Annotated in this window: 54 protein-coding genes, 3 tRNA genes and 2 pseudogenes (2 of these 59 only partly in view); 18 read left to right on the top strand and 41 right to left on the bottom strand. The window is 58.5% G+C overall.

The features are described from left to right. The 7 genes in view from R0140_RS08790 to R0140_RS08760 are tightly spaced (at most 32 nt apart) and all read right to left on the bottom strand, a layout consistent with a single transcriptional unit that may run on beyond the window. Window positions 1-804, bottom strand: the 5' portion of a protein-coding gene (locus tag R0140_RS08790; RefSeq protein WP_032740041.1) for a CobW family GTP-binding protein. The gene continues 219 nt to the left of window position 1, outside the view; the window shows 804 of its 1,023 coding nt (coding positions 1-804); its start codon is at window positions 802-804; its stop codon lies off the left edge, out of view. Then, the gene (locus R0140_RS08785) at window positions 794-1,105 is read right to left on the bottom strand and encodes a hypothetical protein (RefSeq protein WP_016161414.1); all 312 of its coding nucleotides are present in this window, start codon (window positions 1,103-1,105) and stop codon (window positions 794-796) included. The genes R0140_RS08790 and R0140_RS08785 overlap by 11 nt, the downstream gene beginning before the upstream one ends. A gap of 10 nt (window positions 1,106-1,115) precedes the next feature. Then, window positions 1,116-1,862 (bottom strand): SDR family NAD(P)-dependent oxidoreductase, encoded by a 747-nt coding sequence (locus R0140_RS08780; protein WP_022065159.1) that lies wholly within the window; start codon window positions 1,860-1,862, stop codon window positions 1,116-1,118. Between the two features lie 9 nt (window positions 1,863-1,871). Continuing rightward, window positions 1,872-2,648: an SDR family NAD(P)-dependent oxidoreductase gene (locus tag R0140_RS08775; protein ID WP_016161416.1), complete on the bottom strand. Its 777-nt coding sequence runs from the start codon at window positions 2,646-2,648 to the stop codon at window positions 1,872-1,874. A 9-nt stretch (window positions 2,649-2,657) separates the two neighbouring features. Next, window positions 2,658-4,031 carry an MFS transporter gene (locus R0140_RS08770; RefSeq protein ID WP_022065160.1) on the bottom strand — a complete coding sequence of 458 codons (1,374 nt, stop codon included), beginning with the start codon at window positions 4,029-4,031 and terminating at the stop codon, window positions 2,658-2,660. Between the two features lie 32 nt (window positions 4,032-4,063). Continuing rightward, complete coding sequence (locus R0140_RS08765; protein ID WP_016161418.1) at window positions 4,064-4,945, bottom strand: polysaccharide deacetylase family protein; 882 nt, start codon at window positions 4,943-4,945, stop codon at window positions 4,064-4,066. Window positions 4,946-4,947: 2 nt separating this feature from the next. After that, window positions 4,948-6,354, bottom strand: coding sequence for an amidase family protein (locus R0140_RS08760; RefSeq protein ID WP_032735975.1), 1,407 nt, complete (start codon window positions 6,352-6,354; stop codon window positions 4,948-4,950). Window positions 6,355-6,673: 319 nt separating this feature from the next. Between R0140_RS08760 and R0140_RS08755 the strand changes: the two genes are divergently transcribed. Continuing rightward, on the top strand, window positions 6,674-7,684 hold the full coding sequence (locus tag R0140_RS08755) for a GntR family transcriptional regulator (protein WP_016161421.1): 1,011 nt from the start codon (window positions 6,674-6,676) through the stop codon (window positions 7,682-7,684). 44 nt (window positions 7,685-7,728) lie between these two features. Here R0140_RS08755 and ldtA read toward each other — a convergent pair whose 3' ends face one another. From ldtA to nac, 3 genes are all read right to left on the bottom strand, one after another. Then, on the bottom strand, window positions 7,729-8,670 hold the full coding sequence (gene ldtA, locus R0140_RS08750) for a L,D-transpeptidase (protein WP_012967646.1): 942 nt from the start codon (window positions 8,668-8,670) through the stop codon (window positions 7,729-7,731). Window positions 8,671-8,747: 77 nt separating this feature from the next. Further along, a complete protein-coding gene (gene cbl, locus R0140_RS08745) occupies window positions 8,748-9,698 on the bottom strand; it encodes an HTH-type transcriptional regulator Cbl (RefSeq protein WP_004180456.1) in 951 nt (316 codons plus the stop codon). 106 nt (window positions 9,699-9,804) lie between these two features. After that, window positions 9,805-10,722: a nitrogen assimilation transcriptional regulator NAC gene (nac, locus tag R0140_RS08740; RefSeq protein ID WP_002911729.1), complete on the bottom strand. Its 918-nt coding sequence runs from the start codon at window positions 10,720-10,722 to the stop codon at window positions 9,805-9,807. A gap of 330 nt (window positions 10,723-11,052) precedes the next feature. Between nac and R0140_RS08735 the strand changes: the two genes are divergently transcribed. Further along, a tRNA-Asn gene (locus tag R0140_RS08735) sits at window positions 11,053-11,128 on the top strand. Window positions 11,129-11,201: 73 nt separating this feature from the next. Here the strand turns inward: R0140_RS08735 and R0140_RS08730 are convergent. From R0140_RS08730 to R0140_RS08695, 8 genes are all read right to left on the bottom strand, one after another. Next, on the bottom strand, window positions 11,202-12,692 hold the full coding sequence (locus tag R0140_RS08730; RefSeq protein ID WP_032691217.1) for a cysteine desulfurase: 1,491 nt from the start codon (window positions 12,690-12,692) through the stop codon (window positions 11,202-11,204). Then, complete coding sequence (locus R0140_RS08725; RefSeq protein ID WP_008804182.1) at window positions 12,679-13,623, bottom strand: family 2A encapsulin nanocompartment shell protein; 945 nt, start codon at window positions 13,621-13,623, stop codon at window positions 12,679-12,681. Before R0140_RS08725 ends, R0140_RS08730 begins: the two co-directional genes overlap by 14 nt. A 37-nt stretch (window positions 13,624-13,660) precedes the next feature. Next, window positions 13,661-14,836 carry a molybdopterin-synthase adenylyltransferase MoeB gene (gene moeB / locus R0140_RS08720; protein WP_022065165.1) on the bottom strand — a complete coding sequence of 392 codons (1,176 nt, stop codon included), beginning with the start codon at window positions 14,834-14,836 and terminating at the stop codon, window positions 13,661-13,663. Further along, window positions 14,833-15,123: a MoaD/ThiS family protein gene (locus R0140_RS08715; protein WP_008804180.1), complete on the bottom strand. Its 291-nt coding sequence runs from the start codon at window positions 15,121-15,123 to the stop codon at window positions 14,833-14,835. The genes moeB and R0140_RS08715 overlap by 4 nt, the downstream gene beginning before the upstream one ends. Before the next feature lie 59 nt (window positions 15,124-15,182). Further along, on the bottom strand, window positions 15,183-15,611 hold the full coding sequence (locus R0140_RS08710) for a M67 family metallopeptidase (protein ID WP_012541140.1): 429 nt from the start codon (window positions 15,609-15,611) through the stop codon (window positions 15,183-15,185). Beyond that, a complete protein-coding gene (locus R0140_RS08705) occupies window positions 15,604-16,509 on the bottom strand; it encodes a PLP-dependent cysteine synthase family protein (RefSeq protein WP_032735976.1) in 906 nt (301 codons plus the stop codon). The genes R0140_RS08710 and R0140_RS08705 overlap by 8 nt, the downstream gene beginning before the upstream one ends. A 63-nt stretch (window positions 16,510-16,572) precedes the next feature. Then, a complete protein-coding gene (gene epsC / locus R0140_RS08700) occupies window positions 16,573-17,502 on the bottom strand; it encodes a serine O-acetyltransferase EpsC (protein ID WP_008804177.1) in 930 nt (309 codons plus the stop codon). 455 nt (window positions 17,503-17,957) lie between these two features. Continuing rightward, window positions 17,958-19,592 (bottom strand): Na+/H+ antiporter, encoded by a 1,635-nt coding sequence (locus R0140_RS08695; protein WP_012541138.1) that lies wholly within the window; start codon window positions 19,590-19,592, stop codon window positions 17,958-17,960. Between the two features lie 556 nt (window positions 19,593-20,148). Between R0140_RS08695 and R0140_RS08690 the strand changes: the two are divergent. The 3 genes and pseudogenes from R0140_RS08690 to R0140_RS08680 all read left to right on the top strand — a co-directional run bounded on the left by R0140_RS08690 (window position 20,149) and on the right by R0140_RS08680 (window position 22,878). Then, window positions 20,149-20,974, top strand: a pseudogene (locus R0140_RS08690) (TetR family transcriptional regulator C-terminal domain-containing protein). Beyond that, complete coding sequence (locus R0140_RS08685; RefSeq protein WP_223168428.1) at window positions 20,865-21,827, top strand: MDR family oxidoreductase; 963 nt, start codon at window positions 20,865-20,867, stop codon at window positions 21,825-21,827. The pseudogene R0140_RS08690 and the gene R0140_RS08685 overlap by 110 nt, the downstream one beginning before the upstream one ends. A gap of 118 nt (window positions 21,828-21,945) precedes the next feature. After that, window positions 21,946-22,878 (top strand): nucleoside recognition domain-containing protein, encoded by a 933-nt coding sequence (locus R0140_RS08680; RefSeq protein WP_008804173.1) that lies wholly within the window; start codon window positions 21,946-21,948, stop codon window positions 22,876-22,878. Here the strand turns inward: R0140_RS08680 and R0140_RS08675 are convergent. Further along, complete coding sequence (locus R0140_RS08675) at window positions 22,789-24,411, bottom strand: alpha/beta hydrolase (protein WP_117122297.1); 1,623 nt, start codon at window positions 24,409-24,411, stop codon at window positions 22,789-22,791. The two genes, R0140_RS08680 and R0140_RS08675, sit on opposite strands and share 90 nt — an antisense overlap. A 270-nt stretch (window positions 24,412-24,681) precedes the next feature. Between R0140_RS08675 and pmrD the strand changes: the two genes are divergently transcribed. Together pmrD and R0140_RS08665 are read left to right on the top strand one after the other, a co-directional pair. Continuing rightward, window positions 24,682-24,927 (top strand): signal transduction protein PmrD, encoded by a 246-nt coding sequence (gene pmrD / locus R0140_RS08670; RefSeq protein ID WP_008804171.1) that lies wholly within the window; start codon window positions 24,682-24,684, stop codon window positions 24,925-24,927. 130 nt (window positions 24,928-25,057) lie between these two features. Beyond that, window positions 25,058-26,512: an AMP nucleosidase gene (locus tag R0140_RS08665; protein ID WP_032740048.1), complete on the top strand. Its 1,455-nt coding sequence runs from the start codon at window positions 25,058-25,060 to the stop codon at window positions 26,510-26,512. A 168-nt stretch (window positions 26,513-26,680) separates the two neighbouring features. Here R0140_RS08665 and R0140_RS08660 read toward each other — a convergent pair. The 3 genes from R0140_RS08660 to R0140_RS27805 all read right to left on the bottom strand — a co-directional run bounded on the left by R0140_RS08660 (window position 26,681) and on the right by R0140_RS27805 (window position 28,509). Further along, window positions 26,681-26,756: transfer RNA gene (locus R0140_RS08660), tRNA-Asn, on the bottom strand. A gap of 128 nt (window positions 26,757-26,884) precedes the next feature. Continuing rightward, entirely contained in the window at window positions 26,885-28,321 is a 1,437-nt protein-coding gene (locus R0140_RS08655) for an EmmdR/YeeO family multidrug/toxin efflux MATE transporter (protein WP_032740049.1), read from the bottom strand. Window positions 28,322-28,329: 8 nt separating this feature from the next. Beyond that, window positions 28,330-28,509: a DUF5951 family protein gene (locus R0140_RS27805; RefSeq protein ID WP_219163281.1), complete on the bottom strand. Its 180-nt coding sequence runs from the start codon at window positions 28,507-28,509 to the stop codon at window positions 28,330-28,332. A gap of 5 nt (window positions 28,510-28,514) precedes the next feature. Between R0140_RS27805 and R0140_RS08650 the strand changes: the two genes are divergently transcribed. Beyond that, a tRNA-Asn gene (locus R0140_RS08650) sits at window positions 28,515-28,590 on the top strand. Window positions 28,591-28,643: 53 nt separating this feature from the next. Here R0140_RS08650 and R0140_RS08645 read toward each other — a convergent pair. Next, complete coding sequence (locus R0140_RS08645) at window positions 28,644-28,976, bottom strand: type II toxin-antitoxin system PemK/MazF family toxin (protein WP_008804165.1); 333 nt, start codon at window positions 28,974-28,976, stop codon at window positions 28,644-28,646. Then, window positions 28,977-29,234 carry an AbrB/MazE/SpoVT family DNA-binding domain-containing protein gene (locus tag R0140_RS08640; RefSeq protein ID WP_012541132.1) on the bottom strand — a complete coding sequence of 86 codons (258 nt, stop codon included), beginning with the start codon at window positions 29,232-29,234 and terminating at the stop codon, window positions 28,977-28,979. It lies immediately after the preceding gene. 527 nt (window positions 29,235-29,761) lie between these two features. On the opposite strand from R0140_RS08640, the gene R0140_RS08635 reads away from it, so the two are divergent. Next, the gene (locus R0140_RS08635; RefSeq protein ID WP_032740051.1) at window positions 29,762-30,862 is read left to right on the top strand and encodes an AarF/UbiB family protein; all 1,101 of its coding nucleotides are present in this window, start codon (window positions 29,762-29,764) and stop codon (window positions 30,860-30,862) included. Here R0140_RS08635 and R0140_RS08630 read toward each other — a convergent pair. The 3 genes from R0140_RS08630 to R0140_RS08620 all read right to left on the bottom strand — a co-directional run bounded on the left by R0140_RS08630 (window position 30,859) and on the right by R0140_RS08620 (window position 33,627). After that, window positions 30,859-31,830, bottom strand: coding sequence for a sensor domain-containing diguanylate cyclase (locus R0140_RS08630; protein WP_012541130.1), 972 nt, complete (start codon window positions 31,828-31,830; stop codon window positions 30,859-30,861). The two genes, R0140_RS08635 and R0140_RS08630, sit on opposite strands and share 4 nt — an antisense overlap. 206 nt (window positions 31,831-32,036) lie before the next feature. Next, a complete protein-coding gene (locus R0140_RS08625) occupies window positions 32,037-32,873 on the bottom strand; it encodes an alpha/beta fold hydrolase (protein ID WP_008804155.1) in 837 nt (278 codons plus the stop codon). Window positions 32,874-33,051: 178 nt separating this feature from the next. After that, entirely contained in the window at window positions 33,052-33,627 is a 576-nt protein-coding gene (locus R0140_RS08620) for a hypothetical protein (RefSeq protein WP_012541129.1), read from the bottom strand. A gap of 131 nt (window positions 33,628-33,758) precedes the next feature. Here R0140_RS08620 and R0140_RS08615 point away from each other — a divergent pair, with 131 nt between their 5' ends. Continuing rightward, entirely contained in the window at window positions 33,759-34,673 is a 915-nt protein-coding gene (locus R0140_RS08615) for a LysR substrate-binding domain-containing protein (RefSeq protein WP_008804154.1), read from the top strand. 5 nt (window positions 34,674-34,678) lie between these two features. On the opposite strand, the gene R0140_RS08610 is transcribed toward R0140_RS08615, so the two are convergent. Together R0140_RS08610 and R0140_RS08605 are read right to left on the bottom strand one after the other, a co-directional pair. Beyond that, a complete protein-coding gene (locus R0140_RS08610; protein WP_016161436.1) occupies window positions 34,679-35,014 on the bottom strand; it encodes a DUF1869 domain-containing protein in 336 nt (111 codons plus the stop codon). A gap of 6 nt (window positions 35,015-35,020) precedes the next feature. After that, on the bottom strand, window positions 35,021-35,353 hold the full coding sequence (locus R0140_RS08605) for a TehB family protein (protein ID WP_008804152.1): 333 nt from the start codon (window positions 35,351-35,353) through the stop codon (window positions 35,021-35,023). Window positions 35,354-35,450: 97 nt separating this feature from the next. On the opposite strand from R0140_RS08605, the pseudogene R0140_RS08600 reads away from it, so the two are divergent. After that, window positions 35,451-35,578 (top strand): annotated as a pseudogene (locus tag R0140_RS08600) (hypothetical protein). Here the strand turns inward: R0140_RS08600 and R0140_RS08595 are convergent. Both R0140_RS08595 and R0140_RS08590 read right to left on the bottom strand, forming a co-directional pair. Next, on the bottom strand, window positions 35,575-37,485 hold the full coding sequence (locus R0140_RS08595) for a putative bifunctional diguanylate cyclase/phosphodiesterase (protein ID WP_012541126.1): 1,911 nt from the start codon (window positions 37,483-37,485) through the stop codon (window positions 35,575-35,577). The pseudogene R0140_RS08600 and the gene R0140_RS08595 overlap by 4 nt on opposite strands. 10 nt (window positions 37,486-37,495) lie before the next feature. After that, the gene (locus R0140_RS08590; RefSeq protein WP_012541125.1) at window positions 37,496-37,993 is read right to left on the bottom strand and encodes a putative pterin-binding protein; all 498 of its coding nucleotides are present in this window, start codon (window positions 37,991-37,993) and stop codon (window positions 37,496-37,498) included. Window positions 37,994-38,299: 306 nt separating this feature from the next. On the opposite strand from R0140_RS08590, the gene shiA reads away from it, so the two are divergent. Together shiA and R0140_RS08580 are read left to right on the top strand one after the other, a co-directional pair. Next, window positions 38,300-39,619 carry a shikimate transporter gene (gene shiA / locus R0140_RS08585; protein ID WP_317703968.1) on the top strand — a complete coding sequence of 440 codons (1,320 nt, stop codon included), beginning with the start codon at window positions 38,300-38,302 and terminating at the stop codon, window positions 39,617-39,619. Window positions 39,620-39,665: 46 nt separating this feature from the next. Further along, on the top strand, window positions 39,666-40,406 hold the full coding sequence (locus R0140_RS08580) for a lipoyl protein ligase domain-containing protein (protein WP_023340479.1): 741 nt from the start codon (window positions 39,666-39,668) through the stop codon (window positions 40,404-40,406). On the opposite strand, the gene R0140_RS08575 is transcribed toward R0140_RS08580, so the two are convergent. Further along, entirely contained in the window at window positions 40,366-41,322 is a 957-nt protein-coding gene (locus tag R0140_RS08575; RefSeq protein WP_032735985.1) for a LysR family transcriptional regulator, read from the bottom strand. The two genes, R0140_RS08580 and R0140_RS08575, sit on opposite strands and share 41 nt — an antisense overlap. A gap of 115 nt (window positions 41,323-41,437) precedes the next feature. On the opposite strand from R0140_RS08575, the gene R0140_RS08570 reads away from it, so the two are divergent. After that, on the top strand, window positions 41,438-41,827 hold the full coding sequence (locus tag R0140_RS08570) for a tautomerase family protein (protein WP_032730768.1): 390 nt from the start codon (window positions 41,438-41,440) through the stop codon (window positions 41,825-41,827). A 21-nt stretch (window positions 41,828-41,848) separates the two neighbouring features. On the opposite strand, the gene R0140_RS08565 is transcribed toward R0140_RS08570, so the two are convergent. After that, window positions 41,849-42,580: an HPP family protein gene (locus tag R0140_RS08565; protein ID WP_032740059.1), complete on the bottom strand. Its 732-nt coding sequence runs from the start codon at window positions 42,578-42,580 to the stop codon at window positions 41,849-41,851. Between the two features lie 200 nt (window positions 42,581-42,780). On the opposite strand from R0140_RS08565, the gene R0140_RS08560 reads away from it, so the two are divergent. Next, window positions 42,781-43,890: an adenosylhomocysteinase gene (locus tag R0140_RS08560; RefSeq protein WP_032730769.1), complete on the top strand. Its 1,110-nt coding sequence runs from the start codon at window positions 42,781-42,783 to the stop codon at window positions 43,888-43,890. 45 nt (window positions 43,891-43,935) lie between these two features. Here R0140_RS08560 and cobT read toward each other — a convergent pair whose 3' ends face one another. From cobT to dacD, 6 genes are all read right to left on the bottom strand, one after another. Continuing rightward, entirely contained in the window at window positions 43,936-45,003 is a 1,068-nt protein-coding gene (gene cobT / locus R0140_RS08555) for a nicotinate-nucleotide--dimethylbenzimidazole phosphoribosyltransferase (protein WP_032730770.1), read from the bottom strand. A 27-nt stretch (window positions 45,004-45,030) separates the two neighbouring features. Beyond that, a complete protein-coding gene (cobS, locus tag R0140_RS08550; protein WP_008804142.1) occupies window positions 45,031-45,771 on the bottom strand; it encodes an adenosylcobinamide-GDP ribazoletransferase in 741 nt (246 codons plus the stop codon). Window positions 45,772-46,083: 312 nt separating this feature from the next. Continuing rightward, a complete protein-coding gene (locus R0140_RS08545) occupies window positions 46,084-46,407 on the bottom strand; it encodes a DUF496 family protein (protein ID WP_002911883.1) in 324 nt (107 codons plus the stop codon). Between the two features lie 168 nt (window positions 46,408-46,575). Further along, window positions 46,576-47,634, bottom strand: a complete 1,059-nt coding sequence (locus R0140_RS08540; protein WP_004203544.1) for an FUSC family protein — start codon at window positions 47,632-47,634, stop codon at window positions 46,576-46,578. Between the two features lie 98 nt (window positions 47,635-47,732). Next, window positions 47,733-48,206 (bottom strand): DNA gyrase inhibitor SbmC, encoded by a 474-nt coding sequence (gene sbmC, locus R0140_RS08535; protein WP_012967620.1) that lies wholly within the window; start codon window positions 48,204-48,206, stop codon window positions 47,733-47,735. 176 nt (window positions 48,207-48,382) lie between these two features. Further along, a complete protein-coding gene (gene dacD, locus R0140_RS08530; protein ID WP_008804139.1) occupies window positions 48,383-49,546 on the bottom strand; it encodes a serine-type D-Ala-D-Ala carboxypeptidase DacD in 1,164 nt (387 codons plus the stop codon). Between the two features lie 180 nt (window positions 49,547-49,726). Here dacD and sbcB point away from each other — a divergent pair, with 180 nt between their 5' ends. Next, window positions 49,727-51,151 (top strand): exodeoxyribonuclease I, encoded by a 1,425-nt coding sequence (gene sbcB, locus R0140_RS08525; RefSeq protein WP_032733314.1) that lies wholly within the window; start codon window positions 49,727-49,729, stop codon window positions 51,149-51,151. Continuing rightward, a complete protein-coding gene (locus tag R0140_RS08520) occupies window positions 51,152-51,280 on the top strand; it encodes a hypothetical protein (protein ID WP_254914408.1) in 129 nt (42 codons plus the stop codon). Window positions 51,281-51,385: 105 nt separating this feature from the next. Here R0140_RS08520 and fusA read toward each other — a convergent pair whose 3' ends face one another. After that, on the bottom strand, window positions 51,386-53,488 hold the full coding sequence (gene fusA / locus R0140_RS08515) for an elongation factor G (protein WP_023297933.1): 2,103 nt from the start codon (window positions 53,486-53,488) through the stop codon (window positions 51,386-51,388). A 240-nt stretch (window positions 53,489-53,728) separates the two neighbouring features. Here fusA and R0140_RS08510 point away from each other — a divergent pair, with 240 nt between their 5' ends. Continuing rightward, window positions 53,729-54,037, top strand: coding sequence for an ArsR/SmtB family transcription factor (locus R0140_RS08510; protein ID WP_008804136.1), 309 nt, complete (start codon window positions 53,729-53,731; stop codon window positions 54,035-54,037). Window positions 54,038-54,053: 16 nt separating this feature from the next. Here R0140_RS08510 and nifJ read toward each other — a convergent pair whose 3' ends face one another. Beyond that, window positions 54,054-56,697 carry the 3' portion of a pyruvate:ferredoxin (flavodoxin) oxidoreductase gene (nifJ, locus tag R0140_RS08505; RefSeq protein ID WP_044613653.1) on the bottom strand. Its footprint extends 872 nt past the window's final position, so the window shows 2,644 of its 3,516 coding nt (coding positions 873-3,516); its start codon lies beyond the right edge, outside the window; the stop codon is at window positions 54,054-54,056.

Raw genomic sequence — 56,697 nt, 5'->3', positions numbered from 1 at the left:
ACCATGGCAATGTAATAGCATGGATAACCAGATAGCAAAAGCGGGCCAGTTTAACGACTGCTCAAGCGAAATCACGCATGTTTCTGTCGTGGGATGCGCCCCGCCATCGCGCTTTGGCACCAACGAAAACGTGTTGTCAGCACATGACCCTAACCAGCGGAAACGCTGTTCATAAGAGCCGCGAAATACTTCACTTCGGAACAGCCAGTCCGGGGTATCCTGCGCCAGCCGCGTAGTGCTCACTTCCGCCAGCGGATTAAGCTGACGCAGCCACTGCTCGAGCGTCACCGTCTCCTCGGGGGCAATGCGATCGCTTTTACTCACCAGCAGTTTGTCCGCCGCCGTCACCTGCGCAAGCCACTCGGGCTGAAGATCGGCTTGACGGTGGGCATGTTCCGCATCGACGAGTGTGACCAGCGTCCCTGGCGTGAAATGGCTCTGCAACTGACGATCGTGGAGAAGTGTCGATAAGATGGGAGCCGGATCGGCCAGCCCGCTGGTTTCCAGAACAACGTAGCGAAACGCCGGGATCAGGCCGCGCGCCCGCCGTTCATAAAGCGCCAGCAGAGCGGCCTGCAATTCCCCACGAATCTGACAGCATACGCAACCGCTCGGCAATAACACAGTATCCGGCGCGACTGCGTGAAGCAGATGATGGTCGATCCCCACCTCGCCAAACTCATTCACCAGCAGAGCAATATCGTTCACGTCCTGCCGGGCGAGCCAGTTTTTCAGCAGCGTTGTTTTACCGCTACCCAGGAACCCGCTCAGCACATGGAGGGGTAATTTCTCTTCAGCAGGCATCGTTTTCCCCTTTGGCCTCAAGCGATGCTAACCAGGCATCATCGAGCGGATCGATCGCCTGATGCAGCATGTTCTCGGCTTCTTTCCACAACCGATCCAGGGAGTGGACCAGCACCTGTTGTCCCGTCGGGCTGGCCAGCAGCCATTGACCATGAAACTCCGTCAGCGAGAGGCGCCAGGGCTTCAGCGTACGGTTTAGTAATGCCAGCTGCCGCAGACGCAGCTGGCGTAGGGGAATATCCTGCCGCAGCGGATCGCTCCACTGCGGCCCGTTATCAAGCAGGCCGCACACTCCGCACATCATCCACTCCTCAAGGCATCACATCACCCGAATTTGGCCCTAGCGTCTGGCCAACGAACAGGTTACCCCCAGGCTCGCTGGCCAGCAGCAGCGCCACCGGCGCCACTTCTTCTGCTCGCCCAAAGCGCCCCAGCGGCAGCTCCGCCGTTTTGGCCGTTTTCCACGCCTGGTGAATACCCTCAATAAGCGGGGTTTCAATCGGTCCTGGGGCGATAGCGTTAACCAGCACATTTCGGCTGGAGACTTCCAGCGCCAGAGATTTCGTCAGGCCGATCACGCCAGCCTTAGCGGCCGCATAGTGACACAGCTCTGCCCCACCTTTGATGCCCAGTTGGGAAGCGATATTGATAATGCGTCCCCAGCGTTGGCTTAACATCACTGGCAGAGCTCGCTGGCAGGCCAGAAACACGCTGCGCAGATCGACGGCCATCATGGTTTCCCACATATCCAGAGTGATATCGGTGCAGGGAGCCTGGGTAAGCATACCTGCATTGTTGACCAGCACGTCAATCCCTTCATAGTGCCCCAGGCAGGCATCCACGCCAGCCGTTGCCCCGTCGACCTCGCCGACATCAGCCACCACGCCATAGCAATGCGCCCCAATTAACCGACAACGCTGTACCACCCCTTCCAGTTTATTACGGTCCCGGTCGGTGAGTATCAGTCGAGCCCCTTCGCCGGCAAAAAGCAGTGCGATAGCCTCGCCGATACCACTTGCCGCGCCCGTCACAACACAACGTCTGTTTTGCAACTGCATAGTGGCTCCTTAATCCGGCCAGCGGACGGTCAAACCACCGTCGACAATAAGGCTTTGCCCGGTCAGATAGCGGCTTTCGTCGCTGGTGAGAAAAGCCACTACGCGAGCGATATCATCCGGACAGCCAACCCGTCCCAGTGGAATCGATCTGGCTGCTTTTGCCAGCCCCTCCGGCCCCAGAGAGTTCTGCTTATCCAGCGACTGTGGGGTTTCAATCAATCCGGGGATCACGGCGTTGCAGCGAATACCTCGCGGTGCAAGCTCAACGGCCAGTGAGCGACAAATCCCTGGGACTGCGGCTTTCGCCGCCGCGTAGTGGGCGTGCTCCTGCCAGCCATAGACGCCCCCGGCAATCGATGAGATTGCGACCAAACTCCCACCGCTGATCAGTCGTGGCGTAGCCGCCCGGAAACACCGCATCACGCCGGTGAGGTCCACATTAAGCATTTCGTTCCAGCGGTCGTCGTTCATCTCTTCAATAGACGCGCAGCGTAAGATCCCCGCATTGGCGATGACATAATCAAGACGGCCATAATGAGCGACGCCTTGCGCTATAAACGTATCAACCGACGCCGTATCGGCGACATTCAGCGGCAGCCAGAGTGCATCGCCACCAGCCTCCTCAACCTGTGCAGCAGCGACAGTAGGGTCATGCGGATCGTCCGGGTAGTAACCGGCGATCACCCGTATTCCGCGGCGGGCATACAGGGTGGCCAGCGCCAGACCAATGCCGCTTGCCGCACCACTGATTGCCGCTACTCGCTGACTGATGTTTGTGGTTTCCATCATCGCTCCTTACGCCTGAGGTTGTGTGTTAACGGTCTTGTTCATCCCTGACGCGCGCTGGACATCGCCACGCGCCAGCCACATCACCACACCTGAGATAAAGCAGGGTATGGCGCCAAACCACAGCGCAGCATCCTGCCAGTGCCCTCCATGGCTTAACACTGCGGTGGTACCAACGCTGGCGATGATCGCCCCGACCGGTCCCATCGCGCCAATCAACGCCCCTGCCGTAGCACGGATGGCGGTAGGAAAGCTTTCACTAATGAAAAACAGCGCTGCAGCGTAGGGACCAATCAGGAAGAACAAACCAATACTGTAGAGCGTGACGATAGTGGCAAAGTTGTCCGGGCAGTAGAGCATGCCAGCAAACGCCACCCCCCCCAGCATCCAGCCGACCGCGATAGTATTACGACGCCCAATCCGGTCACCCAGCCAGCCATGGGCCAGGTAACCGCAATAGCCCACCAGATTGGACAGGATTAAGATAAGCAACGAGTTGTTAAAAGAAACATCATGGGTTTTGGTGATGACCGTCGTACCGAGCACGCTAAAAATCTGAATGGCAAACCAGTTGATCAGTACCGCCGCCCCCAGTACCAGGGTGGCGCGCAGCGATGTGCCTCGAAACGCTGCGGCAATTCCACCGCGGTGATGTTCCTCCCATGAAATCTGATAATCCTGGGCTACCTGACGGGCTTCGGCGACCTGCCCTTGTTCACGCAAATGTTGGATTTTCTTTTGTACCTGGAATTGAGGTGTTTCTTTAAGTTTTAGCGCCAGCACAGCGATAACCAGTGAGGGTAATGCTGCAAAAATGAAGCTGCCCTGCCAGCCGATGATGGGCATTAAAATGGCGGTCAGCGCTGAAGCGACTAGTGCACCGACCGGCCAACCACCTTGCACAAGACTGTAGACAAACCCTTTACGTTTATTGAGTTTTGGATCGTCGAGCGCGGTATACAGTTCTGATAAATAGGTAGCGTTCACCGTTTGTTCCGCGTAGCCCAACCCCGCGACAGAGCGAATGGCCGTCAGCGCCCCTTTCCCCCATGCACCGCCCACAGCGGTCAATAATGAGCACAACGCGGCACCGCCAACGGTAATGACAATCCCCATCCGGCGTCCCAGACGATCGACCAGCGGACCAATCGCCAGCGCAATCACTGCGCCGCCAACCGCCACCCAGGTGGCGATTTCCGCTTGCTCTACCTCATCCCAGCCAAAATGGAGACCGATTTCCGGCAATAATGTGCCAAAAAGGATGAAATCGTAGACAGCGAAAACCCAGGCAAAAAAGGCAATCCAGGTGGCAAATTTCACATCCTTGATGGTTAACTGCTGCGGCTGCCAGCCGTTTACGGAAGTTTTGTTAAAAATGCTCATAGCGTAATCCCTCTGTCAGGGGGTAAATGACATTATGCCGAGCGCGGTTTGCGCGCTTTAAAATCATCTGCAATTTCGTCAAAGGTCACGAAGCGAACGCCATCGTGGCTACGGATGTACTGAATCAGGCGTTCAAGCATCAACAACACCTGAGGACGGCCGGAAACATCGGGATGGATAGTCATGGTGAAGACGGCGTACTCATTTTCGCGATAGACCCAGTCGAACTGGTCGCGCCACATCTCCTCCAGATGACGAGGGTTAACGAAGCCATGGCTATTAGGGGATTTTTTGATAAACATCATCGGTGGTAGATCGTCGAGGTACCAGTTGGCTGGAATTTCAACCAGATCCGTCTCCTGTCCGCGCTGCAATGGTTTCATCCACGCATCGGGATGCTTGCTGTAGTCGATTTTTGTCCAGCTGTCGCCAACCCTGACATAGTACGGATGGAAGTCGTTGTGCATCAGACTGTGGTCGTATTTAATGCCCTTTTTTAACAGCAGCTCGTTAGTCACATTGCTAAACTCCCACCACGGCGCCACATACCCGGTCGGGCGTTTACCGGCTAACTGCGTCACCAGTTCGATGCTACGATCCAGCACCGCTTCCTCCTGGGCAGGCGTCATGGCAATCGGGTTCTCATGGCTATAACCATGGATCCCCACCTCATGTCCTGCCTCCACAACCGCTTTCATCTGCTCCGGAAAGGTTTCTATCGAATGCCCGGGAATAAACCACGTCGTACGTAATTGCTGCTCCGCGAACAGTTTCAGCAGCCGCGGCGCGCCCACTTCCCCGGCAAATAAGCCGCGTGAAATATCATCCGGAGAATCTTCGCCACCGTATGACCCCAGCCAGCCGGCAACGGCATCAACGTCCACACCAAATGCGCAAAGGATTTCTTTGGCCATGTTTATTTTCCTTTTGAGTTGAGGGATAACGAATTAGCGCCATCACCTTTGGAAGGCGCCAGCAGATGCGCTACCGCACAGGCAGCGCTTAAAAGCGAGCGATCTTCACCGTTCGGTGAAGAGAAAAGCAGACTGGTATACAGGCCGTTCGCGGTCGTACCGCTTGGCACAGCGAGACCGGGCATATCCAGTAAACTGCCTGGCATGGTTAAGCGCAGCGTGGCGCTATTGGCGAAGGCAAATGCCTCGGCATCCGCCTGCAAGGGCGCCAGCCGCGGCGCGGTATGCGCGACCGTTGGTGTCACCAAAATCGCGCCATTGAGTTCTTCAGCCAGTGCCTGCTGCCAGATCGGACGTAGACGCAAAAAGGTGGTGAGCACCGCCGGATCAATCGTGCCGGAGGCCAGCAGTCGGCGGCGAATGAGGGGATCCATCGCTGTTGCTGCCGGTGACGCCAGCAGAGAGGCATGTAACTGAAAGGCTTCAATCGCCCCTGGCCAGCCATGGTGAGCAATCCAGGTAAGTGCTTCATGTAAGGCTGGCAGGCGCCGATATTCAACAACGACGCCTGACGCCGCTAATCGGGACAGCAACGAAGCACTGTTGTCACGGACGCTAATATCAGCGGCATTGAGAATTTCCGGATCGACAATTAACCGTGACACCGTCGACGACGACGTCTCCTCGCCACAGAGAATGACATCAAGGGCGTAAGCATCACGGACGCTGCGACAAAGAGGCCCGAGCGTATCGAGAGACGCCGCCAGGGGAAACACTCCGCTCGCGTCATAGCGATGACGGCTGGCGCGAAAACCGATCACTCCGCTAAACGCAGCAGGGATGCGCACGGAACCCGCGGTGTCCGTTCCTATTGCAATGCAGGCCACCCCTTGAGCAACCGCTCGCGCCGCGCCGCTGGAAGAGCCGCCAGGAACATGTTCCTCGCCATCGGTTGCCAGTAATGCCGGCGTGGTAAACGTTGGGTTAATACCCAGACCGGAAAAGGCAAACTCACTCAGATTGGTTTTGCCGATAGTCACCATTCCCGCCTGCGTCAGGCGCGCCACCATTCCGGCATCGTGTGTCGCGAGAGGCGCATCCAGGCGGGTTGCGGATCCTGCAGTGGTTCGGGTCCCGGCGATATCGAATAAATCTTTCCAGCAGACCGGAATACCATCCAATGGGCTCAGCGGCGCGCCCTCGCGCCAGCGCTGCGTCGAGGCGGCAGCCTCCTGACGGGCGCGTTCGGGAGTCAGCGTAATAAAAATCCCCTGGGTCTCTTTGGCCGCCGTCAGGCAGGCTTCCGTAAACGCAAGTGGCGAAAGCTGACCTCTGGCAAACAACGCCGCAATGGCACAGGCATCAATCTGGCCCCGCTGAAATTGCAGGCGAATCGTATTCGCGTTCATATCACCCTTAAATGTATATTTAAATAAAAATCCATTTAAACATAGCAAAACAAGTGCCAGAATAATGACAACAAAGTGTCTAAAATGTGATCATATCGTATTAATTTTGTTTTATTGCAGTAATTTCAAGAAGATACAAGTGGGTAGGGTAATGAGATAACAAGTGTAGAAGAGCATCATGAACAGGAGTTATAAATGTATATTTTATGTAATGATCCATTAATGGGCAGCCTGCACTACCGCGGTGCTAATGATGGGGGTTGGTATGACACCGCTCAGGATGTGATAAGGTAAGTTTGATGAGGTAAGGATCGAAAATATGGTCATGCAGACAAACCCTTCGCATGCGGCAACGGAAGATACCGCCGCTGCGCGCTATGAAGTTATTCGTCAGTTTTTACGTCATATTCTGGTTGCCCAGCGAGTGCCAAAGGGGCTGGTACTTCTGGAGGGTCCGTTAGCACAACTATTCGGTACCAGCCGGGTGCCGGTGCGTCGGGCGCTCAGCCTGTTACATGAAGAAGGGTTAATTACCCGCTTCGAGGGGCGTGGCTTTATCGTGGCACAGCCTGACGAAGAGGTCGAGCCATTGCGCCTCGCCCTGACCAGGGAGCTCTTCGGCCTTGATGAACAGCAGCCATTGGTGGATACCCGCACCAGTGGTGAAAAGGTGCTGGAGAACCTGCAGGTTGTACTCTCAACAGCCATGGTATTTGGCTGTTACTCGGTGAATGAGCAAAAAGCGGCACAATATTATAATGTTAGCCGCTCGGTAATCCGTGAAAGTCTAATGCGTTTGCGCGACAAGGGACTGGTAGAAAAAGAGCCTTACTCACAGTGGTTGACCGGCCCGCTTACCGCGCGCGAAATCGCCGATCACTTCGAGATCCGCGCCAGCCTCGAACCCGCAGCGTTGTGCAAGGCTGGACCTCACCTTTCGTCGGCGTGGCTGGCGTCCATGCTGCAAAAGACGCAAGGTTATAAAGGTCGACAATTGACTGCCGCGGAACTGGAGTTACTGGAAGAAGATCTTCACATCCGCTGCCTCGAGCCCGCAGGTAATAAGCTGATGATGCAGATCCTGCGCCAGCATCAGTCTCCTTTCATCATCACGCGTATCTTCTATGATTTACTGGCCATTCCGGTAGAAACCGCCACCCTGGAAGAACACGCTCTGGTGTATGACATGTTGCTGAAAGGAAACTGGGCGCTGGCGGCCGCCTGCCTGAAAGATCACCTTGAACGCGCGCAATCCCGGACCCTTCAGCGCTTAAAAGTGCTTTCCGTGCTGCCTGTCCCCGACTTACCCAACTTTATGGAAGCGAACTAAGCAGAGGGCGGTCAGCCCGCCAGGGACAGCCAGTCGTTCGACACTTACAAACTCCCCTGCACCGCTGCAGCGCTGATATTCACCGGCATGCCGGAGCGGCGCTGCAGGGTTTGCTCGGCCTGTGAAGGACTCACTCCCGGCCCCTGAGTAAACTCGCGTAGCGCCGAGGTCATCGGCAAGGGGACTTTTCTGTCGGATTCAAATTCCGCCCGATTGCGCGACAGCGGCTCGTGCACCTCCAGCCAATGGCTGCCGTCCGGCTCCACGGTGTACTTCACCGGCTGATCGATTAGCTGGACGCGCGTCCCCACCGGTACGTTATCAAACAGGAATTTAATATCGTCATTGCGCAGGCGAATGCACCCCTGGCTGACGCGCAGCCCAATGCCAAAGTTAGCGTTGGTGCCGTGGATGGCGTACAGCCTGCCGATGTAGATCGCATACAGCCCCATCGGATTATCAGGCCCGGGCGGCACCAGCGCCGGCAGGGTTTTGCCCTCTTTCGCATACTCGCGCCGGGTATTGGCGGTCGGAACCCAGGTCGGTCCCTCCTGCTTGCGCTCTACCGCCGTCACCCAGTTACGCGGGGTTTCGCGTCCGGCCTGGCCAATGCCAATTGGCAGCACTTCCACACTATTGCCCAGCGGCGGGTAATAATAGAGACGCATTTCGGCGACGTTGATGACGATCCCTTCGCGCACGGTGTCAGGCAGGATCAACTGTTGCGGAATAATCAGCGTCGAACCGGAGTGCGGCAAATAAACATCAACGCCGGGGTTGGCCTCCAGCATATTGCTCAACCCCTGGCCGTACTGGGCAGCAAAACTTTCCAGCGGTTGGGTGTTGTTCTCCGGCACGGCGATGGTAAATGCGCTGCCCACCAGACGACTTCCCTCCGGTGGCAGCGGATAACTGACGGCCAGCGCGCCGTGGCTGGCGAGCAGCATCAGCGCAGAACAAAGTAATTTCACACGCCGCATCGTCATTTTCCCTTCCTCAGTCGCGACTCTCGTGTGTGAATTATAGCGTTATTTCCTCGCCTCGATCCGCTGACCGCGATGGCTTAAATCTGATAGTCGATAGCGGCCTCTTCCGGCTCCATCGCCTGACGCTTAATTTCATCCAGCGACAGTCCGGCATTGCACAGTTCGATAAAGCGCCAGACGTAGTTACGCTGCAGCTGGCCCCGCTTCAACCCCAGCCACACGGTATTGGCATCGAACAGATGGCGAGTATCGAGACGCGTAAAGGTGTCCGCTTCCCGGGCATCTCCGGACTGCTCGGCAACCAGCCCGACGCCCAGCCCCAGCTCGACATAGGTCTTGATGACATCGGAATCCTGGGCGCTCAGCACGATATCCGGCATCAACCCCTTGCGGTTGAAGGCCTCATCGATTCGCGAACGGCCAGTGATCCCCTGGCGGTAGGTGATTAACGGCCAGCGGGCTATTGCCTCAAGCGTCAGAGGAGAAACCTGCGTCAAAGGATGATCCTTCGGCACCAGCAGGCTGTGATGCCAGCGGAACCAGGGGAAAGCCGCCAGCGTCGGGTCGTTGCTCAGGCGCTCGCTGGCGATACCGATATCCGCCCCGCCGTTATGCAGCAGCGCTTCGATTTCCTGCGGGGTGCCCTGCACCAGCTCGACGCGAACATCTGAGAACAGCTCGCGGAAGGCTTTAATCACCGGCGGCAAGCTGTAGCGCGCCTGGGTGTGGGTGGTGGCGATGGTTAAGACGCCGGAGGCATCATTGGTAAAGAGATCCGCCAGCCGCCGGACGTTGCTGGCTTCATTGAGGATGCGCTCGGCAATGGATAACAGCGCTTTACCCGGCTCGGTCATGCCTAACAGGCGCTTACCGCGACGGATAAAGATCTCAATCCCCAGCTCCTCTTCCAGTTCCCGGATATGGCGGCTGACGCCTGACTGCGAGGTATAGAGCATATTCGCGACTTCCGTCAGGTTGTAATCCTGACGGGCCGCCTCACGGATAATTTTCAGTTGCTGGAAGTTCACCCTTTCCTCCGGGCCAATGGACTTAACGTATCTGCTATTGTTAAAGTCTGTTGTCCCAGGTAACAAATAATAAAAACCAGCAACTTATTCCTTAAGAGAATATAGCCTAACTAACCAGCTGCAGTTCACGGTTCTCCAGCGACGGGCGGCTCACCAGAGACAGCAGGATCTCTTTCACCGCCTGCGCCTGCGGCGACAGACTACCGCGTGCCGACATATTCAGCGACAGCGACAGGCTCATCGACGGCGTGCTAATCCGCGCCATCCAGCCGTTTGCCGCGCCGCACAGGGAGCGGGCAGCGGATTCCGGCAGGACCGTCGCCCCCATGCCGCTGGCGATAGCCGCGGTCAGGGTGGTAATGGATTCGATCTCGCCGATAATTTTCGCCGACAGACGACGCAGGGTGAACGCCTCGGTGACCCGCGCCCGTACCGCGCTGTAATCCCGCGGCAGGAACAGGTTCATCTCCGCCACCGCCGTGAGATCCACGCTCTGTCCCGGGCAGTCGCGGGTACCCACCAGATAGAGGTCCTCTTTCAGCAGCGGCTGGCTGACGATACCGGCCACTGGCGAACGCTCATACAGCACCGCCATATCCAGCTGACCCGCCAGCAGCTTGTCATTCAGCGCAGTGCCGCTGCTCTCCTGCAGATAGACCATCACCTCGGGCAACTCATTACGCACCGTCTGCAGCAACGGCATAGTAATGGCAGAAGCCGCCGTGCCCGGCGCCAGGCCAATCGAGACCTGACCACGCAGCGTCTGGCCGACGTTATTGACCGCCAGTTGCGCCTGCTCACACTGGCGCAGGATGGTTCGCGCATGGGTGTAGAGAATTTTACCGGCTTCTGTTGGCGTGACCCCTCGCTTGGTGCGTATCAGCAACTGCTGGTCCATTTCACCTTCCAGGGTCGCGACCTGCTGGCTCAGGGCCGGTTGTGCGATGTGCAAGACTTCAGCGGCCTGGGTCAGACTGCCGATATCGACGATTTTCACAAAATATTTCAGTCGTCTTAAGTTCATTTTGCCTCCTGTAAGGAACGCCAGCGTCAACGCTGGAAGTATGATGCAACTGGTTCTGCAATTTGCTTGCCAGCTTTTCAATTGCGCTGCCGCTGCCCGCCAGAGGCCGTGTTATAAGGGATAGTGATAACAATCCAGCTTTTATTTGCCCGGTAAGCAGATTGTGGTATGCCCCATTAGGGGTATTTTTGCACCGCAACGGTGCGCAATGGTGAAAAAAGCACCACCCAGCCAGGGGTTGTTGAAATTGTCAGCAGTTGAACGCAATTCTTTGAATCAGGCTTTGACAAGGCCGGATGGCATCGTTAATATGCGCCCCGTTCACACGATTCCTCTGTAGTTCAGTCGGTAGAACGGCGGACTGTTAATCCGTATGTCACTGGTTCGAGTCCAGTCAGAGGAGCCAAATTTAAAAAAGCCTGCTTTCGAGCAGGCTTTTTGCTTTTCGGTTTTCATGCGGCCTTACGCGGTTTACGGCGTCATTGCCGCGCGGCAAATCGGGCAACCTGTTCGGCGAGAAAATCGATTTCCTGCGGCGTGTTATAAAAAGCCAGCGAAGGCCGGACGGTACTCTCATAGCCCAAACGACGCAGGATCGGTTGCGCACAGTGATGCCCGGACCGCACAGCGATGCCAACCTGACTGAGATAGCGCCCCACGGCTTCATTTTCATGCCCCGCCAGCACAAAAGACAAGACGCTGGTTTTGTTCGCCGCGGTGCCGACCAACGTCAGGCCCGGAATAGCCGACAGCTTCGCTATCCCATACTCCAGTAAGGCATGCTCATACTGCGCAATATTTTCGATCCCCAGTGAGGTCACATAGTCGATGGCCGCCCCCAGCCCAACGGCATCGGCAATATTGCCCGTTCCCGCTTCAAATTTATTCGGCGAAGGCTGATAGCGCGTCAGCTCAAAGGTCACGTCGGCAATCATGTTCCCGCCGCCCTGATACGGGCGCGCCGCTTCCAGTACCTCCTGCTTGCCATAGACGACGCCGATCCCGGTAGGTCCAAAAATTTTATGCCCGGAGAAGACAAAGAAATCGGCATCCAGCGCCGTGACGTTGGTCGGGATATGTGAGATAGACTGCGCGCCGTCGATGGCGATACGCACGCCAAAACGATGGGCGATCTGTACCAGTTCCTGAACCGGCGTCACGGTCCCCAGGGCGTTGGAAACGTGAGTGGCGGACACAAAACGGGTTTTATCGTTGAATAACCGAATATACTCCTCGACGATCAGCTGTCCGTGCTCATCAACCGGCGCAACGCGGATCGTCGCGCCCGTCTCCTGCGCAATAAGTTGCCACGGCACAATGTTGGCGTGATGCTCAAGCTGCGTGAGGATAATTTCATCCCCAGGGCGTAGCAGCGGCTTCACGTAGCTGTGAGCGATAAGATTGAGTCCCTCCGTGGTGCCGCGCACAAAGATAATATTCTCCGGGCCGCGGGCGCCAATAAAACGCGATACTTTCTCTCGCGCGGCTTCATAAGCATCGGTGGAACGAGCGGCAAGCGTATGCGCCGCCCGATGAACGTTCGAGTTTTCGTGCAAATAATAATGGCTGATGCGATCGATAACCTGCTTCGGGCGCTGGGTCGTCGCGGCATTATCCAGCCACACCAGCGGATGCCCCTCCACCTGTTCGGCAAGGATCGGAAAATCTGCACGGATCCGCTCAACCGGGATCTGCCCAACCCGCGCCGCTGGCGCAGGCCGGGAGCCGAAAGCAGGCAATGTTGCAAACCCGCGAGGGGTGATATCCGCCCTGCTCTCCTGGCCCAGTGGCACCACCCGCGGCGCGTAGGCCGTCTCCACTCCGCGCGGACGGGCGGGCGTATCGCTCAGCAACCCTTGCAGATCCCGCGCGTCGGGCAGACCATAATCGCGTGCAGAGGGGACGTCATCCGCCTCGCCGGGCCATCCGCCCGGCGCAAAAGGAAGCGTGAATAAATTACTCGTAGTCATAATATTCACCCACTTCAACATCTTCCAGCACAGCAATGGCATCATCGGCCAGGATCGCGGCGGAGCAATAAAGTGAGAGTAAATAAGAGGCCACGCCGTTATCATCGATCCCGCGGAAGCGCACCGACAGCCCGCGAGACTGCTCGTTTGGCAGCCCTTCCTGATAAAGCCCCAGCACGCCGCGTTTACTTTCCCCGGAGCGAATCAGCAGAATATTGGTTTTCCCGCCCTGGCTTTTTGGGTTCTTCAGTCCGTCGACAAACAGTTTATCGGAAGGGATCAGCGGAATACCGCGCCACAGAATAAAAGTCCCGCCATGCAGGTTCACGGTGACCGGCGGCACACCGCGTCGCGTGGCTTCACGCTGAAAGGCGGCAATGGCCCGCGGATGGGCGAGGAAGAAGGAAGGCTCTTTCCACACTTTTGACAACAACTCATCCAGATCATCCGGCGTCGGGCGGCCGTTGCGGGTCTGAATGCGCTGCGAGTCATCAATATTTTTCAGCAGTCCATATTCATCATTATTAATAAGCTGGCTTTCCTGGCGTTCACGCAGGCTTTCGATCGCCAGCGCAATTTGCTCTGACGCCTGGTCATAGGGCGAACTGTAGAGATCGGCAATTTTGGTATCAACGTTAATAATGGTCGAGATCGAATCCAGCTGATATTCACGCGGTGTGGTCTGATACTCAATATAGCCCTGCGGTATCTCTACGCGCGAAGGATCCTGGCTGCATAATACGTCCAGCGGCGTCTCCCCCTCCACGACCTTGTTGACGCGATAAATGCCCGACTCCAGCCCTTTATAATCGAGAAAACGACTGACCCAGCGCGGAGTAATTGCCGCAAATTGCGGCGCCGTTTTGGTCACATTCGCTAACTGATACGCGGCTTCACGCCCCAGTGCATTAATGCTTTTTTGTTCTGCCATGATAAGTCCTTAGTGTTTGAAAGAGTGGAGCTGAAGGTTAGTACTGCGGTAAACGGGTATCGACATCCCGCGCCCAGGCGTTTAGGCCATCTTTTAAATTCATCACGCGCCCCTGATAACCTGCGCGCTGGAGTGCCCGAATGGCGAAAATACTGCGCTGCCCTATCTTGCACAGAAACACCGCATCGACCGTCGGATCGAATTCATCGATACGTCTGACTATCTGGCCCAGCGGCATCACTTTGGCCTGCGGAAATTTTGCGATCGCTCTTTCGTGGGGCTCACGAATGTCGATCAGTTGCAGGGGTTTTCCCTCCTCTATCCACGCATGAAGCTCAAGCGCCGTGACGCTTTCAATGGGTGCTTCTGACTCATCAGGTTTCAGCCCGCAAAACTCCTCATAGTCGATGAGCGCATGGATCGACGGATGCTCACCGCAGACCGGACAGCCGGGGTCCCTCTCCAGCCGCAGTTCACGTTGCTTCATCTGCCACACATCGAAGAGCAGCAGACGGCCGATCAGGCTCTCGCTGCCGCCGACGATAAGCTTGATGGCTTCCGCGGCCTGAATAGTGCCAATAATGCCCGGCAACACACCGACCACGCCGCCTTCCGCGCAGGAGGGCACCAGCCCCGGCGGCGGTGGCTCGGGATAAAGGCAGCGGTAGCAGGGCCCTTGCCCGGCATAAAAAACGCTGGCCTGCCCTTCAAACTGGAAGATGGAGCCGTAGACCAGCGGCTTACCCAGTAACACGCAGGCATCGTTGATCAGATACCGGGTGGGATAATTGTCCGTGCCGTCGACCACCAGGTCGTATTCGCGGATGATCTCGAGCGCGTTTTTACTACTCAGGGTGGTGTTATAGGTTTCCACCTGAATCTCGGGGTTAATTGCTTTAATCTTGTCTTTCGCCGAAGCGACTTTGGGGCGGTTAATATCTTTGGTGCTGTGAATAATCTGCCTTTGCAGGTTGGAGATATCGACAAAATCAAAGTCGACAATCCCCAGCTTACCAACCCCCGCCGCGGCCAGATAAAGCGCCACTGGCGCCCCCAACCCGCCGGTGCCAATAAGTAACACGCGGGCGGCCTTCAGACGCTTTTGCCCCTCAAGCCCGACTTCCGGCAGCAGCAAGTGGCGGCTGTAGCGGGCAATCTCAGCATGCGTCAGCTCCGACAGACGGTCGTCCGGGATAATGCTCGGTCTGCTCATATCGCCTTCCCGACGCCACCGGCAATGGCGGGAACCAGCAACACTTCCGCCCCATCGCTAACCGGCGTCTCCAGCCCACCGGTAGTTTTAATATTGTGCTCACCCACATACAGATTGATAAAGCTGCGCAACGCGCCTGCGTCGTCATACAGATGCGGCTGAATGTCCGGATATCGCGCCGCCAGCGCCGCGACCAGTTGCCCAACGGTGTGACCTTCGAGGGTCACCTTCCCCTGACCGTCGGTGAACGCGCGTAGCGCAGTGGGGATCAGTAATGTCGATGCCATAGTGATAATCTCTCCGTGTTTTGCTCTGGTTTCCGGCAACGTTGTGCCTGTTATTCACGTCATGAAACGATGTGCACTTCCTCCTGCAAAAAGCGCAGGCGGTCCTGCGTGAGCCGCCAGCTGGTCAGCGCCCCCGCCTGCCGCTGCGCGACCGCCACGATGATGTAGGCGTAAAACGGCAGGGCATGTTCACGGTCAAATTCCGATGGAATGGCCGGATGATCGGGGTGCGAATGGTAATAGCCGATGACATCCACACCTTCCGCCAGCGCAGCACGCTCCGCCCGCAAGGCGTCGTCGGCGGTGATAACAAAGCGGTGGTACTGCTCTTCCGATTCCCGCGCGTTGACGATGGGGAAAATCGCCGTCACGCGGCCATCGCCCTGCGCAGATAAATGACCAAAAAGCGCACCACAGCATTCATTGGGATAGGTCTTTTCCCCTTCAGCGCCAATCTGTCTGGCGATTTCACGAGTCAATTCAATCATGGGTTTCATTCCAGAAAGGGTCGGTCAAATAGCGGGAGCCCACATCGCACAGCAGCGTGACCACCACCGAACCAGCCGGTAGCGTGCGGGCCAGCCGTGCGGCGGCGGCAACATTGGCGCCAGATGAAATACCGACAAAAATGCCGTCCCGCCGGGCGAGGCGTCGCGCACTCGCATAGGCCTCCTCGGTGGTGACGGAAATCACATCATCAAACAGGGTTTCGTCGAGAATGCCGGGTTTAATACTGCTGCCCATATGCTTAGTCCCTTCAATGCCATGGAATGGCGAAGCGGGCTGAACGGCGAGGGTTTTCACCCGCGGATCCTCAAACTTCAGCCGCCGGGCGGTGCCGACAAAACTGCCTGACGTGCCCATCCCGGCGACAAAATGGGTGACTTGCTTTCCGCTTTGCTCCCAGATCTCTTTCCCGGTGGTCGCGAAATGCGTTTGCGGATTAACGGGGTTGTTATACTGGTCGGGATAAAAATAGCGCTCCGGGTGTGCGGCGACCTGGGCCTGGACTTCAAGATAAGCGCCATCGGAACCTTCAAGCGGATCAGTCTCCACAATCGTGGCGCCATACTGGCGAATTATTTTTTTACGCTCCGGGCTGGTATTCTGCGGGAGATACAGCTGAACGTGATACCCCAGCGCGGCGCCGATCATCGCGTACGCAATTCCGGTATTACCACTGGTCGCATCAATAATAGTTTTATCCGGCGTCAATAACCCCCGCGCAATTCCGTCCAGTACCATCGCTTTTGCCGCGCGGTCTTTCACCGAGCCGCTGGGATTCATAAATTCAGCTTTTGCCAGCAGCGTGACACCCGATAATTCTGCAGAAAAAGAGGGCAAGGCTATTAAAGGCGTCTCGCCAATCGTTTCAAGTAAATTCATAATAATGATCACGCTGCTATTTTAATGGTACGGGAACGATAGGTTTATTTATTCCTGTAATGATTAAATGCCGTCGCCGTCGCTGAAATGCCTCTGCTGAATTCGCGCCTGTTGGACATTACTGTCCGGTGGCACATCACGAGTTAGCCAGATATTTCCTCCGATGCTGGAGCGCGCCCCAATGGTAATTCTCCCGAGGATTGTCGCGCCGGCATAAATCACAACGTCATCTTCAATAATAGGGTGGCGAGGATAATTTTTTTGCAATTGTCCGTCCTCACCGACGAGGAAACGTTTGGCCCCCAGGGTGACGGCTTGATAAATACGTACTCGTTTACCGACGATGGCGGTTTCACCAATGACCACGCCGGTTCCGTGATCGATAAAGAATCCGTCATCAATCTGCGCACCGGGATGAATATCGATTCCGGTCTGGCTATGCGCCTTTTCCGTGATGATGCGCGCCAGCAGCGGAAGGTCGAGCTGATGCAGCTCATGGGCCAGCCGATAGTGCATCACCGCATGAATTCCCGGGTAGCAGAGCAGCACATCATCCATGCTGCGCGCGGAGGGGTCACCCTGATAAGCGGCGAGGATATCACCGTCAAGACGCTGACGAATCACCGGTAAACGGTTGGCAAACTGCTGAACGCGTCTGACCGCCTCCTGCAACAGGACCTCATTTTCCGCCTGCTCATCCGACTGATAATAGAGTTCCAGAAGTGCTTCTTCGGTAAGCCTGTCCAGCGCGGTGCCCAGCAAATGGCCGACGTAATAATCTTCCCCCTCTTTGCGTAAGTCCACGTCGCCTAAGCGCATCGGATAAAGCACTTTTATCAATGTATCCGCGACGGAATTAACGCTTTCCCGGGAAGGTAAACTCCGTTTATTACGATAATTATTCTTCGCGTGCTCATCGCGCCACGCCTGGCGAACGCGACGCAATTCATTGACGACATTATTTAAATGCCAGTTATTTTCTCTTTTCGGCAAGAGATACAATTCACCCGCTTCCGGCATAATAATATCCTTCATAAAAGCAAATCGATAAAATTCTTTTTGGCGTTACCTCACTTTTATGCATTACCCACATTAAAAACAAATAACCTTATTGACTTTAAATAGCTGAAAAGAATAAATAGTTAAAAATCAAGGTATTCTTCCCCCCTCACCTCGCTCAGTCGTGACATCGCGTCCCGCCTGGTCAAGCATTGTAGGCGTCAAACCCCAGTGAGATGGGGAAAAGCAGGTTCCTTGCAATAAGTAGAGCCAGAGGTTTGCTTTCAGAGCAACTCGCCCCATCTGCCACTGTTCGCCAGTCCAGGCCGCCAACATAAAAAAAGCCTGCTTTTCCAGCAGGCTTTGTTTTATACCGCGGCAGAACACCTCTTCCGGAAGGCGAACCAGCCCCTTTCAGCGCTTACGCCCCGGCCCACCGGCCATGTTTGTTAGCGCAAGCTTTCTTCCTTGAGGTCTATCTCCCGCAGCACTTCATAAAAGGTCGTATCACTGATGTTATGGGCGCGCCGCAGCCGGAACAGCTCCTGGCGCTGAGCGATAATGACCTCCCTTTGCATATACTTCTCCAGCCTGGCGCGCTTCGCCAGCTCCAGCCCGACGTCCTGCTCCTCGTCACTGTCGTTATAGTGCAGCCGCCGCTGGTACGTTTCCAGCAGCATATTGCCCGCATCGACCCGCAAAGCCTGCTCATTCGGATCGTCCACCGACTCGTCCAGCAGCGCATTCAGGCGGTTAATCGCCACTTCGGTCATCACCGCACCGATATTGTCTTTCCCGGTGTCATGGGGTAAATCATCGGCCAGATACTGGGTCATGTACGGCAGGCCGACGGCCGCCACGATGAGCGACATCAGGATCACCGCCATTGAGAGAAAGATCAGCAGTTCCCGCCCCGGAAACGGCGAGCCATCCGCCAGCAATACCGGTAGTGTCAGGATACCGGCAAGGGTGACGGAACCTTTTACCCCCGCCAGCGCCATGACGGCCATAATGCTGAATCGCGGACGAATAGTGATAGCCTTGCCCCGGCGCTTGCGGCGGAAAATCGTCAGGGTCATCGACAGCCATACCCAGGCAAAGCGCATCAGGCCAAGCGCCAGGGTGATGGCCACCGCGTACAGCAGCAGATACCAGGGAGACGAGACGCCGGCCTGACTGGCCACCGCAGGAAGCGTTTTCAGCATGCGCGGCAGCTGCTCGCCCAGCATGAGAAAAATCATGCCGTTGAGGGTGGTCTGCAGCATGGTCCACACCGCGCTGCTTTTCATACGCGTCGCCGGCAGTCGGGGACCCGACAGCTGCTCATAGTGCATCGCAATGCCGGCGGCCACCGCAGCAAGAATGCCTGAGACATGGAACGCCTCGGCCAGCAAATAGGCAGCGAAGGGGATAAGCAGGCTTATCAGGATCTGAATTGCCGGCTCCTCGCGGGTGCGCCGCACGAGAAAGTTGTTGCATTTGCCGGTGACCCACACCACCACGAGGCCACTGAGGATCCCCCCAAACGCCATCAGGAAAAACTTCACCACTGCGTCTCCCGGCGAGAAGCTGCCGGTCAGCACCGCGGCGATGGCGAAGTTAAAGGCGACAAGGCCTGAAGCATCGTTTAACAGCGACTCCCCTTCGAGAATATGCGCCATCCTTGAGGGAAGCGGTGAGCTGGCGGTCATTGCCGATACCGCCACCGGATCGGTGGGTGACAGAATAGCCGCGAGGGCGAACCCCGCGGCCACGGTGATAGCCGGGATCAGCCAGTGTATAAACAGACCAATGCCGAGGATCGTCACCATCACCAGGCCTATCGCCAGCGACAGAATCGGCTTCATATCCCTGAAAAAGGCGTCTTTGGGGATCCGCCAGCCATCGAGGAAAAGCAGCGGCGGAATAAACAGCAGCAAAAAGATATGCGGATCGAAATCGACCTGAAATCCGCCGGCGGCCAGCGCAGCGCCTGCAGCGATCTGGATCAGCGGCAGCGGCACCTTAACGGGCAGAAGATGAGACACGAACACGGTCACGACGATGGCCATCATAAAGACCAACACAATAGTAATTAGCGACATTCGCCCCCTCCTCTGACGGCAATACTCATTCTGTACATCACGCTTTTATTCCTTTCCTTGCAGGTGTTGTTTCATCGCCGGATTATTGCTTCAGACGCCGATAATAGAGCTCAGCAATCTCTGTATGATGGCGATGTTATTTAAACTACGGTGCGCCTCATGCCGAACCAGGGGTGACAATGTGTTTTATCGTACCGCCTTTGTCAATCCGCCATCGTCTGCAAATAATTGACAATCCGCGTCTGCGACAGCGCAATGCAGGTATCTCTGGCGCTCGTCTATCCCACCTGATGGTAATCACGGATCAATATATTTTTATATTAGTTCTTCTTATCGTATTTCGAATACGGATATTACCAGGCAACCTAATAGAATTCGCAGAGTAATATTTCTCTGCCGAAAACAACGGTTATCGCCGTACAGTGCCAGAACATGCTTATGCCAGGCCGCCTTCCTGACCCTGGTTTTCGACATCCCTCTCCTCCGCCACGCTGCGCTTGCCCCATCCCGGGTTTGGGCGTACCCTGACCGACAATTAAACCACACGGTCTAAATGATGAATCCCGATACCTCCGCCGTCCTGAAGCCCCGCCGCGGCCGTCCACCCAAGGTCGATCGCCAGTTTGACGATACGCGCCAGGCGCTGATTCGCTCAGGCCTTGAAGTGCTGACCGAAACGGGCTATCTCGCGGCAGGTATCGAGGCCGTTATCAGGAATATCGATGTGCCCAAGGGATCGTTTTATCACTGCTTTAAAAGCAAAGAGGCTTTTGGCCTGGCCGTGCTTAGCGCCTATGGCGACTTTTTTGCGCATAAATTAGATAAATTCCTGCTGGACGACGCCGTGCCGCCGCTGGAACGGATGGCGGCTTTTGTGCGTCATGCCGGCCAGGGGATGGAGAAATACCAGTTTCGCCGCGGCTGCCTGGTGGGCAACCTCCTGCAGGAAGCCCCGCTGTTACCCGACACCTTTCCCGGGCGATTAAAAGCGATTCTGGCGGCATGGGAGTCGCGCGTGGCCCGCTGCCTGCACGAGGCGCAGGCTGTCGGAGCGATCGCCCGCGACGCCTCACCGGACGCGCTGGCCCAGGTCTTCTGGATCGGCTGGGAAGGCGCGGTGATGCGCGCCAGGCTGTGCCAGTCTGCCGCACCGCTTGACCAGTACTGGGAATTTTTTGCGCACAGTATGACACCAAAAACACCTGCACAGGACGGCGTTAGCGCCGATAACCCCCTTCCGACGAGGAATACTCTGTCATGAAAGCATTAGTTCTGGACCAGATCGACAACCGCACCGTCGCCGCCGTCAAAGCGATCGACCTGCCCGCCCTTGCCGAAGGCGACGTTCGGGTCGCTATCGACTGGTCGAGTCTCAACTATAAAGATGCCCTGGCGATCACCGGCAAAGGCAAAATCATCCGTCAGTTCCCGATGGTGCCTGGCATCGATTTTGCGGGACGGGTGAGTGAAAGCCGCGATCCGCGCTTTGTTCCCGGTCAGGACGTGATCCTGACCGGTTGGGGCGTAGGCGAAAACCACTGGGGTGGCCTGGCCACCGAAGCCTGCGTCAAAGGCGACTGGCTGGTTGCCCAGCCGGCGGCGCTCAGCGCGCGCCAGGCGATGATCATCGGCACCGCCGGCTTTACCGCAATGCTGTGCGTTGATGCCCTCGTCAATGCGGGCGTCACTCCGGAAAGCGGGGATATCCTGGTTACCGGCGCCAGCGGCGGAGTCGGCAGCACCGCCGTGGTGTTGCTGAAAGCGCTGGGCTACCGGGTGACGGCGGTATCGGGCCGGGAATCGACGCACGATTATCTTCGCCAGCTGGGCGCCGATGCGATCCTGCCGCGCAGCGACTTCGCGGAGACCCGTCCGCTGGAGAAACAGCTGTGGGCGGGCGCGGTGGATACCGTAGGCGGCACGATGCTGGCCAAAGTGCTGGCGCAGACGCAATACCGCGGCTGCGTCGCCGCCTGCGGTCTGGCCGGGGGCTTCGATCTGCCGACCACCGTGATGCCGTTTATTCTGCGCAACGTGCGCCTGCAGGGGGTGGACTCGGTGATGGTGCCGACCGCTGAACGCGACGCCGTCTGGCAGCGTCTGGCCCAGCTCCTGCCGGAAAGCTACTACCAGCAGGCGGCCACCGAAATCACGCTGGAGCAGGCGCCAGCGTATGCCGCAGATTTTCTCAGCAACACGATTCACGGCCGGACGCTGGTCAATATCGGCCAGTAATCCTCTTCTCCCGGCGCCCGTGGGGCGCCGGACTTCGAGAGGATCAAGGCATATCATTTCCTTCCCCACGGGATTATGATGACGCGAACCGATGCCTTTGCGAGTGGTAAAAAAGTAAATGGATGTCATAAGCATCATTATGGCGGCGGGTAAATCATCCGTTGACGTTGCGCTGTATACGCTGTTGCCGATTATGGTGATCATGCTGATCATCATGAAATATCTGGAGGTCCGCGGCATCCTCGATGTGATTGTTCGCTGGGTTGCCCCGCTGCTGAAGCCCTTCGGCTTAACCGGGATGAGCGCCTTCGCCCTGATCCAGATTAACTTTGTCAGCTTTGCCGCCCCGCTTGCGACGTTGTCGATTATGGACAAACGCGGCGTCTCGGACCGGCAAATGACCGCCACGCTGGCCATGGTGTTCGCCATGGGGCAAGGCAACGTCTTTTATCCCCTCACCCCTTTTGGTCTGCACTGGCTGGCCTCGATCGTTATCTCGGTGGTCGGCGGGCTGTGCGCGGCCGCCGTCGCCTGGCACGTCACCGGACGGCGCTTATCGGTCGCCGAGAATCCCCGCGCGGAAGCGCTGCCCAACGCCGAGCAAAACAGCCAGGGCATACTGGCGGTGATCAACAGCGCCGGCTCCGACGCCATCCGCCTGGCGCTCGGCGCAGTCCCGATGCTGATCCTGTCGTTAACCATCGTCGGGCTGCTGCAGGGCGCCGGGGCCATTGACCTGCTACAGCAGGCGCTGAAGCCGGTACTTGGCTGGCTGCATATCCCGCAGAACTTTGTGCTGCCGGCGCTGGTGAAGTGCGTCGCCGGGGGCACCGCCTACTTTGGCGTCATTTCTGAGCTGATCCAGCAGGGCAAAGTGACCGTCAGCCAGGTCAACGCCTCGGCCGGCCTGCTGATCCAGACCTTTGATCTACCCGGTATCGGTATTTTTCTCGGCATCAGCTCACGGTTTGTCCGCCTGTTTCGCTTTGTCGTTCCCGCGGCGATCGTCGGCATCCTGCTGCGTACCGTTCTGCACCTGCTCCTGTTTTAACGCCTCTGCTCTGGCCTGCGCTTTCAGGCAGGCCGTCACCGCCGCCTGCTCGCCGCAGGTGATATGCTCATCGACGCGCGCCAGCATCCACGGAAAGAAAGGATTGGAGGTGACGCGCATTAACGTCTCCAGCCCCACGCTCAGCGTTCCGGTTTCCCCTCGCAGTGAAATGGTGCCCAGGCTGATGCCGTAGCGGTTCTTCTCGTCCGGCTCGCGACCGTACAGCGAGTCGCTCAGGGGAAACGGCACCGCCACATGCGACAGAGAGTACATATCCGCCGGCCAGGCGAGATGCAACGGATAACGATGCTCATCCCGCTCCTGCGCCAGCGTGGTACGGGCGATGGTCTGCAGCGTGTGCGCCGTCGCGTTGGTCACCACCGTAGTGGTATAGGCCCGCGGCGCCGGGGGCAGCAGCGTATTGACTGCCGCATAGAGCGCGGGACGGAACAGGACCCGGAGATCCGCCGCCTGGTTAATGTCGAACACCACCAGCTCGCTGCCGTTATCCGGCAGGTAACGATACAGGGACTCCACCACCGCGCGGGTGCTGACCGTGGAATCCATCACCGACTGAAAGGTCAGGACCGGCGGCAGCGCTTTCAGCTCGCCCTGACGGGACGCGCGGATAATCTGCTGCTGCAGCGCCTGGCTCAATAACCAGGACTGTCTTGCCGCCTTGACCGGAAAGGAGTTGTACTTGAAGGGATTAAACTCAGGCGCCACGTTCAGCCAGGCCGCGCGGGCGAACGCCGGGAAGATGGACGGCAGCCCGGCGAGGCCAGCGAAACGGGCAAACGCGGTCACACCGATCATCGGCGACAGCAGGATAATCTGCTGCGGCTGACGCAGGTGGCTGTCTTCCAGGCTATCAAGAGCATACTTGAGCGCCAGTGCGCCGCCGTTAGAGTAACCGACCAGATGCAGCGGCACGTCCGCCCCGGCCAGGCGCGTCGCTTCGCGCACTGCCAGACGCGTCGCCGCCAGCCAGGTCTCCCAGTCCACCGCCGTTAACGCCCCCGGCGCGGTGCCGTGTCCCGGCAAACGCGGCACCACCGCCACATAACCCCGCTGCTGCCAGAGTTGCGCCAGATAGCGCACGCTGTAGGGCGAATCAGTCAGGCCATGGAGCAGCACCACGCTGCCGCGCGGCTTGCCCTGCGGCAACAGCACAAAAGAACGATTCCAGTCCTGCTTAAACTGCCCCGGCCAGACCCGGCTGTGACGATAAAAGCGGTTGACCGGGGTTTTATCTTCCTCCGGCAAAGCCTCTGTCACCTCGCGCTGGAGATCGGCGAAAATCGTCTTCTCCCGCGCCAGATACTGGGCAAAGGTCGCCTGGTCGATCTCTTCGGCCGACATCTCGTTGGCGCTCCAGGTATGCCAGCGATGCAGGGCCGGGCCACGCTGGGACTCATAGATCCGCCCGGCGAGAAAGACCACCAGCAGCACCAGTACCGCAATGATCCCTTTTTTTAGCAGTGAGCCAATCACGGCACCCGACGTTCGCCAGTGGCGTAAAACATGCTTCATGACGCTCCCTCTTATATTTTTCGCGTAGCCGGACTCAGTTGCCCTCTTCCTGACAGGCTATTTTCACTGTCTGCTTCTCAGCATAGTCATCGGTTCCGGCAAATTAAACCCGGCAGATCATTCATGTTCGGTGAAAAAAAGCCTACCGATGAGATCAACGTTCGGTCGCGTATTTTTAAACACTGTATAAACCAAGGGGATAATCTTATTGTCAGACCTTGAGGAAACATGAATTATCGGCAGGGACGCGATCAGGACAGGAAGATATAGATGGAGTGGTGGGTAAAAAAAGTACGAAAAAATTCAATGACCAGCTCCTGCTGCGTCGTGCTGCAGAGCGGTGCGCTGGAGATGATTGCGGAAATTGAAGCTTGTCGCCTCCACCTGCAGGAAGGCGATAAACTCACTCCGCTGGCCAATGCTCGTTATTGTCTGAATAATAACCCGGCGCAGACGTTGAAGATCCTCAAAGCCACTCATTATAGCAGTGAGCGCTGGGCCAAACTCGGCGGATAAAGATCACGTCCGGCCCTTAGCCAGTTATAGTCTCAGTATCTTCGCATCCAATATATAAATTCCCCTTCGTCCTTTTCACGCTGTGACATACTATCGGGAATGTCAGCAGACCTGAAACAAGGAGCGAATAATGAATCACAAGGCCGCCAGTCTGACCCCGGAACAAGCGCTTGCCGAGCTGGAAGCGCGCTATGAAGCCTCGGTCACGGCGTTACGCAAGGCCATCGGCGACTATATCGACCATAATACGCTCCCTGATACCGAAGCCCGTGCGGAAGGCCTTTTTGTCTACCCGCAGCTGTCGGTCTCCTGGGACGGCGCCGATCATAAAGCCCTCAAAACGCGCGCCTGGGGACGTTTCACCCATGCCGGTTGCTATACCACCACCATTACGAATCCGAAACTGTTCCGCCACTATTTGCTGGAACAGCTGACCCTGCTGTATCAGGACTATGGCGCGCATATCAGCGTCGAGCTGTCGCAGCATGAGATCCCCTATCCTTATGTGATAGATGGCTCCACCCTGACCCTCGACCGCTCGATGAGCGCTGGTCTGACGCGCTATTTTCCCACCACCGAGCTGTCACAGATTGGCGATGAGACCGCGGATGGCCTGTTCCATCCTACCGAGTTCTATCCGCTGTCGCACTTTGACGCCCGCCGCGTCGATTTTTCGCTGGCGCGTCTGCGTCACTACACCGGCACGCCGGCGGAACACTTCCAGCCCTACGTGCTGTTCACCAACTATACCCGCTATGTGGATGAGTTCGTCAGCTGGGGCTGCAGCCAGATCCTCGATCCCGACAGCCCCTATATCGCCCTCTCCTGCGCCGGCGGGATCTGGATCACCGCGGAAACGGAAGCGCCGGAACAGGCCATTTCCGATCTGGCGTGGAAGAAGCACCAGATGCCAGCCTGGCATCTGATCACCCACGACAGCAAAGGGATCACCCTGATTAACATTGGCGTCGGCCCGGCTAACGCCAAAACCATTTGTGACCATCTGGCGGTACTGCGCCCCGATGTCTGGCTGATGATTGGCCACTGCGGCGGCCTGCGTGAAAGCCAGGCTATCGGCGACTATGTGCTGGCCCACGCCTATCTGCGCGACGACCATGTGCTGGATGCGGTACTGCCGCCAGATATTCCGATCCCCAGCATTGCCGAAGTGCAGCGTGCGCTGTACGACGCCACCAAGCAGGTGAGCGGGATGCCCGGCGAGGAGGTGAAGCAGCGGCTGCGTACCGGAACGGTGGTCACCACCGACGACCGTAACTGGGAGCTGCGCTATTCTGCTTCGGCGCTGCGCTTTAATCTCAGCCGCGCGGTGGCTATCGATATGGAGAGCGCGACCATCGCCGCCCAGGGCTATCGCTTCCGCGTGCCTTACGGCACGCTGCTCTGCGTCTCGGACAAACCGCTGCACGGTGAAATTAAGCTTCCCGGCCAGGCCAACCGTTTCTACGAGGGCGCTATCTCCGAGCATCTGCAGATAGGCATCCGGGCGATCGACCTGCTGCGCGCCGAGGGGGATCACATGCACTCGCGTAAGCTACGCACCTTCAACGAACCGCCGTTCCGTTAACCGGTGACGCAGGGATAGAAAGGAAACACGCTGGCGTTCCCCGCAGGGGATCGTCAGTGCCGGGATGAGCGAAACGAACGGCCCGGCGAGAACTTTGGATGTGCGTCCACAGGGAAGCGTGGCGCGCAGAAAAGCAAAAAGCCTGCTCGAAAGCAGGCTTCTTAAATTTGGCTCCTCTGACTGGACTCGAACCAGTGACATACGGATTAACAGTCCGCCGTTCTACCGACTGAACTACAGAGGAATCGTGTGAACGGGGCGCATATTATCGATGACGCCCGGCGCTGTCAAAGCCTGTTTTCAATAAAATGAATCGTTTGCCGAATTATTCTTCACTTTGCGCAAAAAATGGCGTTCATCCCCGCAAACGGCTCAGGTTTCCTCCGACGTGGCCTTCACGCGCGGGTACTTCCACAGCCAGCGACCGCTCACCATGCGGAAGTAAAACAGCACGCCGCGCACCGCCCAGTCGAGCACCATCCCCAACCACACGCCTATCACGCCCATCCCCAGCACGATACCCAGCGTATAGCCCGCCACCACCCGGCAGCCCCACATGCCCAGCATCGACACCCACATGGTATAGCGAACGTCGCGGGCCCCCTTAAACGCGCAGGGTAAGGTCCACGACAGCGACCAGATTGGCATAAACAGGGCGTTGAGCCACAGGAGCTGCTTCACCACCTCTTTCACGTCGTCTTCATGGGTATAGAACGAGGCAATGAAGCCGGCGAACGGGGCGCTGCCCCAGGCGATCAGCGTCAGAATGATCGTCGACAGCCAAAATACGTGCCAGGCCTGGAATTCAGCCTGACCAATCTGCCCTTTTCCCAGTCGCTTACCGGTGATGATCGTCGAGGCGGAGCCGAGGGCGTTGCCCGGCAGGTTAATCAGCGAGGCCACTGAAAAAGCGATAAAGTTGCCGGCGATAACGTTGGTACCCATCCCGGCGACAAACATTTGGGTCAGCAGCTTGCCGCCATTGAACAGGACCGATTCGATACTGGCCGGGATGCCGATCCCCATCACCTCCCAGATAATGGCGAAGTTAAAGGGTTTGAAGTAGCCCTTCAGCGACAGCCTCAGCGCCGGATTGAGACCCATCATCAACACCCAGATCGTGGCTATCGCGCCAATATAGCGGGCAATCGTCAGCCCAAGACCGGCGCCGACAAACCCCAGCCCCGGCCAGGAGAAGATGCCGTAGATGAGCACGCTGCTGATTAAAATGTTGAGGATGTTCATCCCGCCGTTGATCAGCAGCGGGATTTTGGTGGTTCCGGCGCCGCGCAGTGCACCGCTACCGATCAGCGCAATCGCCGCCGCTGGATAGCTCAGCGCCGTCAGCTCCAGGTAGGTCAGGGCCAGGGCCTTAACCTGCGCAGTGGCGTCACCGGCGACAAAATCAATAATCTGCTGACCAAAGGCATGGATCACCCCCGCCAGCAAAATGGAAAACAGCGTCATAATGGCCAGCGACTGACGCGCGGCCGCTCTCGCCCGCCGCCGATCGCGCTTGCCAAGGCTAAAAGCCACCACCACCGTGGTGCCAAGATCGATGGCGGCAAAGAACGACATGATCACCATGTTAAAGCTATCGGCCAGCCCCACCCCGGCCATGGCCTCTTTTCCCAGCCAGCTGACAAGGAAGGTGCTCAACACCCCCATCAACAGCACACAGGCATTTTCCAGCAGAATGGGGACAGCGAGAGGGCTGATTTCGCGCCAGTACAGCACACGATAACGCTGACGTTTTTTAAACCAGGATGTCCGTTCGACGGCCTGGCGTACGGCGGAGGTGACGTTCAAGAGAGACCTTAGTGAGAGATGTTGAAACAACATTTCAAATGATGATTGAGAAATGGATATCCTGCAAAGTATTTTTCCTGAATAATTGTCGGAAATGACAACAAATTGTTGATGGAAGCGGCAGTTGCACCTGAACAGGCGAATTGATGTTTGACAAAAGATTTTTCGCCGCTAAGATACGACTCCACACGATTCCTCTGTAGTTCAGTCGGTAGAACGGCGGACTGTTAATCCGTATGTCACTGGTTCGAGTCCAGTCAGAGGAGCCAAATTTAAAAAGCCTGCTTTCGAGCAGGCTTTTTGCTTTTTTGCGTCGCTGACGTTAACTGAGAATCGCATCCAGCCTGGCAAGCACTTCATTGACAACGGCGTCTGGTATGCGTTCCAGACGCTTGCCGTTCCGGGCCGCCATATCGATAGTTCTGGGCTGGTCGCAGCGAATAACGCCTGTTGTTTTGGTCCCCGCCTCTTCCAGTGAAACCGTGAAGCCTGCTGTACGTGCAAAGTTTCCACCGCTGGTGACGGGAACCACGACCGGTAGCCGGGTCAGCTTGTTAAACGATGCCTTCGATACAATGAGGACCGGACGTTTTCCACTTTGCTCGTGGCCAGCAATCGGATCCAGTGAAACAAGCCAGATTTCCCCTCTGTCCATTTACAGAATCTCCTTGCCCACCGCAGGCGCATCAATCCATTCCCGATCCTCTTCGCTCATTTCGGCGTGCGGATCGCACTGCGCCAACAGTTCCTCAAGCGAATAATGGGGCCGTTTCTGCGGTTCAATAATCAGGCAGCCATTATCTATAGTCATACCCACTTCGCTGTCTGTCGACAGCTCCAGCGCTTTCAGCACGGCGGGAGGAACCGCCAGCATGATGGATCCGCCAACCTTTTTCAGGCGAGTTTTGTACATAAAGGACCTCCGAATATTATATTTTAATATAACATCCAGGGTGGATTGTGCACTATTACTCATCAGATTCATGGTGATTTCCTTAGCGTAATAAACCGCAATCCATCGAAGGACAGATCCCAGTTTTCAGCGGTGTGATGACCTGTAAAACGGCGACCATCCTGATACATCGGGCACTTCTTGCAGGTCAGGAAGCATTGTGTGCAGGCGAGAACTGATTTCGTTGTAAGAAGGCGATAATAGAAAACTGATTCTGGGGTTCAAAGGATTATGGCGAATCAGATAAACAAAATGCGGCGCTGCTTCCGTATCCGGGTTGCGCCGGAGGGATATCAGCGGTAGCGCGAAGGCCAGATTTGCTCAGGCGCGATGCCCTTCCCTGCCGCCTCCCTACGCCCCGTGTATCCTCCGTGAACGCCCCCCAGCTCAGCCTGAAAAAGCCCCCGCCAGTAGGATGAATTCACTACCGCTTGCGGGTGAGATAGCGTGGATTATCCACGCTATCTAACGTTATACCCGGAGGCACCATGAACCTCAGACAACAGCAACAGCAGGCGTTCGATCGCAGCGGAGAACCCCTTATCGTCGGCGACGTCAGCCATTGCCCGCTGCCACCCGAAACCCTCGCCGCACTGGGCCCCGATTCCCCTTATGTGGTGCAGGTATACGGCTCAGGCCTGACCGGCGAGGTTTACCGGCTGCGCATCGCTGGCAAGGAGTACAATTTAAAAAAACGACGCGCCGTCGCCGGCGTCGCCAACCTCAACGGCCAGCTGTCGTTTTTAAATGAAGTGCAGCGCCGGCAAGCGTTGCAGCGGCTGAAGGATAACCCGGTCACCGCCCCGCGCTTCACCCACATCGTCCCAACGCTGTATGCCGATTATCGCCTCGGCATCCTGCTCTCGCCGTGGATCGATGGCGAGCTGATTCACCAGCTGACCCCGCCGCTGATCGCCCAGCTATTTACTACCCTGGAAGCCTGCGAAGAACAGGGGCTGATGGAGTGGGATCTCTGTCGTGGAAATCTGCTGGTGGACCGTCAGGAGCAGTTGTGGCTGTTCGATTTTGGCTACATGTATCCCTTCGATCCGCTCAGGGAATTCAACAGCAACGGTCTGGCCGATCCGCTGTTCCACTTTGTCGAGCGCTTTGAGACCCGCTTCTTTTTTAGCTGGCTGATGACCCAGGTTCCCGGCGCGGAGCAGCAGCTGGCGCACTATCGCGATCTGAAGCGGCTGGCGCTCGAAAGCTACCGGCGCAAGCTCGCCTGGCTCCGCGCCCGACAGGCCGCCCCGCAGGTGCAGGCCCATTTTCAGCAGATAACGGCGCGCTGGGCGTCGGCGCTGGCGGACCCAGCCGCGCTGCGCCGGTTATTTGCCGTGGAGGCTTTCCGCTCCCACGTGCTGGATATCGAAGACGATCTGCATGGCCAGTCGTGTACCTTACTCACTCTGCAACGTATCGACTGGGTGATAGGCCAGCTGGAACAGCATTATCGCTTTATCGCCGACGAAGGCGGTCTGTTTTACGATAACGAAGGCAAATCACAGCAGGCGCTGCTCAGCAGCTATGCGCAGAAGCGGCAGCAGGCGCAGCGGTACCTGCTGAACGCCTCCACGCCAGGTTAGCGACGCTCGCGACCCTGCTTCTGCTTCGCCTGGTACATCAGCCGGTCAGCGGTGGCCACCAGCGCGTTGAGACTGGGATGGCTGGCGGGATCGTACTCGACGCAGCCCCAGGAGAACGCCAGTTGCCAGGGGTGAGCCGCCTGCTGGTTGAAACGCGCCACGTTGTGACTGAGCGTCTCCATTGCTGTCGCGGCATCGTGGCGGCTGGTATTGGCGAACAGAATGATAAATTCGTCCCCACCCTGCCTGGCGAGGATATCGGACTCACGGAAGGCCGCTTTCATCAAATCGGCGATGGCGATCAGCGCGCGGTCACCCTCTTCATGCCCCCAGGTATCATTGATGTGCTTGAAGCGGTCGAGGTCGACAAAGGCGAGGCTTACCGGCTCCTGGCGGCGCTGGGCCGTCAGCAGGGCATACTCCGCCAGGGTGAGGAATCCCCGACGATTAAACAGTCCCGTCAGCTCATCAGAGGTTGCCGCATCCAGCACCTTGAACTCATCCTCCACGATCGCCGCCAGATCGCTTAAGATCTGCATTTCATGGGCGGAAAACGAACGCGGCTGATGGTCCATCAGACAAAAAGACCCGACGGTCGCGCCATCCGGCAGTTGCACCGGATACCCGGCGTAAAAGCGGATATACGGCGCCGCAATGACCAGCGGGTTATCGTGAAAGCGCTCGTCCTGCTGCATGTCGTTGACGATAAGCGGGTCGGTTTGCAGGATGGTATGGGCGCAAAATGAAATATCTCTCGGCACCGTGTCCACATCGAGGCCGGCACAGGACTTGATATGCAGGAGATCTTCCCCCACCAGACTGATGGACGCCACCGGCAGGTTATACAGCGAACGGGCAAGCCTGGTCAGGCGATCGAAGCGTTCTTCTTTTCCGCTATTCAACAGCCCGGAAGAGCGTAGCGATTGCAGGCGACGCTGCTCGTCGGGATGAAGTCCGGCTAATTTCATTGTCTCTCTCTTGTCTCTTGCGCAGAATTCTGCCGGGTTTCCACAGAGAAACCCGGCGTTTTATCCTGCCAGGGGGAAAATAGTCGTCAGGTATCCCATGAGTTAAGCAGATTTCCCCTACTCGTCAACCAGCGCGCCCCGGCGACTGGCGACCAGGGCGCTGGCGGAATGCCATTAACGGCACTCTGCCCGGCAAAGGGGGAAGATCAGGCGCGGATAAACGCCAGCAGATCGGCGTTGATGGTATCGGCGTGGGAGGTGTGCATCCCGTGCGGGAAGCCAGGATAAATGATTAGCTGGCTGTTCGGCAGCAGTTTGTCCTGCAGAATGGCCGCATTTTTATAGGGAACCACCTGGTCGTCATCCCCCTGCATCACCAGCACCGGCAAGGTGATCGACTTAAGGTCTTCCGTCTGGTCAGTCTCTGAAAACGCCTTGATACCTTCATAATGGGCCTTGGCGCTGCCGATCATTCCCTGTCGCCACCAGTTCTGGATCGTCCCCTGCGACACTTCTGCCCCGTCACGATTGAAGCCATAGAACGGGCCAGAGGCGACGTCGAGATAGAACTGGGCGCGGTTCGCCGCCAGCGCTTTGCGGAAACCATCAAACACCTCGATCGGCGTACCGCCCGGATTCTGCTCGGTTTTCACCATCAGCGGCGGGACGGCGCTAATTAACACCGCTTTCGCCACCCGCCCCTGCGGCTGGCCGTAGCGGGCGACGTAGCGGGCAACCTGGCCGCCGCCAGTGGAGTGCCCGACGTGGACCGCATTGTGCAGATCCAGATGTTCCACCACCGCCGAAACGTCCGCCGCGTAATGGTCCATATCGTGCCCCTCGCTAACCTGATCGGAGCGGCCATGACCCCGACGGTCGATAGCGATGACCCGAAAACCTTCGGCAAGGAAAAACAACATCTGGTTATCCCAGTCGTCGGCGCTCAGGGGCCAGCCGTGATGAAAGACAATCGGCTGAGCTTCCTTTGGACCCCAGTCTTTGAAGTAAATGTTGACGCCGTCTTGGGTGGTGACAAATGCCATGTTACAGACTCCTCTTTCAGGATAACCAGCCTGCAGGCCCGTGCCTGGGCTGAACGCCGACGGCGGCCGGCAGGAGTGCCGACCGCACAGGAATGTGATGCCTGTAACAGTGTAGAAGAAATTTGTCACCACGCCGGGTGACTTACCCCGTCTCGTTTCATTTGCCTCCCGGACTCACTTACGCCGCACTCTCCAGCTGCCTGATGCGCACGATCAGCGCGCCGAGCAGCGACAGGTCCAGCAGCACGGCGAAGGCGAAGCACACGCCGCTGCGCCCGGCCCCGGCAGTGTGTTGGGCCAATAGCGTCGCCGCGATGACAACGACCACGCTCAGCAGCGTTGCGCCACCGAGTCTGGGCCCACACTGCATCGACCGTCCCGCCGCAATCCGCCAGGCGACAGCCGCCCCCGCCCCGCCACACGCCACGCCCGGCAGCATGGCGGGCCAGTCCTGCCCGCCATACCAGGCCACCAGTGCCAGCAGCCAGCCGGCCGCCGACAGCAGAAAGGCCCAGCGCGTCGCCGCCAGGGGCGAGCGATAAAGCCAGGAATGCCCGCGTGTGGATCCCCACCCGGCGCCGCAGGCGGCGCTCAGTGCCGTCAGCAGACTCAGCGTGCCGGTCACTCCGATAACGGGAACCATGTTTAACAGCAAGGCTCCGGCGGCAAAAGCCACGCTCAGGGCGATGGCGCGGCCACGCGGCTCGATAATCCCCGCCGCGTCCGCGGCGGTGTAGCGGCTTACAACGTGCATAATTGACTCCTGACAGGCGAAGCAGCATGAATTTAATTCATGCCACTGTCTTTACATGCCCGTAGCCTAGCGCCACTATATTGCCTTACACAAACGCATAGTTTTCAGCCATAGATGAGAAAAACTCAGCCATGAGAACACCCCGTCTACCGCCGCTGGGGGCGCTGCGCGCCTTTCATGCCGTCGCCCGCCACCGCAGTTTTAAACAGGCCGCCGGGGCGCTCGGCGTCAGCGCGACGGCGGTCAGCCATCAGATTAAACTGCTGGAGTCGGTGCTGGAGTGCCGGGTGTGCGAACGCAGCGCACAGGGCGTTAGTCTGACTGCGGATGGCGAGATCCTCTACGCCGCCACGCAGCGCGCTTTTAGCGCCCTGGAACAGGCCGTCGTCCAGATCGCTCATGCCCGTCAGCCACCATCCTTAACCGTCACCACCACCTCCAATTTTCTCACCCACTGGCTGGTGCCACGGCTGGCGGACTTTACCGCTCGCTTTCCGGCTATCGACCTGCGTCTGCACACCAGCGTCGAACGGGTGGATCTACAGTTGGGTACCGTGGACGCCGCGATTCGCTATCGTGAAACGCCGGAACCAGACCTGTGCTGTACGCTGCTGTATGAGGATCGTTTTATCGTGGTCGCCAGCCCGTCCCTGGGCCTCGCCCGGCCTGAAGATCTGCAGCGGGTGACGTTGTTTCACGTCGCCAACCGCCGCGTGCCGGCCGACTCGCCAAACTGGGAGAACTGGCGCCGCCGCTATGGGCCGTCGACGCTGAATATTGATGCGGGGTTAACCTTTAGCGATGAGACCCATGCCCTGCAGGCGGCGGTGGCCGGCCAGGGGGTGGTGATCGCCAGCGAACTGCTGGCGCGGGATCTGCTGCAGCGCGGGGTGTTGTCCGCGCCGTTTAGCTGTGCATTACCGGGCGCCTGCTACTACCTGGTCACCACCGAGGCTGCGGCGCAGCGCGCGGATATTATCGCTCTGCGGGAGTGGCTGGTCGGCCAGATGGTATTAGGTGACGGTCGCCATCCGGCGGAAGAGTAGCGGGCTTACCAGCCGCAAACGTTGGTCTCTTCATCGGACTCGTAGCCGCGAACGATATTGATCAGATCCTTCACCGTATCAGCGGCGGTGAGCGGGTCGCGCAGCGCCGCCAGCGAGGAAAAGGTTTTATCAACCGAGACGCCGTTATTATTATTGGTGACGGTTAACACCCACTCCTCTTCTTCATTGCCAGCTGGCAGGTCATCCAGCAGACTATTTACCGCCTCCACCGCGTGTTGCGGAATATAAAGCGCCATCGGTTTGAGATATATTTTTTCGCGTTTTTCCTGACGCTGGCCATTCTCAACCGCCAAGGCATAGCCTTTATTTTCGCTGTTCATCTCTTGTTATCCCTCGATGAGAATTTTCGGATCGACGTAAAAGTCGACATTAAAAACCGTGTCCTCGCTGAGCGCCTCAATACAGTGCCATTTCTCCGGCGGAAAAACGCCAAACTGCCCGGCTTCAATGGTCAGCGTTTCAACAGGCTCGGGGCTGGTTTCATCGGCATAGCCGAGATAGCGGATCGCCCCCTGCATCACCGAGAGACGAGGATAGACGCCCTGCCGGGTGCCGGCATCCAGATGGCGACGCCAGATAGAGGCCGGGGCGGTCTCCCTGGTCCACAGCGGCGTGCTGCGGGTGTGAACGTAATGGGTGGGAATAATGATTCGCTGCATAATGGTGCCTCACTTTACCGTCTCAAATGCGACGTTCAGAAATAGCCTATATGATGCATATCATATACCTCTTTTAAACGCTAAGGATATTATTTTGTTGCTGCTTTTACCGTCTACTCCTTTTTATACCTCGCAGGGATTAGCGACGCGGTAAAATAAAAAAGGCGATTTCAGGATCCTGAAATCGCCCGGAGAATAAAAGTAAACGCGTTAAAAATTTGTTAGCGCAGCGGACTCGGCTTGCCGATTAAATACCCCTGGACCAGGTCGCACCCCAGCGCCTGCAGCGAGGTCAACTGCTCTTCGGTTTCCACGCCTTCCGCCACAATACGCATATGCAGACTCTTCCCCATACTGATAATCAGGCGAACGATATCCAAATCGTCTTTTTGCTCCGGAATATTGATAACAAACGAGCGGTCAATTTTGATTTTATCGAACGGGAAGTAGCTTAAACGGGACAGGGAAGAATAGCCGGTACCAAAGTCATCAATGGAAATCTGAATGCCCTGCTCGCGCAGCTGGCTGAGAATTTCCAGCGAACGGGTATTCTCATTGAACACGTCCGACTCGGTGATCTCCAGATCCAGGCGTCGCGGATCGAGGCCGGTCTGCTGCAGCACGCCGATAATGGTATCGGTCAACGACGTGTTCATCAGTTGAATCGGCGAAACGTTGACCGAGACTTTTAGCGGCGTCGCCCAACTGGCCGCTTCGGCGCAGGCGGTTTTCAGCACCCACTCGCCGAGGGTATTGATCAGGCCGATTTTCTCCGCGACGGGAATAAACACCGTTGGCGGCACAGCGCCGCGCACGGGATGGAACCAGCGAACCAGCGCTTCATAGCCGTAGATTTCACGCGTGACGGTATCGGCGATCGGCTGGTAGTAGACTTTAAATTCGTCATGGGCCAGCGCCTGCAGCAGGTCATCTTCGAACGATTTATTCTCCTGCAGGCGCTGCAGCATGCCCGGCCGGAAAATTTGCACATGACCGCTGCCCTCTTTTTTCGCCTCGTACAGCGCAAGGTCGGCACACTTGTACAGATAATCGGTCCGGCTTTCGCCGTCAGAGATAACGATCCCGATGCAGGCGTCGATATTAATCTGCGCATCGTAGATCTGATAGGGCTGGCTGATCTTCTCCCGGATAACATTGGCGCGCTCGAGGGCCATCTCTTCAGTCAGATCGTAAGAGAGCATCGCGAACTCATCGCCGCCGAGGCGATACAGCGTCTCGGAGGTTTTGCGGAAAAAAGAGAGACGACTGGCCAGATCCTGCAGCAGCTTATCGCCAGCATCATGGCCGAGGGTATCGTTCACATCCTTAAAGCTGTCGAGGTCGAACAGCATCACCACCGCGCACCCCTGATAGGGGCGCACCTGGTTGACAATCTCCTGCAACCGCTGCCAGAAAGAGAGACGATTCGGCATACCGGTCAGCGAATCATGGTAGGCATCGTACTGCAGTCGGCGGTTCTGTACCTGCAACTTCTCTTTCGAGGCCTGCAGATCGTTGGCCAGCGTCTTCATGCGCACATGGGCGCGACGCAGGTTATTATTCTGCCGGAGCATCAACAGGCCGAGGGTAATACACATGGCGATCAGCAGAATGGAGATCACCGAGTAGATATAATAAAGATGCTGGATTTTATCATGCGTGATATTAACGATATTAATATCTTGCGTCAGGGTGGCGGCGGCCATTGAGGTCAGGGGGCCATCCAGTTCACTCAACACCGGCAGGATCTGTTTGACCTGCTCCGGCGTCATGGTATCAACTTGTTTATCAAGCAGATGAAGATTACGAATCAGCGTCGCGACCACCGCCTTCCGCTGTTCGCTTTTATTAATAAATTTACCCAGATCGCCCTGCTGCAGGAGTTCGATCTGGCTCATCATGATCTCCAGGCGCAGGCGCACCTCATCGTGGTCCGCCCCTTCGGCCCCGATCGCCATTCCCGCCAGACGAGACTCCAGTCGCATATATTCCGACACCATCTGCGACATTGACCAGGAGTCTGTATAGCGGGTAAATTTTTGCAACTCACTTTGTCGCTCATGCACCAGATAGGTAATATATCCGGTAACAATAAATAACGACAAAATAATAGCCGTGAGTATTCGATTCAAGATCCAACCCTTACTCTATAATAATCTTAGAAACTTGCCAGGCCGATCGGGAATAATAGATCTGGTTTTGTAATTCAGTGCTGCTGTCGTAAGGGTAGACGATAAATAATGGACCTTTATCACGAACGCGCATATATTCGCCGTTCATTTTTAAGGCCATAATGACCGGGAATTTATAAAAATCATCAATCGGGATAATGGTGGTGTAGTCGTTAAGCGCCAGCACGCGCGCGGATTTGCCCTTAGCGCCGACTAAATCCATGAGTTTATTAAGGGGAATGCCATCGAAACGAACCTTACCGGTGTACCAGGGGGTGGTGGTTTCCACCGTTTTCATCCCCAGTTTTTCCAGCGCCGCGAGGTCAAAAACGGCTTTGTCACCGACGTTCGTATTCCCGATTTTTCCGGAAATGGTCAGTACAGGTTTTCCTGTCGGCGCAGGCAGTTTTTCAGCGTAAGCGGAAGGCAACATGACAGAACAAAATAACACTGCAAGAAGTAGACGCATTTAACTCACCATTCCAGAGAAGGAGACATGTTAAGTGTAAACCATTTACGTCAATTCTTAAAAGGTGTCCCTCTTTGTTATCCGTTGATTTAATTAAAAGTATAAGCTGGCTGGCAAATTGCCAGATTGTTTAGTACAGGGTGTGATTTAGCCCGCCTTTCCCGTCGCTTCTTTTTTGCGCCATCTCCCCGCTTAGCAGGCAAACTACTTTCCTCCACGGCCGCTGCGCGGTAGTCTCAACGCTGACGCAACAGTAAAAGCGTCTCATTCCAATAACGACAAATTACGTGACAGACAGGACAGGGTATGGATTCAACAATAAGCGTGCAGCCCGCCGAGGCGCCAGATTCACTGCTTCGCGCCCGGCGGGCGGCATGGGGCAGTTTTGCCGGCGCGGTGGTCGACTGGTACGATTTTCTTCTCTATGGCATTACCGCCGCGCTGGTGTTTAACCGCGAGTTTTTCCCGCAGATCGGCCCGGCGATGGGGACGCTTGCCGCCTTTGCCACCTTCGGCGTCGGGTTTCTCTTTCGCCCGCTCGGCGGGATTATCTTTGGCCACTTCGGCGACCGCCTCGGGCGTAAACGGATGCTGATGATGACCGTCTGGATGATGGGTATCGCCACCGCCTGCATCGGCCTGCTCCCCTCGTTCAGCCAGATCGGCTGGTGGGCGCCGGCGCTGCTGGTGTTCCTGCGGGCCGTTCAGGGGTTTGCCGTCGGCGGGGAATGGGGCGGCGCGGCGCTGCTCTCGGTGGAGAACGCCCCGCAGGGGAAAAAAGCTTTTTACAGCAGCGGGGTGCAGGTAGGCTACGGCGTCGGCCTGCTGCTCTCCACCGGGCTGGTATCGCTGATCAGCAGCCTGACCACCGACGAGCAGTTCCTCAGCTGGGGCTGGCGCTTACCGTTCCTGTTCAGCGTGGTGCTGGTCCTTATTGCGCTGTGGATCCGTAACGGCATGGCGGAATCGCAGGAATTTGAAGCGCAGCAGAGCCAGGCCAACCTTCAGCCGGAGAAAAAGCGACTACCGGTGGTGGAAGCCCTGCTTCGCCATCCGGGAGCGTTTTTACTGATTATCGCCCTGCGGCTGTGCGAACTGCTGACGATGTATATCATCACCGCCTTCGCCCTCAACTATTCCACGCAAAACCTCGGCCTGCCGCGCGAGCTGTTTCTCAACATCGGCCTGCTGGTGGGCGGACTCAGTTGCCTGACTATCCCCTGCTTCGCCTGGCTGGCAGACCGCTTTGGTCGCCGACGGATCTATATCACCGGGGCGCTGATCGGCACGCTGAGCGGTTTTCCGTTCTTTATGGCGCTGGAGAGTCAGTCTGTTTTCTGGATCCTGTTCTTCGCCCTGATGCTGGCCAATATCGCCCATGATATGGTGGTCTGCGTCCAGCAGTCGATGTTTACCGAGCTGTTCGGCGCCAGCTATCGCTACAGCGGCGCCGGCGTCGGCTACCAGGTGGCGAGCGTGGTCGGCGGCGGTTTTACGCCGTTTATCGCCGCGGCGCTGGTCACCTTCTCCGGCGGTTCATGGCACAGCGTGGCCCTCTATCTGACCGCGGGATGTCTGCTGTCGGCGCTCACCGCCATGCTGATGAAAAAACAGACCGTCCACTGACCCACCAGCGGAGGGCGTGACCCGCGCCCTCCGGTAAGGAGAATGCATGTCTCTGTTATCGCTGGCCGACTGCTGGCCTCGCCGTTTTACCCCCTCCTCGCTGGCGCTGCAGTTTTGCGAGGACCCCACCCAGGCGGAACAGCCGCTGTTTGCCAAAGCCAGCGCCGGGGAGGCCGTCGCCCAACTCTGGCAGGCGCCGCAGGGATTTGTGGTGCCCGGGAGCTATCGTCAGTTTGCGGATCTGCCGGCAGTCAGCGCGCATTTTGCCGCGCGCGGCTGGCCGGTATGGCTCCGCCGCTCCGGGGGCGGTCTGGTGCCTCAGGGGCCGGGCATTATCAACCTTAGCCTCGCCTGGCCGGTGCAGCAGTCGCTCGGCGAGGCCGCCGAACCCATCTATCACTCGCTGTGCGCGGTGCTGCAGCGTACCCTCGCGCGCTTCGGCGTTGCCAGCCACGCCCGGGCGGTAAACGGTTCCTTTTGCGATGGCCGGTATAACCTCGCCTGCGGGGAGGGCGAGGCGGCGCGCAAGATTGTCGGTACCGCCCAGTACTGGCGGCCGCTGACGGCAGGCCGCGGCCATGTGGTGCTGGCCCATGCGGTGATCCTTATTGACGCCGATCTGAGCGCGGCGCATCAGGCGGCGAACGCCTTTGAAGCGCAGCTCGGCAGCGAGCGGGTCTATTGCGCCGACAAAACCGTCACCCTCGCGCAGCGGCTTCCCGGCGAGCGCCATCTGCTTCCCCGCTTTAGCGAGGCGCTGGCGCGGGAGCTGGACGCGGCTCGCTAAAGGTCGCTTTCAGGTAGCGGCTGAAGGTTTCCACCGCGCGCGACACGCGCGGGGTATAGGGCCGGATGACGTACAGCTTATCGGCAAACACCTCCACCGGCTGCCACGCCGGGAGCAGCTCCTGCACCAGCCCGCGACCGATGGCCTCCCGGGCGCTGAAATCCGGCAGCAGCGCCACCCCAAGCCCCGCCAGCACGGCATCGCGTAGCGACTCGCTGTTATTCGTGGCGAAGGGCCCCTGCACATTGATGGTCACCCGTTCATCGGGCGCCTGGCGGGAGGCGAACGTCCACTGCGGGCGCTGTGGCCCACGGGGATAGGTCAGGCACTGGTGGTGGCGCAGATCGTCGGGGGTCTCCGGGCGGCCATAGCGGCGAATATAGTCGGCGGACGCGACGATCAGCGTCGCGGTGTGACACAGCGGCCAGGCGACGTGGGTGTCCGGGAGCGCCTCGCGCCGACAGTGGCGAATGGCAAGATCGAACCCTTCGCTGGCCAGAGAGACCAGCCGGTCGGTCACCTCAAGCTGCAAATGCAGCTGGGGATGCTGATGCAAAAACGGCGCGATCGCCGGGACCAGCTGCTGGCGGGAAAAGGCCACCGGCGCGGTCAGGCGCAGCGTTCCCCGCAGCGGCCCGCCCTCATCGCAGGCACCGGTGAAAATATCCCGCAACTGACCAAACGGCTCGTTGAGCTCCGCCACCAGCCGCAGTCCGTCTTCGCTGAGGCTCACGCTGCGGGTAGTGCGATGGACCAGGGTTTTGCCAGTCACCCGCTCCAGCTCGCTGATTTTCTGGCTGATAGCCGACTTGCTGATCCCCAGCTTTTCCGCGGCCCGGGTATAGCTTTTTTGCTCTTCCAGCACCGTCAGCCAGTACAGATGGGCCCAGTAACTCTCCGGACGACTCTCGCTCATGTGATTGTTCACCAGTAAAAACAATGTATTCAACTATAGCGGTTTTTGCCCGCGACGGCATCGGCTAGCATCCTGTTCAGCCCGTCATTATTCCCTAACGATAAGGAACACCTGCATGCCATTACTGACATTTGACCTGATTGAAGGCCGTACGGAACAGGAGATCAGAACCCTGCTGGATGCCGCCCATCGCGCCGTGCTGCGTGCCTTCGAGGTACCGGAACGCGACCGCTACCAGATTGTTCACGAAAACAAAGCCCACCATATGGTGATTGACGATACCGGCCTCGGACTGACCCGCTCGCGGGATCTGGTGGTGGTGCGGGTCTATACCAGCCCGCGCAGCGAGGCGCAGAAGCAACGCTTCTTCGCCCTGTTGCAGGAGGAGCTGGCGGAGCACTGCGGCCTGAGCGGCGATGATGTGATGGTGTCGATTATCAGTAATCAGAAAGGTGACTGGAGCTTTGGCCGCGGGGTCGCGCAGTATCTTACCGGCGATCTGTAACCCGCAGCCCGAAGCGCGCCCTTAGCGGCGGGCAGCCATCGCGATGCGCTGGCGCGCCTGCTGCTCGATATTCTCCAGCAGTTCCTGGACATCGTCTTCATCAATGTCGAGGAACTGGCCTTCCAGCAGCGCGGCGTGAATATCCTCCCGGGTGACCGAGATGCCCAGTGGCACCACCCGGGGCTTGACCTCCTCCGCCGCCAGCGAATGCGGATAGCGGCGGCCAACCAGGTTATTAAACACGATGGCCAGCAGCGCCAGCATCAGCGAGTTGAGCAGCACCGGCGTCAGCACAAAGTGATAGCCTTCGCTGTGCACCCCGGCGCCGCCGAGGATCGCCGTCAGGGCCACCGCACCGCCGGGGGGATGCAGACAGCGCAGAAAATACATCCCGGCGATCGCCAGCGCGGCCGCCAGCCCGCAGGCCAGCGCCGGGTCGGGAACCAGCATGCCCACCGTGACGCCGATCAGCGCCGACAGCACATTACCGCCGACAATCGACCACGGCTGCGCCAGCGGGCTGCTCGGCACGCCAAATAACAGCACCGCCGACGCGCCCATGGGGGCAATAAACCACAAATTGACTTCGCCGAGCAGCCAGTGGCTGAACATGCTGGTTACCGCCAGCCCGGTGCCGGCGCCAATGGATCCCAGCACGATATGCCGGCGGGCCACCGGCAGCGCGTGCGGCTTCAGGCGCCCAAGGAAAATCCGCAGCCGTGAAAACAGCCCCGCTGAAATGACACTCAACATCGCTTTATCGCTTAGGTCATAGGAATTACTTATATTTTATTTTCTTTTTTTAACCTTACATTAACAACCATGTATTTCACAGGGGGATAGCGTAGGCAATATCGTCCAGAGGGCACAGGGCTGTGAATTCTCGCGTGGGCTGATAGAATCCCTTTTCTGTCAGGGGGATACCCCTTTTGCGAACTGAAGGTCATAACCCAGTGAATAATAAAATCTCTTTAGCGAAAGAAGTGGCATGGGCCAGCCAGAATATGCCGCGTACCCTGCGTCAGGTCGCCGCCCTGCCCGACCTCAGCGGCGTGCGCCTGGCCTGCTGTATGCACCTCGACATGAAAATGATCCCGCTGGTGCAGGGGATCCTCGACAAGGGCGCTCAGGTTTTTTTAACCACCTGTAACCCCACCACCGTGCAGGACGACGTGGTGGCCTGGCTGGTGGAGCGCGGCGCCGAGGCCTGCGCGTGGCGCAATATGAGCGACGCCGACTGGCAACAGTCATGGGAAAAAGCGATTGCCTGGCAGCCCACTCACCTGTGCGAGATGGGCGCCGATATCACCACCCTGCTCCACCAGCGCGGCGAGTTCGGTAACATCGTGGCGGGTCTGGAAGCCACTGGCTCGGGCGTCAATCGGCTGGGCGATATTCAGCCAGGCTATCCGATCTTTAACTGGGACGATCTGCCGGTCAAAGAGGGGCTGCACAACCGCCATATGGTCGGTCTCACCGCCTGGCACACCTTCTTCCAGACCACTCATCTCACCCTGCATGAGAAAAAAGTGCTGGTGATCGGCTACGGCCTGGTCGGCCAGGGCGTCGCGGCGGCGGCAAAAGCCTTTGGCGGTCAGGTGATGGTGGCGGAGATCGATCCTGCCCGTCGTCTGCAGGCGGCCTACGACGGCTGGCACGTGGTGGATCTGCAGGAGGCTATCGCCTCGGCGGACGTGGTGGCCACGGCGACAGGCGGGAAAAACGTGGTTAATCGCCAGGCGCTGGAGCGCGCGAAAGCGGGAGTCTTTATCCTTAACGTCGGCCACGTGGCGGAAGAGATCGACGGCGAGTACCTGCGCCAGTACCCTCAGGAAGAGGTGATGCCGTATATCAACGCCTACCGCATGGCCGACAAAACCATCTATCTGCTGGCCAATGGTTCGATGCTCAACCTGACCGCGGGCTTCGGCGACAGCCTGAACGCTTTTGACGTCACCCTGGCGGTGATGGCCAGCGGCATCCGCCATATTGTCACCGACGGCATGCGCGCCCCGGCGCAGGTTTACCTCCTGCCCCAGGCGGTCTGGCAGCAGGCGCTGTAAACGCAGCGCATCGTCCCCCCATCGTGGAGACGATGCGCTCTACCATCAGGACGACGGCGCGGTATCGGGCAGCACAATGTTGCTCTGCGCCAGCGTTCCCATCTGGTTGTACATCACGCTGGCGGCATCCAGCAGGTGCATCGCCAGCGCGGCGCCGCTGCCCTCTCCCAGGCGCATGTCCATATCGAGATACGGCCGCAGACCCAGCGCGTCCAGGGCGATCTGCGCCCCTTTCTCCGCCGACAAGTGCGAAGGGACAAGATAAGGATGCGCCGCCGGGGCTATGCGGCAGGCCGCCAGGGCAGAGGCATAGGAGAGGAAGCCATCCAGCACCACCGGCAGGCCACAGGAGGCCGCCCCGAGGATCACCCCGGTCATGCCCACCAGATCGTAACCGCCCACCTTCGCCAGGACATCCAGCCCCTCTTCCGGGTTCGGCTGGTTAAGGGCTATCGCCTGGCGCACCACCGCCACCTTATGGCCCCGCTGCGCCAGCGGCAGATTGGCCCCACAGCCCACCACGGCGTCAGGATCGCTGCCCGTCAGGACACTGATCACGGCTGCGGCCGGGGTGGTATTGGCCATTCCCAGTTCGCCGACGCCAAAAACTTTCACCCCGTCGGCGGCGAGCTGGCGGGTGAGATGCATGCTGGCCAGCAGCACCGTCTCCGCCTGCTGGCGACTCATCGCCGCCGTCCGGGCGATATTCCCGCTACCGCGGGCCACCTTGAGGTTAATCAGGCCCGGCAGCGGGTCGGCATCGATGCCGACATCCACCACCTGCACCCTGGCCCCGGCCTGCGCCGCCAGCACGCAGACGCCGGTGTTGCCCCGCACCATATTGCCGGCATGAATGGCCGTCACCACCTGCGGCGAAGGCGTCACGCCTTCATGCCAGACGCCATGGTCGGCGCACATGACCACTATCGCCTTCTCCGCCAGCGCCAGCTGCCCCTGCAGCCCCGGCAGACCAGCCAGTTGCACGGCCAGCGTCTCCAGACGGCCAAGGCTACCGGGCGGCTTTAACAGGCCATCAATATGCTGCTGAGCGCGCGCCATGCCCGCCACATCGGGCTGCGGAATGGCAGCCAGTAACGCAGAAAGTGTTTCCATTCTGTTCCTCATCGTTGGCGCCAGGCCTTACAGCAGCGCCAGTAAAAAGAGTAATTCACCCAACTCAATCGCCGCCCCGAGAGTATCCCCGGTCTGCCCGCCGAGGGTTCGCTTCAGCGCCCATCCCAGACCCCAGATCAGCACCAGGGTGATCAGCGCGGCGCGCAGGCCCTGCAGCCCCAGCAGGACGGTGGCCAGCGCTACCCCCATCGCCATCGTCACCAGCGTCTGCTGCAGGCTAACTTTGCCAATAAACAGATTGCCCAGCCCCTTTTCCCGCGCGTAGCGATGACGATACATCAGCAGCACCGCCATTCCGCGACCGACGGCGCAGGCCGCCGCCAGCGCGGCGATGGGGTGGGTATCGCGCAGCAGCAGCTCGCCGACCACCAGCACTTTCGCCACCAGCACGAAGATCAGCGCCAGCCCGCCGTGGGTGCCCAGCCGGCTGTCGCGCATGATCTCCAGCATCCGATCGCGGGTGCGGGCGGAGAAGATGCCGTCGCAGGTATCAGCCAGCCCGTCAAGGTGAAATCCGCCGGTGAGCAGCGCCAGCGCCAGCACGCCGAACAGCGCCGCCAGCGGGACGCCGCACCACGGCTGCAGGAGGAGCGCCACCGCGCCGGCGATGGCGCCGAGCAGTAAACCGACCAGCGGAAAGGTGACGATACTGCGCTGGTACTGTTCGATCTCCAGGCCCTGAGATAACCGCGCCGGGACCGGCAGGCGGCTGATAAACGAGAGTGCAGCAAAGAATGACTTAATCACGTGAGGTTGACTCCTGTCGGCGAAAGCAGCGGAAGAGTTCGGTCGCGCCCGGTCAGCACCTGAGTTTGTCTTCTGGCGAATCGATCGTCGGAGAGGTGAGAGGTGTTGAGATATCGCTCTGACGCCGCTGCGTCAGATGCCCGGCCAGGATGAGAGAAACCTTTCCGATATCAATACGTTTTCGCGGGGCAGTATAGCAAAGAGTCGGTGAGGAGAGTCAGTTGCCGGGACAAAGTTTTGCAGAAAAAGAGACGAATGGGGAGGTAGAGCAGAACAGCCCGGCGACGTCGATCGCCGCCGGACCGGCAGGGATTAGCCTTCGACTTTGGCTTCGCCCATCACTTTCAGTTTTTTGGAGATGTCGCGGCGCTCTTTGGACAGCTCGGCATTTTTGATGATGTAATCATCAACGCGATCTTCGTAATCGCTCTTCATGCTGGCGATGATGCCCTGGATAGCTTCCACGCTCATGCCCGGTTTGATGTAGTCGCTGAGGTTGTCCAGCAGCAGAACGCGCTTCTGGTTATCACGGATCTTTTTCTCAACGTCCTGAATTTCACGCTGCAGTTTGTTCTTACGACGGTACAGACGAACAAACTCCAGTACGTCCTGGAAAGAAGGCTTAGTTGTTTCCATTTTTTACACCCCTAATAATTGAGATTCGGATTCGTAAAGCGACTGCGTTATAGGGCTAACATAACTGCTAGCAGTCGCTGATGACAATGTTTTTTCCTTTGCGTTTATCATAACCCTAAACGCTGCTGAATCGAAACAACCCATGCAGTTACCCGGTGCATCTGGTGCTTATTTGCGCAACGCGCGGCAGATCAGATGCGACAGCAGCTCCAGCTGACGCGCCAGTTCAATCGAGAGCCAAACATAGCCATGAATTGGGGTTTCCGCCAGGCTGTCGTCACCCTGCTCTTTCATCAGCTGGCGCAGTTCGAGGACGATCTCATTCAGCTTTTCATTGTTGGCGCGCACAGGCTGAGGGTTCCCTTCATACAAGGCGTGGGCGATGGCCAACAGCGTCTGCTGGGTCATCTGCTGCGTCTCCCGCAGGGTGTGCGCATTGAGCATCACAAAATGACCCGGACGGGTGGCCCACCAGGCGTTGATCTGCAGTTCCAGCATGCAGACGAGGTTGCGGCTGACGGTCTGGATAGCCTCGAAGATCGCCTTCTGGATGTGCGTCTCTTTGCTGGCGGGGGTGATCAGCCCGCGCATTTTGACGACGTCGTTCAGCGCCTGTTGGAGATGCTTTTCCAGCCGCGGCCGATCCACCAGATTTGGCGAGAAGCCGGCCTGGTAGAGGCGGTTAAAGTTGGTGACATAGCTGGCCATCTGGATGCGCCAGTGGATGAACGCCCGCTGCGGCCAGATACCGGTAAACAGCATCGCCAGCAGCGAGCCGAAGATCACGTCGCCGCTTCGCCACAGCGCGGTATGCATATCGCCGGGCGGCGCCCCGACCACCACCGACAGGGTAATGCCGATCAGCAGTGCCTGATAGGGTTTCTTGCCCAGCGCCAGCCAGCCGCAGAGGAACATCGCCGCCGCGCACCAGAGGACCATCAGCGGCAGGGAGATGAGTTCAAGCTTCAGCGCCACCAGCCCCAGCGCCGAGCCGAGGATCGTGCCGCCGATGCGCTGAAACGCCCGCGGCACGACGTTGCCCCAGAAGGAGATCGGACCCATCACCACCACCAGGGTGATGAGAGGCCAGGTCCCCTCAGGCACGTTCAGCAGCCGCACCAGCAAAAAGGTGAGCACAAAGGCCAGCGCAATCCGCACGCCATGCACCACCCGATAATGGCGATACAAGCGGATCTCAAATGGCTTGAGTGATTTATCAGCGCGCACAACCCTCTCCGGCAAAACGAAAAGGCCAATTGTAACTGCTTTTTCGCCCGGAGCGTGCCGGGAATGTAAAAATCCTTGTCCGGAACAGGGGTAAACCGCTACGACGCGACGCGCTCAACGGGGACATACATGTCGATATCCCAGTAGCCGTCGTGGTTGCCGTCGTTGAGATAGATCTCAAAACAGGGCCTGGGGGCCACGCGATACGTTGTGCTCTGCAGCAGGCTGTCGAAAAACTGCATCCACGGGGTGGCAAAATCGTAATCCACCACCCGCGCGCGGGCGCAGGCGTAATCCCCGCCGGCAACCGCCGCCAGTATCACCCCTTCGCTGTTGGCGGGAATGACGTAATCCTCGTCAACGGCGACCACGGTGGCGCAGCGCAGTTTTTCCGCCGGCACTTCCTCCGGGTTATCGTAGTAGACGGCAAGCCATTCACGGGCGGGCACCTGATGGTTCTCAACCCACATCATCAGTTGCTCAAACCCCTGCTTGACCGTTTGATCCCAGGGCCCGACCAGATGGAAACCGGCAATGGTTTTCTTGCCGAGGGTGGTGATGCTGTAGTTCATCTTGCCTCCTTTGGAGATAAATGACTGTATGAATATACAGTTAATTTAACAGGAGATCCCCCCTCAGTATGTGCGCGAATTCACAGAGTCGCCATCACACTGCTGAAAAAACAGGCGCCCCGCCAGCAGGAGCGACAGACGAAAAAAAACCGCCTGCAAAGAGGCGGTTATCATGGTTACAGCTCGTGGTGCAGGTAATCGCTCATTCGCGAGAACACCCCGCCTTTATTGATGCTTTCGAGGGTGACCAGCGGATAGTGCCCCACCACCTTGTCGCCGTCATACAGCGAAATCTCGCCGACCCGCTGGTTGGCGGCGATCGGCGCCTCCAGATCCTTCTTATCCAGCACATATTTCGCTTTAATCCGCGACACTTCCGCCTTCGGCAGCGCTAACCAGAAATCCTGATCGGTGCCGAGCTTAATCTGCTCTTTATCGCCGTACCAGATGCGTTCGGTGCCGACCTTCTGGCCTTTCTGCAGCACCTGCACGGTGTCAAAGTTCTGCTGCCCCCAGTGCAGCAGTTTAGCGGCCTGCTGCTCGCGGCCTTTCGGACTGTCCGCCCCCATCACCACGGCGATCAGCCGGCGCTGGCCATCCACCGCCGAGGCGATCAGGTTGAACCCGGCGCCCGAGGTGTGGCCCGTTTTCAGGCCATCGACGTTCATGGTTTTATCCCACAGCAGACCGTTACGGTTTTGCTGGGTGATCCCGTTCCACGTCAGGCTTTTCTGGCTGTACATGTGGTAGACGTCAGGTTCGCCATGAATAATCGCCCGCGACAGCACCGCGAGGTCATAGGCAGAACTGTGCTGGCCCGGGGCGTCGAGGCCGTGGACGGTTTCGAAATGGGTGTCCTGCAGGTGCAGTTTTTCGACATACTGATTCATCAGGGCGACAAACTGCGGCTGGCCGCCGGCGACATAATCGGCCAGCGCGACGCAGGCGTCGTTACCCGAGTCGACAATCAGCCCACGGCTGAGGTCGCGGACGCTGACCCGATCCCCTGGTTTTAAGAACATCAGGGATGACCCGTCGAACACCGGGTTGCCCTTCGCCCAGGCGTCTTTACCCACGGTGACGATGTCGTCAAAGGTGATACGATGGCTGTCGATGGCGCGATCGACCACGTAGCCGGTCATCAGTTTGGTCAGACTGGCAGGATTGCGCTGCTGATGTTCGTTACCCGCGGTCAGGACCTGACCGGTGGTGTAATCCATCAGCACCCAGGAGCCAGCCTGAATAGCCGGTGGCGCGACCGTAGCAGGGAAGTCGACGGCAAATGCGCAGGAAACGCTCGAAGCGAGCAAAGATACAGCAATAAACAAACGGCCTTTCAACGGCATATCCTCTAGATTTACAGATCCGCCGTCCTTTTTACGGAACTTCGCGTTTCATATCAGGGTTTAATTGCAAGAAAATATGACACAGCAGAGGAAGTTGCTTGCCGTTACCCTTCTGATGACCGGGCAAATCGTTTACCATACCGGTCGCACGCCACCACGGATAATGAACAGACTATGCAAGATAGCGTCAACCAGCCCGGATTTTTATTCCACGATTATGAAACCTTCGGCACCAGCCCTTCCCTCGACCGGCCGGCGCAGTTCGCCGCCATCCGCACCGACGCGGAGCTGAACGTGATCGGCGAGCCCGAGGTGTTTTACTGCAAGCCCGCTGACGATTATCTGCCGCAGCCGCAGGCGGTGATGATCACCGGGATCACCCCGCAGGAAGCGCTGGCCAAAGGGGATAATGAGGCCGCGTTTGCCCGCCGCATCCACGATCTGTTCACGGTGCCGCAAACCTGCATCGTCGGCTATAACAACGTGCGCTTTGATGACGAAGTGACGCGGAATATCTTCTATCGCAACTTCTATGACCCTTATGCCTGGAGCTGGCAGCACGATAACTCGCGCTGGGATCTGCTCGACGTGATGCGCGCCTGCTATGCCCTGCGTCCGGAAGGGATCACCTGGCCGGAGAATGACGAGGGTTTGCCCAGCTTCCGGCTTGAACATCTGACCGTCGCCAACGGTATTGAACACCAGAACGCCCATGACGCGATGGCCGATGTGTACGCCACCATCGCCATGGCGAAGCTGGTGAAAACCCGGCAGCCGCGGCTGTTTGATTATCTCTACAGCCACCGCAATAAGCGCAAGCTGGCGACGCTCATCGACGTGCCGCAGATGAAACCGCTGGTGCATGTCTCCGGCATGTTTGGCGCCGCGCGCGGCAACACCAGCCTGGTGGCGCCCCTGGCCTGGCATCCGGAAAACCGCAATGCGGTGATTATGGTCGATCTGGCGGGCGATATGGCGCCGCTGCTGGAGCTCGATGCCGATGCCTTGCGCGAGCGGCTTTACACCCCGCGCGCCGAGCTTGGCGATCTGCCGGCGGCGCCGATCAAGCTGGTGCATCTCAATAAATGTCCGGTGCTGGCTCAGGCCAATACCCTGCGCCCGCAGGATGCCGACCGGCTGGGGATCTCCATTCAGCGCTGTCTGGAGAATGCCCAGCTGCTGCGGGCGAATCCGCAGGTGCGCGAGAAAGTAGTGGCGGTCTATGCCGAAGCCGAGCCGTTCGTGCCGTCCGAAAACGTCGACGCCCAGCTTTACAATGGGTTCTTTAGCGATGCCGACCGCGCGGCGATGAAAATCGTGCTGGAAACCGAACCGCGCAATCTGCCGGCGCTGGATATTACCTTCGCCGATAAGCGTATCGAACGCCTGCTGTTTAACTATCGGGCGCGCAACTTCCCCGGCACGCTCGATGAACATGAGCAGCAGCGCTGGTTAGAGCACCGTCGTCAGGTGTTTACGCCAGAGTTTTTGCAGGCCTATGCCGATGAGCTGCAGATGCTGTATCAACAGTATGCGGATGATAAAGAGAAGCTGGCGCAGCTGAAGGCGCTGTGGCAATACGCACAGGATATTGTCTGATTGGCTGACATTCCCGGGTTGCGGCTAACGCCTTACCCGGGCTACAAACTGTATCAGCAGTATGCGGATGATAAAGAGAAGCTGGCGCAGCTGAAGGCGCTGTGGCAATACGCACAGGATATTGTCTGATTGGCTGACATTCCCGGGTTGCGGCTAACGCCTTACCCGGGCTACAAACGATGGCTGGACTCGTAGCCCGGGTAAGACGCCTCGCGTCGCCCCCGGGAACGTTGCTTAGCTTTTCGCGCGGCTGGCGATGATTTCATCCGCCACATTACGCGGCGCTTCCGCGTAATGGTGGAACTCCATGCTGTAGGTTGCCCGTCCCTGAGACATCGAGCGCAGCGTGGTGGAATAACCAAACATCTCCGCCAGCGGCACGTCGGCGCGGATGATCTGGCTGCCGAAGCGCTCTTCCATCCCCTGCACCATCCCGCGACGGGAAGAGAGATCGCCCATAATATTCCCGGCGTACTCTTCCGGCGTCTCCACCTCGACGTGCATCACCGGCTCAAGGATCACCGGATCCGCTTTGCGCGCGCCTTCCCGGAAGCCAAAGATCGCCGCCATGCGGAACGCCATCTCCGAGGAGTCCACGTCGTGGTACGACCCGAAGGTCAGGGTCGCTTTCACGTCAACCACCGGATAACCCGCCAGCACGCCGGTGCCCATCGCTTCGCGCAACCCTTTCTCCACGGAAGGGATGTACTCGCGTGGCACCACGCCGCCTTTGGTGGCGTCCTCGAAGACGAAACCGCTGCCCGGCTCCAGCGGCTCCAGGGTCAGCACGACGTGCCCGTACTGCCCTTTGCCGCCGGACTGGCGCACAAATTTGCCTTCCACGTCCGTCACTTTCTTGCGCAGGGTTTCGCGGTAGGTGACCTGCGGACGACCAATGTTGGCCTCGACGCCAAACTCGCGCTTCATCCGGTCGACAATGATCTCCAGATGCAGCTCGCCCATGCCGGAGATAATCGTCTGGCCAGACTCTTCATCGGTATGCAGACGGAACGACGGATCTTCCGCCGCCAGCCGCTGCAGCGCGATGCCCATTTTCTCCTGATCCGCTTTGGTCTTCGGCTCGATGGCCAGCGAAATCACCGGCTCCGGAAACTCCATCCGTTCGAGGGTAATGATCGCATCCGGATCGCACAGCGTATCACCGGTGGTCACATCCTTCAGCCCAACGCAGGCCGCGATATCCCCGGCGTGCAGTTCGTCAACTTCATGGCGGTCGTTGGCCTGCATCAGCACGATACGCCCGATGCGCTCTTTCTTGCCCTTCACCGGGTTCCACACCGCATCGCCTTTCTTCAGCGTCCCGGAGTAGACGCGGATAAAGGTCAGCTGGCCGACGTAGGGGTCGGTCATCAGTTTAAACGCCAGCGCCGACAGCGGCTCATCGTCGCTCGGATGGCGTTCCGCCGGCTGGCCTTTCTCATCAACGCCTTGTATCGCCGGAATATCCAGTGGCGACGGCATCAGCTCCACCACCGCATCGAGCATGCGCTGCACGCCTTTGTTTTTAAAGGCGCTCCCGCAGAGCACCGCCTGGATTTCCCCCTTCACCGTGCGCTGGCGCAGACCGGCAACGATCTCCGCCTCGTCCAGCTCGCCGGTTTCCAGGTATTTATCCATCAGCGCGTCGCTGGCTTCCGCCGCCGCCGAGACCATTTTCTCCCGCCACTGCTGTGCCGTCGCCAGCAGATCGTCAGGAACGGGGCCATAGCTGAAGGTCATGCCCTGGGTGGCGTCATCCCACAGGATGGCGCGCATTTTCACCAGATCGACAACGCCGGTGAAATGCTCTTCGGCGCCAATGGGGATCACAATCGGCACCGGGTTAGCCTTCAGACGGTCGATCATCATCTGCACCACGCGGAAGAAGTCCGCGCCGGGGCGGTCCATCTTGTTGACGAAGGCCAGCCGCGGAACGTGGTATTTATTCGCCTGGCGCCAGACGGTCTCCGACTGGGGCTGCACCCCGCCGACGGAGTCATACACCATCACCGCGCCGTCGAGCACGCGCATGGAACGTTCCACCTCAATGGTGAAATCCACGTGCCCCGGGGTGTCGATGATATTGATCCGGTGCGGCTCGAAGCTGCGGTCCATACCCGGCCAGAAGCAGCTTACCGCCGCCGAGGTAATGGTGATCCCGCGCTCCTGCTCCTGGGCCATCCAGTCGGTGGTTGCCGCGCCATCGTGTACTTCACCCAGCTTATGGCTCATCCCGGTGTAAAACAGGATGCGCTCGGTGGTGGTGGTTTTACCGGCATCGATATGCGCGGAGATACCGATGTTGCGATAACGTTCGAGGGGGATGGGTCGGGGCATGATGCGTCCTTAGTCGTTTTGACTGTCAGTCTGCGGTCGGAATGATCCGCAGTTCATTTAACTGCCGCCTATCATAGTACAACTGTACGAGTATATTCGAACTATTTTTGCTATTATTATGATTGGTCAGGTTGCGGCGGCGCGCGTGGCATCAGAACCGGAGTTTGGGTATAGTAGCCGCCAGCCGCCGATATGGGCTGCGGCTGCCATGCGCCGCGCCACCGCCGACACAGGATTATTATGATCGCCAATCACCCCGAACGAGAACAAATTCGCCTGGAAAATGTCCTTTCCGCGCTCGGTAACCCACTGCGACTGGAGATCATCCGCACGCTGGCCGACGGCAGCGAGCTGAGCTGCAACGCTCTGCGCCAGGAAGAGGTGGCCAAGTCCACCATGACCCACCACTGGCGCGTCCTGCGCGACAGCGGTGTGATCTGGCAACGGCCTCAGGGACGGGAGAACATGATTTCGCTGCGCCGGGAAGATCTGGACGCCCGTTTTCCCGGCCTGCTGGATACGCTGCTGAACGTGATGCAGCAGCCGTGAATCGCTAACCGACAGCCTACTCCTCTCCCGCCAGCCGCTGATACTGCCTGAAACGGGCCCGGGCATCGTCCTCCGTTTGCCGGAACAGCGCGTCCGCCAGATCCGGCGTGGTTTTATGCAGCGCGGCATAGCGCACCTCGCCGAGCAAAAAGTCGCGGAAACTCTCTTCCGGCTCTTCGGAGTCCAGTATAAACGGCGTTTTGCCCTCGGCTTCCCGCTGCGGATGATAGCGCCACAGGTGCCAGTATCCCGCCTCCACCGCCCGCTTCGCCTCGCGCTGACTGCAGCGCATCCCGGCTTTCAGGCCGTGGTTGATACAGGCGGCATAGGCGATCACCAGCGACGGTCCCGGCCAGGCCTCGGCCTCGGCGATGGCCCGCAGGGTCTGATCTTTATCGGCGCCCATGGCGATCTGGGCAACGTAAACATTGCCGTAGCTCATCGCCATCATGCCGAGATCTTTTTTACGCGTGCGTTTCCCCTGAGCGGCAAATTTGGCGATCGCCGCCACCGGGGTCGATTTGGACGACTGGCCGCCGGTGTTGGAGTAGACCTCGGTATCAAACACCAGAATATTGACGTCTTCCCCACTGGCCAGCACATGATCGAGGCCGCCAAAGCCGATATCGTAGGCCCAGCCGTCGCCGCCGAAGATCCACTGCGAACGCCGGACGAAATAGTCGCGGTTCTGCCAGAGCTGCTCCAGCAGCGGGACGCCCTCTTTTTCCGCCGCCAGCAACGCACTGAGGCGGTCCGCGCGCTCGCGGGTCCCCTCCCCCTCATCCTGCTGCGCCAGCCACTGCCGCATCGCGGCGTGAAGCGCGTCGCTGACCGGCAGCGCCAGCGCGGCGGTCAGCTCCTCGGCGATCTGTTGGCGGATCGCCTGGCCGCCAAGCATCATGCCGAGGCCGAACTCGGCGTTATCCTCAAACAGCGAGTTTGCCCAGGCCGGCCCGTGGCCGCGATGGTTGGTGGTATAGGGCATCGAAGGCGCGCTGGCGCCCCAGATCGAAGAGCAGCCGGTGGCGTTGGCGATCAGCATCCGGTCGCCAAACAGCTGGGTGATAAGCCGGGCATAGGGCGTTTCTCCACAGCCCGCGCAGGCGCCGGAAAACTCCAGCAGCGGCGTTTCGAACTGGCTGCCTTTGACCGTCGTTTTGCGAAACGGGTTATCTTTTGGCGCCAGTCCCAGGGCGTAATCCCAGACCGGAGCCATCGCACGCTGGCTGTCGAGGGAGACCATCTGCAGCGCCTTGCCGCGCGACGGGCAGCTCTCCACGCAGTTGCCGCAGCCGGAGCAGTCCAGCGGCGAGATAGCCAGATGATAGTGATAGTCTTTGGCCCCCTGGGCGGGTTTACTCAGCAGCCCGGCGGGAGCCGTGTCCTGCTCTTCAGCGTTCAGTAACGCCGGGCGGATCGCCGCATGCGGGCAGACAAAGGCGCACTGGTTACACTGGGTACAGCCGTCAGGCTGCCAGACCGGCACCTCCAGCGCGATGCCGCGCTTCTCCCAGGCGGCGGTGCCGGAGGGAAAGGTGCCGTCTTCCATTCCGGCGAAGGCGCTCACCGGCAACAGGTCGCCACGCTGGCGGTTCATGGGCTGCAGGATATCGCGGATGAAGTCCGGCATCAGGGCGCTCGCCTGCGGTGCCGGCGCCTCGAGGGTCGCCCAGTGGGCGGGTACCGTCACCCGGTGCAGCGCCGCCATCCCCAGCTCGATAGCCCGCTGGTTCATCTCAATGACGCTCGCCCCTTTGCTGCCATAGCTTTTCTCCACCGCCTGCTTGAGATAGTCTGCCGCCGTTTGTGGATCGATAATCGCCGTCAGCTTAAAGAACGCCGCCTGCATCAGCATGTTAAAGCGCCCACCGAGGCCCAGCTCGCGGGCAATGTCCACCGCATTAAGGGTATAAAAGTCGATCTTTTCCTGCGCCAGATAGCGCCGGACGCTGACCGGCAGGTGCTGCTCCAGCTCTGCCTCGGACCAGCTGCAGTTGAGCAGAAAGGTGCCTCCCGGCTTCAGCCCCTCCAGCAGGTCGTAGCGGTCGACATAGGATTGCTGAGAGCAGGCGATAAAATCGGCCCGGTGGATCAGGTAGGGCGAGGTGATCGGCCGATCGCCAAAGCGCAGGTGCGAAACGGTGATCCCTCCGGACTTTTTCGAGTCGTAGGAAAAGTAGGCCTGGGCGTAGAGTGGCGTGTTATCGCCGATGATCTTGATGGCGCTTTTGTTCGCCCCGACGGTGCCGTCCGAGCCCATCCCCCAGAATTTACAGGCGGTGATCCCGGCATGGGAGACCGCCAGCGGTTCCTGCCGGGCGGGCAGCGAGGTAAAAGTGACATCATCGACAATACCCAGGGTAAATCCGTCCTTCGGCAGCGGCTGCCTGAGGTTGTCAAACACCGCGGCGATATCGTTGGGCAGCACGTCCTTACCGCCGAGCGCGTAGCGGCCGCCGACGATCAGCGGCGCATCGTCGCGTTGATAGAAGGCGTTCTTGACGTCGAGGCACAGCGGTTCCGCCTGCGCCCCCGGCTCTTTGGTGCGGTCAAGGACGGCAATACGCTGCACGCTGCCGGGCAGTTGCGCGAAAAAGTGCGCCAGCGAGAACGGCCGATAGAGATGGACGCTGAGCAGCCCCACCTTCTCCCCCGCCGCA

The organism is Klebsiella sp. w6, from assembly GCF_033100215.1.
Classification (GTDB): Bacteria; Pseudomonadota; Gammaproteobacteria; order Enterobacterales; family Enterobacteriaceae; genus Klebsiella; species Klebsiella variicola.
The sequence above is the reverse complement of the archived record's forward strand: the minus strand, read 5'-3'. Positions and strand labels throughout refer to the sequence as shown.

What these genes read in the sequence shown, in the direction of transcription:
- R0140_RS08565 (WP_032740059.1), bottom strand. Translation starts at nt 42,580, where the DNA reads ATGTTGAGTGTCATTTCAGCGGGGCTGTTTTCACGGCTGCGGATTTTC.
- R0140_RS08665 (WP_032740048.1), top strand. Translation starts at nt 25,058, where the DNA reads ATGAATCACAAGGCCGCCAGTCTGACCCCGGAACAAGCGCTTGCCGAG.
- R0140_RS08680 (WP_008804173.1), top strand. Translation starts at nt 21,946, where the DNA reads ATGGATGTCATAAGCATCATTATGGCGGCGGGTAAATCATCCGTTGAC.
- R0140_RS08580 (WP_023340479.1), top strand. Translation starts at nt 39,666, where the DNA reads ATGTCTCTGTTATCGCTGGCCGACTGCTGGCCTCGCCGTTTTACCCCC.
- R0140_RS08705 (WP_032735976.1), bottom strand. Translation starts at nt 16,509, where the DNA reads ATGAATTTACTTGAAACGATTGGCGAGACGCCTTTAATAGCCTTGCCC.
- R0140_RS08510 (WP_008804136.1), top strand. Translation starts at nt 53,729, where the DNA reads ATGATCGCCAATCACCCCGAACGAGAACAAATTCGCCTGGAAAATGTC.
- R0140_RS08605 (WP_008804152.1), bottom strand. Translation starts at nt 35,353, where the DNA reads ATGCAGCGAATCATTATTCCCACCCATTACGTTCACACCCGCAGCACG.
- R0140_RS08775 (WP_016161416.1), bottom strand. Translation starts at nt 2,648, where the DNA reads ATGGAAACCACAAACATCAGTCAGCGAGTAGCGGCAATCAGTGGTGCG.
- sbmC (WP_012967620.1), bottom strand. Translation starts at nt 48,206, where the DNA reads ATGAACTACAGCATCACCACCCTCGGCAAGAAAACCATTGCCGGTTTC.
- fusA (WP_023297933.1), bottom strand. Translation starts at nt 53,488, where the DNA reads ATGCCCCGACCCATCCCCCTCGAACGTTATCGCAACATCGGTATCTCC.
- R0140_RS08755 (WP_016161421.1), top strand. Translation starts at nt 6,674, where the DNA reads ATGGTCATGCAGACAAACCCTTCGCATGCGGCAACGGAAGATACCGCC.
- R0140_RS08610 (WP_016161436.1), bottom strand. Translation starts at nt 35,014, where the DNA reads ATGAACAGCGAAAATAAAGGCTATGCCTTGGCGGTTGAGAATGGCCAG.
- R0140_RS08635 (WP_032740051.1), top strand. Translation starts at nt 29,762, where the DNA reads ATGAACCTCAGACAACAGCAACAGCAGGCGTTCGATCGCAGCGGAGAA.
- pmrD (WP_008804171.1), top strand. Translation starts at nt 24,682, where the DNA reads ATGGAGTGGTGGGTAAAAAAAGTACGAAAAAATTCAATGACCAGCTCC.
- R0140_RS08645 (WP_008804165.1), bottom strand. Translation starts at nt 28,976, where the DNA reads ATGGACAGAGGGGAAATCTGGCTTGTTTCACTGGATCCGATTGCTGGC.
- ldtA (WP_012967646.1), bottom strand. Translation starts at nt 8,670, where the DNA reads ATGACGATGCGGCGTGTGAAATTACTTTGTTCTGCGCTGATGCTGCTC.
- R0140_RS08695 (WP_012541138.1), bottom strand. Translation starts at nt 19,592, where the DNA reads ATGTCGCTAATTACTATTGTGTTGGTCTTTATGATGGCCATCGTCGTG.
- R0140_RS08715 (WP_008804180.1), bottom strand. Translation starts at nt 15,123, where the DNA reads ATGGCATCGACATTACTGATCCCCACTGCGCTACGCGCGTTCACCGAC.
- R0140_RS08725 (WP_008804182.1), bottom strand. Translation starts at nt 13,623, where the DNA reads ATGGCAGAACAAAAAAGCATTAATGCACTGGGGCGTGAAGCCGCGTAT.
- moeB (WP_022065165.1), bottom strand. Translation starts at nt 14,836, where the DNA reads ATGAGCAGACCGAGCATTATCCCGGACGACCGTCTGTCGGAGCTGACG.
- R0140_RS08545 (WP_002911883.1), bottom strand. Translation starts at nt 46,407, where the DNA reads ATGGAAACAACTAAGCCTTCTTTCCAGGACGTACTGGAGTTTGTTCGT.
- R0140_RS08625 (WP_008804155.1), bottom strand. Translation starts at nt 32,873, where the DNA reads ATGGCATTTGTCACCACCCAAGACGGCGTCAACATTTACTTCAAAGAC.
- R0140_RS08570 (WP_032730768.1), top strand. Translation starts at nt 41,438, where the DNA reads ATGCCATTACTGACATTTGACCTGATTGAAGGCCGTACGGAACAGGAG.
- cobT (WP_032730770.1), bottom strand. Translation starts at nt 45,003, where the DNA reads ATGGAAACACTTTCTGCGTTACTGGCTGCCATTCCGCAGCCCGATGTG.
- R0140_RS08765 (WP_016161418.1), bottom strand. Translation starts at nt 4,945, where the DNA reads ATGGCCAAAGAAATCCTTTGCGCATTTGGTGTGGACGTTGATGCCGTT.
- R0140_RS08785 (WP_016161414.1), bottom strand. Translation starts at nt 1,105, where the DNA reads ATGTGCGGAGTGTGCGGCCTGCTTGATAACGGGCCGCAGTGGAGCGAT.
- R0140_RS08675 (WP_117122297.1), bottom strand. Translation starts at nt 24,411, where the DNA reads ATGAAGCATGTTTTACGCCACTGGCGAACGTCGGGTGCCGTGATTGGC.
- R0140_RS08590 (WP_012541125.1), bottom strand. Translation starts at nt 37,993, where the DNA reads ATGCGTCTACTTCTTGCAGTGTTATTTTGTTCTGTCATGTTGCCTTCC.
- R0140_RS08640 (WP_012541132.1), bottom strand. Translation starts at nt 29,234, where the DNA reads ATGTACAAAACTCGCCTGAAAAAGGTTGGCGGATCCATCATGCTGGCG.
- R0140_RS08630 (WP_012541130.1), bottom strand. Translation starts at nt 31,830, where the DNA reads ATGAAATTAGCCGGACTTCATCCCGACGAGCAGCGTCGCCTGCAATCG.
- shiA (WP_317703968.1), top strand. Translation starts at nt 38,300, where the DNA reads ATGGATTCAACAATAAGCGTGCAGCCCGCCGAGGCGCCAGATTCACTG.
- nac (WP_002911729.1), bottom strand. Translation starts at nt 10,722, where the DNA reads ATGAACTTAAGACGACTGAAATATTTTGTGAAAATCGTCGATATCGGC.
- R0140_RS08615 (WP_008804154.1), top strand. Translation starts at nt 33,759, where the DNA reads ATGAGAACACCCCGTCTACCGCCGCTGGGGGCGCTGCGCGCCTTTCAT.
- R0140_RS08730 (WP_032691217.1), bottom strand. Translation starts at nt 12,692, where the DNA reads ATGACTACGAGTAATTTATTCACGCTTCCTTTTGCGCCGGGCGGATGG.
- R0140_RS08620 (WP_012541129.1), bottom strand. Translation starts at nt 33,627, where the DNA reads ATGCACGTTGTAAGCCGCTACACCGCCGCGGACGCGGCGGGGATTATC.
- sbcB (WP_032733314.1), top strand. Translation starts at nt 49,727, where the DNA reads ATGCAAGATAGCGTCAACCAGCCCGGATTTTTATTCCACGATTATGAA.
- R0140_RS08760 (WP_032735975.1), bottom strand. Translation starts at nt 6,354, where the DNA reads ATGAACGCGAATACGATTCGCCTGCAATTTCAGCGGGGCCAGATTGAT.
- R0140_RS08770 (WP_022065160.1), bottom strand. Translation starts at nt 4,031, where the DNA reads ATGAGCATTTTTAACAAAACTTCCGTAAACGGCTGGCAGCCGCAGCAG.
- R0140_RS08780 (WP_022065159.1), bottom strand. Translation starts at nt 1,862, where the DNA reads ATGCAGTTGCAAAACAGACGTTGTGTTGTGACGGGCGCGGCAAGTGGT.
- R0140_RS08710 (WP_012541140.1), bottom strand. Translation starts at nt 15,611, where the DNA reads ATGATTGAATTGACTCGTGAAATCGCCAGACAGATTGGCGCTGAAGGG.
- R0140_RS08575 (WP_032735985.1), bottom strand. Translation starts at nt 41,322, where the DNA reads ATGAGCGAGAGTCGTCCGGAGAGTTACTGGGCCCATCTGTACTGGCTG.